The sequence below is a fragment of the Nostoc sp. CmiVER01 genome (assembly GCF_034531135.2).
Lineage (GTDB): Bacteria > Cyanobacteriota > Cyanobacteriia > Cyanobacteriales > Nostocaceae > Nostoc.
The window spans coordinates 1-57,671 of the sequence record NZ_JAVRBU020000003.1 but is presented as its reverse complement, the minus strand read 5'-3'; the positions used below and the strand labels follow the sequence as shown (position 1 = coordinate 57,671).

General features: G+C 41.4%; 49 protein-coding genes and 1 pseudogene (1 of these 50 running past the window's edge). 24 read left to right on the top strand and 26 right to left on the bottom strand.

Translation table 11 applies throughout. The features are described 5' to 3' along the window. Positions 1-329, bottom strand: the beginning of a protein-coding gene (locus RMZ43_RS05205) for a trifunctional serine/threonine-protein kinase/ATP-binding protein/sensor histidine kinase (RefSeq protein WP_322655053.1). Its footprint begins 5,095 nt before the window's first position; the window shows 329 of its 5,424 coding nt (coding positions 1-329); its start codon is at positions 327-329; its stop codon lies off the left edge, out of view. 134 nt (positions 330-463) lie between these two features. Between RMZ43_RS05205 and RMZ43_RS05200 the strand changes: the two genes are divergently transcribed. The 5 genes from RMZ43_RS05200 (at position 464) to RMZ43_RS05180 (ending at position 6,374) form a co-directional block, all read left to right on the top strand. Further along, entirely contained in the window at positions 464-1,102 is a 639-nt protein-coding gene (locus RMZ43_RS05200; RefSeq protein WP_322646369.1) for a lysophospholipid acyltransferase family protein, read from the top strand. A 419-nt stretch (positions 1,103-1,521) separates the two neighbouring features. Then, positions 1,522-2,559, top strand: coding sequence for an AI-2E family transporter (locus RMZ43_RS05195; protein ID WP_322646370.1), 1,038 nt, complete (start codon positions 1,522-1,524; stop codon positions 2,557-2,559). A gap of 93 nt (positions 2,560-2,652) precedes the next feature. Beyond that, positions 2,653-2,949, top strand: a complete 297-nt coding sequence (locus tag RMZ43_RS05190; RefSeq protein ID WP_322646421.1) for a DUF2288 domain-containing protein — start codon at positions 2,653-2,655, stop codon at positions 2,947-2,949. 192 nt (positions 2,950-3,141) lie between these two features. Then, the gene (locus RMZ43_RS05185) at positions 3,142-5,580 is read left to right on the top strand and encodes an endonuclease MutS2 (RefSeq protein ID WP_322655052.1); all 2,439 of its coding nucleotides are present in this window, start codon (positions 3,142-3,144) and stop codon (positions 5,578-5,580) included. A gap of 143 nt (positions 5,581-5,723) precedes the next feature. Then, positions 5,724-6,374, top strand: coding sequence for a Uma2 family endonuclease (locus RMZ43_RS05180; protein WP_322655051.1), 651 nt, complete (start codon positions 5,724-5,726; stop codon positions 6,372-6,374). 246 nt (positions 6,375-6,620) lie between these two features. Here RMZ43_RS05180 and RMZ43_RS05175 read toward each other — a convergent pair whose 3' ends face one another. Then, a complete protein-coding gene (locus tag RMZ43_RS05175) occupies positions 6,621-7,523 on the bottom strand; it encodes a molybdate ABC transporter substrate-binding protein (protein ID WP_322655050.1) in 903 nt (300 codons plus the stop codon). A gap of 878 nt (positions 7,524-8,401) precedes the next feature. Between RMZ43_RS05175 and RMZ43_RS05170 the strand changes: the two genes are divergently transcribed. The 3 genes from RMZ43_RS05170 to RMZ43_RS05160 all read left to right on the top strand — a co-directional run bounded on the left by RMZ43_RS05170 (position 8,402) and on the right by RMZ43_RS05160 (position 12,064). Beyond that, positions 8,402-9,007 carry a DUF3038 domain-containing protein gene (locus tag RMZ43_RS05170; RefSeq protein ID WP_322646374.1) on the top strand — a complete coding sequence of 202 codons (606 nt, stop codon included), beginning with the start codon at positions 8,402-8,404 and terminating at the stop codon, positions 9,005-9,007. A gap of 248 nt (positions 9,008-9,255) precedes the next feature. Further along, positions 9,256-10,890: a DUF4335 domain-containing protein gene (locus RMZ43_RS05165; protein ID WP_322655049.1), complete on the top strand. Its 1,635-nt coding sequence runs from the start codon at positions 9,256-9,258 to the stop codon at positions 10,888-10,890. 889 nt (positions 10,891-11,779) lie between these two features. Further along, positions 11,780-12,064 carry a YiaA/YiaB family inner membrane protein gene (locus RMZ43_RS05160; RefSeq protein ID WP_094328132.1) on the top strand — a complete coding sequence of 95 codons (285 nt, stop codon included), beginning with the start codon at positions 11,780-11,782 and terminating at the stop codon, positions 12,062-12,064. A 197-nt stretch (positions 12,065-12,261) separates the two neighbouring features. Here RMZ43_RS05160 and RMZ43_RS05155 read toward each other — a convergent pair whose 3' ends face one another. From RMZ43_RS05155 to RMZ43_RS05135, 5 genes are all read right to left on the bottom strand, one after another. Next, a complete protein-coding gene (locus RMZ43_RS05155; protein WP_322646377.1) occupies positions 12,262-12,723 on the bottom strand; it encodes a ferredoxin in 462 nt (153 codons plus the stop codon). After that, on the bottom strand, positions 12,723-13,109 hold the full coding sequence (locus RMZ43_RS05150; protein WP_229472741.1) for a DUF1257 domain-containing protein: 387 nt from the start codon (positions 13,107-13,109) through the stop codon (positions 12,723-12,725). The genes RMZ43_RS05155 and RMZ43_RS05150 overlap by 1 nt, the downstream gene beginning before the upstream one ends. Positions 13,110-13,148: 39 nt before the next feature. Beyond that, a complete protein-coding gene (locus tag RMZ43_RS05145; RefSeq protein ID WP_179067273.1) occupies positions 13,149-13,358 on the bottom strand; it encodes a DUF2997 domain-containing protein in 210 nt (69 codons plus the stop codon). 602 nt (positions 13,359-13,960) lie between these two features. Continuing rightward, entirely contained in the window at positions 13,961-14,287 is a 327-nt protein-coding gene (locus RMZ43_RS05140) for a DUF5615 family PIN-like protein (protein WP_322655048.1), read from the bottom strand. Further along, positions 14,271-14,495 carry a DUF433 domain-containing protein gene (locus RMZ43_RS05135; RefSeq protein WP_322646379.1) on the bottom strand — a complete coding sequence of 75 codons (225 nt, stop codon included), beginning with the start codon at positions 14,493-14,495 and terminating at the stop codon, positions 14,271-14,273. The genes RMZ43_RS05140 and RMZ43_RS05135 overlap by 17 nt, the downstream gene beginning before the upstream one ends. A gap of 102 nt (positions 14,496-14,597) precedes the next feature. Between RMZ43_RS05135 and RMZ43_RS05130 the strand changes: the two genes are divergently transcribed. Together RMZ43_RS05130 and bioU are read left to right on the top strand one after the other, a co-directional pair. Continuing rightward, positions 14,598-14,666: a hypothetical protein gene (locus RMZ43_RS05130; protein ID WP_416212459.1), complete on the top strand. Its 69-nt coding sequence runs from the start codon at positions 14,598-14,600 to the stop codon at positions 14,664-14,666. A gap of 241 nt (positions 14,667-14,907) precedes the next feature. Next, a complete protein-coding gene (bioU, locus tag RMZ43_RS05125; protein ID WP_322655047.1) occupies positions 14,908-15,930 on the top strand; it encodes a (S)-8-amino-7-oxononanoate synthase BioU in 1,023 nt (340 codons plus the stop codon). A gap of 121 nt (positions 15,931-16,051) precedes the next feature. Here bioU and RMZ43_RS05120 read toward each other — a convergent pair whose 3' ends face one another. The 4 genes from RMZ43_RS05120 to RMZ43_RS05105 all read right to left on the bottom strand — a co-directional run bounded on the left by RMZ43_RS05120 (position 16,052) and on the right by RMZ43_RS05105 (position 21,304). Continuing rightward, positions 16,052-16,612, bottom strand: a complete 561-nt coding sequence (locus tag RMZ43_RS05120) for a hypothetical protein (protein ID WP_322646381.1) — start codon at positions 16,610-16,612, stop codon at positions 16,052-16,054. A gap of 138 nt (positions 16,613-16,750) precedes the next feature. Further along, on the bottom strand, positions 16,751-17,974 hold the full coding sequence (locus RMZ43_RS05115; protein WP_322646382.1) for a type II secretion system F family protein: 1,224 nt from the start codon (positions 17,972-17,974) through the stop codon (positions 16,751-16,753). A gap of 104 nt (positions 17,975-18,078) precedes the next feature. Next, positions 18,079-19,206 (bottom strand): type IV pilus twitching motility protein PilT, encoded by a 1,128-nt coding sequence (locus tag RMZ43_RS05110; RefSeq protein WP_322646383.1) that lies wholly within the window; start codon positions 19,204-19,206, stop codon positions 18,079-18,081. A gap of 94 nt (positions 19,207-19,300) precedes the next feature. Then, on the bottom strand, positions 19,301-21,304 hold the full coding sequence (locus RMZ43_RS05105; RefSeq protein ID WP_322646384.1) for a GspE/PulE family protein: 2,004 nt from the start codon (positions 21,302-21,304) through the stop codon (positions 19,301-19,303). Between the two features lie 759 nt (positions 21,305-22,063). Here RMZ43_RS05105 and grpE point away from each other — a divergent pair. Next, a complete protein-coding gene (gene grpE / locus RMZ43_RS05100; protein WP_322646422.1) occupies positions 22,064-22,813 on the top strand; it encodes a nucleotide exchange factor GrpE in 750 nt (249 codons plus the stop codon). Positions 22,814-23,040: 227 nt separating this feature from the next. Beyond that, on the top strand, positions 23,041-24,999 hold the full coding sequence (gene dnaK / locus RMZ43_RS05095) for a molecular chaperone DnaK (RefSeq protein WP_322655046.1): 1,959 nt from the start codon (positions 23,041-23,043) through the stop codon (positions 24,997-24,999). Positions 25,000-25,251: 252 nt separating this feature from the next. Here the strand turns inward: dnaK and RMZ43_RS05090 are convergent, their stop codons facing one another. Further along, complete coding sequence (locus tag RMZ43_RS05090) at positions 25,252-25,530, bottom strand: hypothetical protein (RefSeq protein ID WP_322655045.1); 279 nt, start codon at positions 25,528-25,530, stop codon at positions 25,252-25,254. 157 nt (positions 25,531-25,687) lie between these two features. Here RMZ43_RS05090 and dnaJ point away from each other — a divergent pair, with 157 nt between their 5' ends. The 6 genes and pseudogenes from dnaJ (at position 25,688) to RMZ43_RS05060 (ending at position 30,721) form a co-directional block, all read left to right on the top strand. Continuing rightward, on the top strand, positions 25,688-26,815 hold the full coding sequence (dnaJ, locus tag RMZ43_RS05085) for a molecular chaperone DnaJ (RefSeq protein ID WP_100900137.1): 1,128 nt from the start codon (positions 25,688-25,690) through the stop codon (positions 26,813-26,815). Then, positions 26,815-27,072 carry a sulfurtransferase TusA family protein gene (locus tag RMZ43_RS05080; protein WP_322655044.1) on the top strand — a complete coding sequence of 86 codons (258 nt, stop codon included), beginning with the start codon at positions 26,815-26,817 and terminating at the stop codon, positions 27,070-27,072. Before dnaJ ends, RMZ43_RS05080 begins: the two co-directional genes overlap by 1 nt. Next, a complete protein-coding gene (rsgA, locus tag RMZ43_RS05075; protein ID WP_322655043.1) occupies positions 27,069-28,172 on the top strand; it encodes a small ribosomal subunit biogenesis GTPase RsgA in 1,104 nt (367 codons plus the stop codon). The genes RMZ43_RS05080 and rsgA overlap by 4 nt, the downstream gene beginning before the upstream one ends. A gap of 115 nt (positions 28,173-28,287) precedes the next feature. Further along, positions 28,288-28,449, top strand: coding sequence for a Uma2 family endonuclease (locus tag RMZ43_RS05070; protein ID WP_416212033.1), 162 nt, complete (start codon positions 28,288-28,290; stop codon positions 28,447-28,449). 281 nt (positions 28,450-28,730) lie between these two features. Next, positions 28,731-28,853: pseudogene (locus tag RMZ43_RS05065) on the top strand (hypothetical protein); the annotation flags it as partial. Between the two features lie 278 nt (positions 28,854-29,131). Continuing rightward, positions 29,132-30,721, top strand: coding sequence for a glycoside hydrolase family 57 protein (locus tag RMZ43_RS05060; protein WP_322655042.1), 1,590 nt, complete (start codon positions 29,132-29,134; stop codon positions 30,719-30,721). A gap of 238 nt (positions 30,722-30,959) precedes the next feature. Here RMZ43_RS05060 and RMZ43_RS05055 read toward each other — a convergent pair whose 3' ends face one another. Together RMZ43_RS05055 and RMZ43_RS05050 are read right to left on the bottom strand one after the other, a co-directional pair. Then, positions 30,960-31,544 (bottom strand): Uma2 family endonuclease, encoded by a 585-nt coding sequence (locus RMZ43_RS05055; RefSeq protein WP_322646389.1) that lies wholly within the window; start codon positions 31,542-31,544, stop codon positions 30,960-30,962. 116 nt (positions 31,545-31,660) lie between these two features. Beyond that, complete coding sequence (locus RMZ43_RS05050; RefSeq protein ID WP_174709474.1) at positions 31,661-32,299, bottom strand: peroxiredoxin; 639 nt, start codon at positions 32,297-32,299, stop codon at positions 31,661-31,663. 435 nt (positions 32,300-32,734) lie between these two features. On the opposite strand from RMZ43_RS05050, the gene RMZ43_RS05045 reads away from it, so the two are divergent. Further along, on the top strand, positions 32,735-33,448 hold the full coding sequence (locus RMZ43_RS05045; RefSeq protein WP_322655041.1) for a hypothetical protein: 714 nt from the start codon (positions 32,735-32,737) through the stop codon (positions 33,446-33,448). On the opposite strand, the gene hpsP is transcribed toward RMZ43_RS05045, so the two are convergent. From hpsP to RMZ43_RS05000, 9 genes are all read right to left on the bottom strand, one after another. After that, positions 33,445-34,623 carry a hormogonium polysaccharide biosynthesis glycosyltransferase HpsP gene (gene hpsP, locus RMZ43_RS05040; RefSeq protein ID WP_322655040.1) on the bottom strand — a complete coding sequence of 393 codons (1,179 nt, stop codon included), beginning with the start codon at positions 34,621-34,623 and terminating at the stop codon, positions 33,445-33,447. The two genes, RMZ43_RS05045 and hpsP, sit on opposite strands and share 4 nt — an antisense overlap. A gap of 45 nt (positions 34,624-34,668) precedes the next feature. Beyond that, positions 34,669-35,844: a hormogonium polysaccharide biosynthesis glycosyltransferase HpsO gene (hpsO, locus tag RMZ43_RS05035; RefSeq protein ID WP_322655039.1), complete on the bottom strand. Its 1,176-nt coding sequence runs from the start codon at positions 35,842-35,844 to the stop codon at positions 34,669-34,671. Positions 35,845-35,911: 67 nt separating this feature from the next. Continuing rightward, positions 35,912-36,892, bottom strand: a complete 981-nt coding sequence (hpsN, locus tag RMZ43_RS05030) for a hormogonium polysaccharide biosynthesis glycosyltransferase HpsN (protein WP_322655038.1) — start codon at positions 36,890-36,892, stop codon at positions 35,912-35,914. A 128-nt stretch (positions 36,893-37,020) separates the two neighbouring features. Then, positions 37,021-38,178: a glycosyltransferase family 4 protein gene (locus RMZ43_RS05025; protein WP_322655037.1), complete on the bottom strand. Its 1,158-nt coding sequence runs from the start codon at positions 38,176-38,178 to the stop codon at positions 37,021-37,023. Positions 38,179-38,189: 11 nt separating this feature from the next. Further along, positions 38,190-39,845, bottom strand: a complete 1,656-nt coding sequence (gene hpsL / locus RMZ43_RS05020; protein ID WP_322646395.1) for a hormogonium polysaccharide biosynthesis protein HpsL — start codon at positions 39,843-39,845, stop codon at positions 38,190-38,192. A gap of 36 nt (positions 39,846-39,881) precedes the next feature. Then, positions 39,882-40,649: a glycosyltransferase family 2 protein gene (locus tag RMZ43_RS05015; protein ID WP_322646396.1), complete on the bottom strand. Its 768-nt coding sequence runs from the start codon at positions 40,647-40,649 to the stop codon at positions 39,882-39,884. Positions 40,650-41,005: 356 nt separating this feature from the next. Next, positions 41,006-42,475: a phosphoglucosamine mutase gene (glmM, locus tag RMZ43_RS05010; RefSeq protein WP_322655036.1), complete on the bottom strand. Its 1,470-nt coding sequence runs from the start codon at positions 42,473-42,475 to the stop codon at positions 41,006-41,008. Between the two features lie 365 nt (positions 42,476-42,840). Further along, complete coding sequence (locus RMZ43_RS05005) at positions 42,841-43,710, bottom strand: hypothetical protein (protein WP_322655035.1); 870 nt, start codon at positions 43,708-43,710, stop codon at positions 42,841-42,843. A gap of 261 nt (positions 43,711-43,971) precedes the next feature. Beyond that, positions 43,972-44,796: a PIG-L deacetylase family protein gene (locus tag RMZ43_RS05000; protein WP_322646399.1), complete on the bottom strand. Its 825-nt coding sequence runs from the start codon at positions 44,794-44,796 to the stop codon at positions 43,972-43,974. Between the two features lie 774 nt (positions 44,797-45,570). Here RMZ43_RS05000 and RMZ43_RS04995 point away from each other — a divergent pair. After that, positions 45,571-46,287, top strand: coding sequence for a heme oxygenase (biliverdin-producing) (locus RMZ43_RS04995; protein ID WP_322655034.1), 717 nt, complete (start codon positions 45,571-45,573; stop codon positions 46,285-46,287). Between the two features lie 211 nt (positions 46,288-46,498). On the opposite strand, the gene RMZ43_RS04990 is transcribed toward RMZ43_RS04995, so the two are convergent. After that, complete coding sequence (locus RMZ43_RS04990) at positions 46,499-48,091, bottom strand: DUF1565 domain-containing protein (protein ID WP_322655033.1); 1,593 nt, start codon at positions 48,089-48,091, stop codon at positions 46,499-46,501. Between the two features lie 377 nt (positions 48,092-48,468). Here RMZ43_RS04990 and RMZ43_RS04985 point away from each other — a divergent pair, with 377 nt between their 5' ends. Next, positions 48,469-49,149: an SDR family oxidoreductase gene (locus tag RMZ43_RS04985; RefSeq protein ID WP_322655032.1), complete on the top strand. Its 681-nt coding sequence runs from the start codon at positions 48,469-48,471 to the stop codon at positions 49,147-49,149. 16 nt (positions 49,150-49,165) lie between these two features. Here the strand turns inward: RMZ43_RS04985 and RMZ43_RS04980 are convergent, their stop codons facing one another. Together RMZ43_RS04980 and RMZ43_RS04975 are read right to left on the bottom strand one after the other, a co-directional pair. Further along, complete coding sequence (locus RMZ43_RS04980; RefSeq protein WP_322655031.1) at positions 49,166-49,927, bottom strand: Crp/Fnr family transcriptional regulator; 762 nt, start codon at positions 49,925-49,927, stop codon at positions 49,166-49,168. A gap of 497 nt (positions 49,928-50,424) precedes the next feature. Further along, complete coding sequence (locus RMZ43_RS04975; protein ID WP_322655030.1) at positions 50,425-52,806, bottom strand: phosphoketolase family protein; 2,382 nt, start codon at positions 52,804-52,806, stop codon at positions 50,425-50,427. 478 nt (positions 52,807-53,284) lie between these two features. On the opposite strand from RMZ43_RS04975, the gene RMZ43_RS04970 reads away from it, so the two are divergent. The 3 genes from RMZ43_RS04970 to RMZ43_RS04960 form a co-directional block, all read left to right on the top strand. Further along, positions 53,285-54,925, top strand: coding sequence for an AAA-like domain-containing protein (locus RMZ43_RS04970; RefSeq protein WP_322655029.1), 1,641 nt, complete (start codon positions 53,285-53,287; stop codon positions 54,923-54,925). Between the two features lie 65 nt (positions 54,926-54,990). Continuing rightward, positions 54,991-55,176, top strand: coding sequence for a hypothetical protein (locus RMZ43_RS04965; protein WP_322646406.1), 186 nt, complete (start codon positions 54,991-54,993; stop codon positions 55,174-55,176). A 140-nt stretch (positions 55,177-55,316) separates the two neighbouring features. After that, the coding region (locus RMZ43_RS04960) for an AAA-like domain-containing protein (protein ID WP_428850698.1) at positions 55,317-57,671 on the top strand (2,355 nt) is incomplete at its 3' end.

Genomic DNA, 57,671 nt, shown 5'->3' with positions numbered 1-57,671 from the left:
CTCCCCCCCACTCCCCACTCCCTACTCCCTACTCCCCATTCTTTAAGAGAAATCCCTCCAAAATCTTCCATTACCAACACATAACCATTTTGGTATTGTTCCAGGCTATAAGTTTGGATGATTAAGGGTGAGTTAAGATTTTTAGCTATGGTGTACTGATTGCGAAACCATAAGAGTTCATTAAAACTCGGATAAGGATTTTTTAGGAGTTTAATCACTACTGGTAATGAGTCAATCTCTCGGTATCCCCGATATACCAACGTTCTGGAACCATTGTAAATTTCTTCACTGATGCAATATCCGGGAATACTGACTGTAGTGTTATTCATACTGCTAAATACTAATATTTTCTGGAGTTAGTATTCCCAGATGGATGAAGTAATTCATCTCCACAGCTCTTTGGCGTTTGCTCTGGGCCTTGCGATCGCGTATGCTAAATTCAGTCTGATTTGAATTATCTTCTGTGGACAGAAACCGCGAACCGTTTATCAGTCTGGCACTTTACCACGCCTTTAAATGGTCGGTCGTCAGCCCCATGCTTCACGCTTACTTTCGGGGCCAGATTTATGGTACGGAGAATGTCCCCCAATCAGGGCCGTTATTGATAGTGAGTAATCACGCTAGTTATTTTGACCCGCCAATTGTCTCTAACTGTGTACGTCGTCCAGTAGCGTACATGGCGAAAGAAGAGTTATTTAAGATCCCAGTTTTGGCGCAAGCGATTAAATTGTATGGTGCTTATCCGGTGAGTCGAGGAAGTGCCGATCGTAATGCCATCCGTTCCGCCCTAGAATATCTCAATAACGGTTGGGCTGTCGGTGTTTTCTTGCAAGGGACTCGCACCCCAGATGGTCGAATTACAGACCCCAAAAGAGGCGCACTGCTGCTAGCGGCGAAAGCAAAAGCCCCAATATTACCCGTGAGTGTCTGGGGTACTGAGGAGATTTTACAAAAAGGATCGTCCCTACCTCGCCCAGTTCCCATCACTGTAAGAATTGGTAACTTGATTGATGCTCCTAGTTCCAGTAATAAAGAAGAATTAGAAGCCCTAACACAAAAGTGTACCAAAGTAATAAATGAGATGCATGATTTAGGAAGATAAGTTAGACAAGCTTAGATGTATGCTTTAGGGAGGTAGCGATCGCTATTGAGTTTCTCTAATCTTAAAATCAATTCACTCTAGTAATCATCTAAAGAAGGCAGAGGGCAGAGGGCAGAAGGACTGCAATGCAGTGCAGGCTTCAGACCTACACTGATTGCAAGACACCAAATTGAAAATTTTGGTGTGGGGCTTAAACCCTTACTCCTTTCAGTCGTGAGCTTCTTGGCAGGAATCAAAATTCCCTTCTGCCTTCTGCCTCCTGCCCTCTGCCTTTCTTGCTAAAGAACTTCCAACAAATACATCATCCATCTCACAGAGTGGGCAAATTACCCATGCTACACAACTAGTTTTTTTCGTCTGAATTACGAATTACGTTAGCGCAGCGTTAGCGAGTCCTCAAGCGTCATTACAGAATTATTATGAGCGGCTTTGAAGCCAAAAATTTTTGGGATCGATTAAATAATCTGGCGTTAGTCCGCTTTTTACTTTTAGTTGCTTCTGGCTGGGCAATTGTACAACTTTTAGCTTATTTTGAAACAGTCATTGTTATTTTTACATTTGCTGCAATTTTGGCTTTTTTACTTAGTTATCCTGTACAATGGCTGCGACATTTTTTGCCCCACGGCGTAGCTGTTGGTGTCGTTTTCTTGTTTAGCATTGTGATTATTGGCAGTCTGATAATTACCGTCGGCTTAACGGTTTTATCTCAAGGACAACAATTAATTGACAGTATAACTGGCTTTGTAAATTCTTTAATACCTCTATTGGAGCAACTAGAAGGGCTTTTGCGAAGTCGGAATTTGCAGATAAATTTAAGTTTTATTCAAGAACAATTGCGAAACCAAGCCATATCTAGCCTTGTAACTAGCTTGGCTGTTTTACAAGGATTCATGACGAACTTCTTGACATTTATATTGATTGCAGTTGTAGCTTTCTTCATGTTACTGGATGGAGACAAGTTGTGGAACTTTACCATAAAAATAATCCCAAAACAGCGCCGCAATAGATTTACAATTATAATCAGACGCTCCTTTCTCGGATTTTTTAGAGGTCAGTTGTTATTAAGTGCGTTTCTCACAAGTACGACTTTTTTAGTTTTTTTAATATTAAAAGTACCTTTTGCTTTGATATTATCAGTAATAGTCGGAGTTCTTGATATAATTCCTGGTATAGGAGCGACATTAGGAGTAAGTGCAGTTACTTTAGTTGTGTTGTCTCAAGGTGTTTGGTTAGCAGTGAAAGTCTTAATAGCTTGTATTGTCCTCCAGCAGATACAAGACAACTTGATTGCACCTCGAATTATGCAAGATACGCTAAATCTTAATCCTGTAGTAGTATTCTTTGCTTTGCTAGTAGGCGCTAAAGTAGCAGGTTTACTAGGAGTTTTTATATCTATTCCCATCGCTGGAGTCATCGTATCTTTATTTGAAATTGATGAAATGAAATCAGAGGTTTAGAAGGGCGATGAATTGCGTACAAGAGAGACGCGATGAATCGCGTCTGTAGTAATTAATGTAAAATAGTTTATAAGCAATACAAATTAAGGAATGATGTCGGATTTAAGAGCAGAATTGACAGAAATTTTGGATGAGGCAGAGTGGGAGTGGCTAATTCCTCATGTGCAAAGAGATGCAGTAATTTTAGTGGCGCTTGAGTTAAACTTAGTGGATGTTGGAGTAGCGATCGCTAGTGATAATATCCCATCAGTGGAACAGTGGATTGATAAACAATTGATTGCCAAACCCACCGTAGTACAGGTGGGAGAATGGAATGGCGATCGCACTAAACGATTTAACACTCTCATCGTTCAGCCTTACGTTCTGGTGCAAGAAATAATTGCTGCTTAATTAGTTTTTGTGGCATTTTGTTCGGAGTTAGAGTAAATAAAATATTGATGTAGCATAAAATACATCAATGTATTAAGAAGTAGAGAGCGAATATACTTCTCGACTATTGACTAAAGCAAAATTTTCTTCTTTAAAGTTTAGCCATCTAGGGGCTAGAATTGTTACGATAATTTCAGATTAGATATTGAAACCTTGATCCAATCTGAAACCTTAGAACTATTAGAATGGCATCGCCTCTGCCAGCACCTTGCCACCTTTGCTGCAACTAAGCTGGGGGCGACAGCTGCGCGTCATCTGAAAATACCCGATTCTCAGATCCAAAGCGAAGAGTTATTAGAGCAAACCAAAGAAGTCTACCAGCTGGAAACTCGCCTGACCACGGGACTGTCATTTGAGGGAATTCAAGATATTGGCGATTCTCTAGAACGGGCAGAACGTAGTGGAGTTTTGGCAGGGGATGAACTGTTAGCGATCGCTACTACCCTCTCTGGTGCGAGAAATTTGCGCCGTGTCATTGACAATCAGGAAGATTTGCCCATACTGACTGATTTGGTTGCCGATTTACGGACTTATCCAGAATTAGAGCAAGAAATTCACCGATGTATTGATGAACGGGCCCAGGTAACTGACCGCGCGAGTCAAAAACTGGGAGAAATTCGCACAGATTTACGGCGAGTACGCAGCCAAATTACCCAAAAGCTGCAAAATATCTTACAAGCAAAATCTGGAGCAGTTCAAGAACAGCTAATTACGCAACGAGGCGATCGCTTTGTCATCCCTGTAAAAGCACCCCAAAAAGATGCCATCCCCGGTATTGTCCACGATACCTCTACTAGCGGTGCTACCTTATACGTGGAACCGAATTCAGTAGTGCCTTTGGGCAACCAACTGCGGCAGATAATTAGAAGAGAGCAAGCCGAAGAAGAAGCTATTCGCCGTGCTTTGACAGAACAAGTAGCCGCAGTCAAACCAGATTTAGAGAGATTATTAGCGATCGCCACCACTTTAGATTTGGCAACCGCTAGATCGCGGTATAGCTACTGGCTAGGAGCAAATCCCCCGCGATTTATCCAGCGTGAAGATAATGAAATCATTACCTTGCGGAATCTACGACATCCTCTGTTAGTGTGGCAACAACAGCACGAACAAGGGCAACCAGTAGTACCTGTAGATTTGTTGATAAACCCGCTAATTCGGGTAGTGACAATTACTGGGCCAAACACTGGCGGTAAAACTGTAACCTTAAAAACTTTGGGATTAGCCGCATTAATGGCCAAAGTGGGTTTATTTGTCCCCGCCCGCGAACCAGTAGAAATACCTTGGTTTGATAAAGTGCTGGCAGATATTGGCGATGAACAATCTTTACAGCAAAGTTTATCCACATTTTCAGGACACATCCGCCGAATTAGTCGGATTTTAGAAGCATTAGGTACTGGGGACTTGGGACTGGGGACTGGGGAAAAGGAAATTCCTAATCCCCAATCCCTAATCCCCAATCCCCAATCACTCGTTTTACTCGATGAAGTCGGTGCAGGAACCGATCCAGTTGAAGGTAGCGCCTTAGCGATCGCCTTGTTGCAATATTTAGCTAACCATGCCCAGCTAACGATCGCCACCACTCACTTCGGGGAATTAAAAGCCCTGAAATACGAAGATGAGCGCTTTGAAAATGCCTCTGTTGAATTTGACGAAAGTACTCTCTCGCCTACTTACCGTTTGTTGTGGGGCATACCTGGACGTTCTAACGCCTTAACTATTGCCCTCCGCTTGGGATTAAAACCAGAAGTGGTAGAACAGGCAAAAACTCAAGTTGGAGAAGCCACAGATGAAGTTAACCAGGTGATTGCTGGTTTAGAAGCACAACGCCGTCGCCAAGAAACCAAAGCAGCCGAAGCCCAAAGTTTGTTGCAGCAAGCGGAACGTTTATACAAAGAAGTATCCGCAAAAGCCGCAAGTTTGGAAGAAAGGGAAAGCAGTTTGCGGGCTTCACAGGAAATAGCAGTCCAACAAGCGATCGCTCAAGCAAAAGGTGAAATTGCCCAAGTGATTCGTCGTTTGCAGAAAGGTACGCCCACAGCCCAAGAGGCGCAGCAAGCAACCAATGCTTTGAATCAAATTAGCCAACAATATCAGCCAGCAACGCCAGTAAAACCAAAAGCTGGATTTATGCCCAAAGTAGGCGATCGCGTCCGCATTCCAAAACTGGGACAGATCGCGGATGTGATCACTGCCCCCGATGAAGATGGGGAGTTAAGCGTTCGGTTTGGGCTAATGAAGATGAATGTGAAGTTGCAAGACGTAGAATCTCTAGATGGTCAAAAACCCGAAGCGATCGTCAAACCCAAACCAGCCCCAGCAGCAGTAACCCCGCCACCGCAAAGTGTCCCAGAAATTCGGACTTCCCAAAATACCATCGATTTGCGTGGTAAACGGGTAGCTGATGCCGAATACATTTTAGATAAAGCCATCTCAGAAGCTACAGGCCCAGTCTGGATTATTCACGGGTACGGCACTGGAAAACTGCGACAAGGAGTTCACACCTTTTTGCAACAGCATCCCAGAGTTAACAACTACGAACCAGCAGAACAAGCAGATGGTGGCACTGGTGTTACCGTTGCTCACATAAAATAAAGGCAGGAAATTCGATATAGCAGTCCTAAATCATTCGTGAAAATTATATCTCTCTTTCTTCTTTCTTTGCTTTGCGTCCTTAGCGTCCTTGGCGGTTCGTTTCCTAATCTATATTTTTCACAACTCAAATAGGATTGCTATATATGTTACTTGAACTCAATCAACTAATTGTTAAAGCAGGTCATCAGTTATTAATTAAACATGTCTCCTGGCCGGCATACAAACGAATTTTAGCAGAATTAGGAGACAATCGCAGTTCGCGCATAGGTTACAGTCAAGGGATGCTGGAAATAATGGCTCCATTGCCAGAACATGAAGTAGCTAAAGTTATTATTGGGGACTTGGTAAAAGTTTTATTAGAAGAACTCGATTTAGAATTTTGGAGTTTAGGTTCTACAACTTTTGATAAGGAAAGTATGGATGCCGGGGTAGAACCAGATGATTGTTTCTATATCCAAAATGAAGCTAGAGTTAGGGGCAAAGATAGAATAAATTTAGAAATTGACCCGCCTCCAGATTTGGCTATTAAAATTGATATTACCTCCCGCACTCGTTTCAATAATTATCAAGATTTGAGAGTACCAGAATTGTGGCGATGGAATGGAAGAAAACTGGAAATCAACGTACTGTTCAATGGTAAATATTTAGAATCAAATACCAGTTCTATTTTCCCCAATTTACCAATTCAGCAAGTAATTCCCGAATATTTGATGCTGAGTAAAACCAATGGCAGAAATACAACAATGAAAGGATTTCGTGCGTGGATAAGGCAGAAAATTAGTAGTCCGATTTAGTTCAAATTGTTAGAATTAGCTACTCCAAAAGATTGTGGATAGTAGTATAAATGAAGATAATGTAAGACTCGATGAAATTCCTGCTATCAGACCTATACTCGCCTTGGTTATTTATTTTTCCAGAGAGACAACGCAAGATATAGAGCTTGTTCATATTTTGCTTATTGAATGTATTGTTGAATTGATTTGAATCAGAATAAGACAATATTAGTAACTTTTCTACTTATGGTAGTCTAATTTAATTAATTACTTTTTGTTCAAGATGAAAACTACACCTATAGCTAGTAAAATTCCACCCGCGCCCTGATGTTCGGGAACAGAAGTAGAGGGTGCGGTAAATCCATACTTGGCTAAAATTTCTTGACCTTCTGGTGACAGGATATATTCAGCTAATTTTTCACCATCAGGCTCGGCGTTCTTCAGTGTAGCCAATCCATAATTAGCTTTCGTTGCTAAATAGTCGGGTAATTCTACTATTTGCAGATTTTCACCACCTTCTATGGCTTGGGCAGTCTTCCCACTGGTGTAATAAGATAAAAAGATATCTGCCTGCTTTGTTTCTTCTAAAAAGTAGATTAAATTATTTTTGCCATTAGGAACTATAGGAGCATTAGGATTACCACCTACTAATTGCAAAGCTTTATTCTTTAGAATTTGAGAACTACCAGGTTTAACCTGATTAGTCTTATCAAATATCTGCCATGCATAGTCACCAGATGGATCTGCTATGGGGGTAGAGGTTCCCACCTTGATGTCGGGTTTTAGCAAAAAATCCAACAAATTATCTGATGTGATCCCAAGTTCTGATCTGACAACAGCAGTCATGCGATTGCTAGTGAAGTTCACTACAGGTTCACTTAAACCTTCTTCAAACAATTTCTGAGGATTCTCAATATCTGCACTAGCAAAAACATCTGCGGATTTTCCAGTTTCGGAGAATTCTTGTTCTATAAATTCTCGTGTTAACCCAGACGGGCCAAATCGCGTTTCTACTGGAATCCCATATTTATCGTTAAAAGATTCAGCTACTTCTGTGAGGCTATCGCGCAAACTACCAGCACCGTATAGCTTAACCGCCAATGCCTGAATTGGTATAATTACACCGACAGCACAAGCTATCAGTGAAAAGGCAAAAAAATGCTTTTTCATATTTGTTATATTGCGTTACTATTCTTACCAGTGAATTATCTGTAACCCATACTGAATAATGGGTTTTGGTAAATGTCTAAACTATTACCTCTGCCCATTAAGTTTACAAATGAGTTTTGATATGTGCGTGGTTCGCGGTTAGAGCTATAGTACCAACTAAGTTGGAATAAATCAATCGCCCAACATCTTCAAACGCTGACTTTATTAAATTTTTAAATTTGTCATCGGTTACATAGAGACATCAATCGTCCTGATGTTACTTAATCTGTCTTGAAATAACAGGCTACACCCAAGCGAAACTGGGGTAGAGTTCGGATAAGCTTTTAAGCCAGGGGAGGCACTTGAAGAAACAGGGTTATTATTCAGTAATTCTTTTCTCAAGAACAGCTTCTCTTCTCCCCCGCCCAAGAACAGCCTGCTTTAACCAAGAAATTGCTTAACCAAACCGTATTGAGATCGTGTTCAGCAGTAAGAAGCACCTTTAGCAAACAGACAAAAAATTTGTATAGTAATTATGTATACATGAAGACCAAATAATAAACATCAATAAATTTCAAAATTTACAGCCATAAAGAAATTAGGAGGTATTCTACACAATTACTTTGCGATAATTAGCGGTTAGCATTCAGAACAATAGTTTATTTATACTCTTGTACGGAACTTGCAGCGAAAGTCGGGTAAACCTTAACTAGAATTGATACTTTTCTACTTTGTCGAAAATAAATTTTCATCTAGAGTAGGACAAAGATACCTGCTGTTTACCACATAAAAAAGCTAGATTAAGCCTCTGGCTCATAGCTATGGGAAACCAAGCTTGATTCTTAATAGTCTGGTTTCAAAATGGGTAACAGCAACATCCTCTATCAGCTTGATCACCTATGCTAAAAGTTATGCACTCGGCCGCCAACTCAGCCACTCCGAATTCCCAGTGGGAGGATTTAATCAAGCTTCCAGCCCCAAATACAGTTCAATGGGACAATATCAAAACCCAATTAGACTTAGTGCTGTTGGCACTAGAAACCTTAACTGGGATTGGTTCAGAGGCTATGCTTTCGGCGGCAACTGATCTGAATTTAGAGTCAAGAGTGCCAGACCGCGTAGCTTTATGGCGACTGCGCCAATCAAATCCGCTACGCAAAGGTCAAGGAGGGCGAAAAAAGCTAGATGTGGAAGAAGCGCGATCGCTTGTTCTGATCATCTGCTACTTAGCCAAACAGCACCAGGAATTGATTCGCCGCGCTGTCGGACTGTTGGAACAAATGGCAGGAAATAACCGGGAACCTCACCAGGCTGCTTTACTTGGAGATTATATTGATGCTTTTTGCAATACCTACCAAGAGCGGATGGAAGAGGACGAGAAAATCTCAACGGATTTACTAACTAACCTGGCCCTAAAACTGCTTGTAGATTTACTTTTTTACAGTGCTCCTGGTGGGCATCGTCGTCTCTGGCTAGCACTTTTAGACCGTTCTACAAAATTTTAGATTTTAGATTTGAAATTCCTCAACCAAATTTGCTCATGAAAGTTTGCTAGATAAGGATTCCCTTTTAATGATTGTTAGTACTTGGGCAATGCATTATCAGCACTGCTTCTTCTTTGCACATCAGTTTGCATAACAAAAGAAACCTAACAAAATTCTGAGTGGAGGAATCCGCCTTTTCAACTTTTCTTTGCAAGCAACTGGCTCAACTTTTTGCAAAATCCCAAATAGTCTTCTTCGCAGTTCCTGCCATGCCTCTATCAAATTCTGTCATTCGTTGCTATACACCCCCTACTTGCACGCTAGAAGTATTCGCGCAAAGCTCACCTCTGTCGCGTTGGATGGGCAAAACTGTCCTCAAGCACCTGAGCTTTGAGCTTCGTTTTGATGATCCCAGACTACCAGAAGAACACAGAGTTCCAATTCGGGGCGATCGCGATCAACTTGAAGCTTTATGTGATGCAGTCACAAGCTACGTACAGCAATTCCTCCAACAGTCTCCAGAAAGCTTTTGCCTAAGTTTCTCCGACACCCAGGAGTCAAGCACAGCATTAGGCGAGCCGGAATCAAAGTCCTCTACAAAAACATTAAATTCCTTTAGTACCCAGATTCCTGGGGGAAATATCCGTTTAGAACCAAGCAGCCATCTAACTCACAACTTATTTCTCGGTTCTCTCGCCAACCAATCATCCGGCCCTGTAATTAAACTCAGTCTGCTACAACTATTTGATTTGGCCAGTGCTTTAGATGAGTACTCAACTGATGTCATGGCACTCCCAACTCTCAAAAGCACTACGACTTTGAGGTTCCCTACTTGGGCCCCTGTTGCCGCAGTATTAGTATTAGGTGTAGGTTTATTACCACTTACTTGGCAATATGCTAACAACCTTAGGGAAAAGCAACAGCAGACAGCTAAAACCTCAGATCCAGCAGCAGTAAAGGCTGCTTTAGAAACTTCACCCTCACTAAATTTTCCTACGCCTCAACCTGGACTCAGCAATCCATCAGATAATTTGCTCGGTTCCACCCCTCCACTTTCCACATCAACTTTACCCCAAGCACCTCTAACAGCCCCTAGTTCTAGCTTTTCTACAGCGCCACCTCTAAATGCACTGACAATACCTCAAGGGCAGACTTCGACCCTTTCCAATAATGGGGCGATGCCTCCAGCGAGCTTCTCTACGAAACGCTCCGCGAACGCTAATGCACCATCCAGCAAAATCCCAGGTCAGGAAATTGCTATATTACCAAATCTTGCACAAAACCCTACAGCGTCAACTACCCAACCTGGTACTCTGCCTAAGCTGAGGAATTTGCCACCCAGGTTATCTTCTAATACAAGCAGCCTACCAAGTAATATCTCACCAGTTGTCCCCCCATCTCTTGACACTATACCTAATAGTGGCAATACTCCTACCCAACCCTCCCCACTAACCTCACAACAGCTAGAGGAAAGAATTAATTCTCTACAGCAACCTTCTCCTGGAGAGAAACCTACTTCACAACTTTCCTCCTCTAGAACTGCGGATAATAATCCCTTTATCGATCAATTAGGGAACGAAGGCCAAAGCCCCAAATCTACACAAGTAGCTACTGGAACATTATTTGATACACCTCAAGTAGCAGAAGCTAGAGAATACTTAAAAAAACGTTGGCAACCACCCACAGGACTAGGACAAACATTAGAGTACAGTTTGATAGTCAGTGTTGACGGCACAATTGAACGAATTATTCCTCTCAATAAGTCAGCAAGAGACTTTGTTGATAGCGCTGGGATGCCTGAAGTTGGGAAACCTTTTGTTTCCGCCAACAAACGCGGACAAAATGTCAAAATTCGAGTTGTTCTCACTCCTGATGGCAAGGTAAAGACTTTTCCAGATGAATAAAAGTAAATTAATCAGTTTAACCTGAGATATTGCACTAGTCACAACAACCGTCTAATAATGAATTACTCTTGCTTATAGCTAAAGTTGTCTTTAGACGACTAGAAACGCTTTGAGTCCACTTGAGTGGACTTTGGTTATTAGCCTCAGACTAAAGTCTGAGGCGGGCTATTATTGCAAGCCGGAAGTTAATGGTCAAAAAAATTCTAAAGTTATACAGGATTAATTACACAACGTCATTGCGAATGTAGCGTTTGCGGTAGTGTCTCTAAGAGTTGCGTAATGAACTACGGACGCGATCGCTTTCTCTATGGATGGAAGAAACAAGTAAAACCCTCTTCTCTTCTGCCTTGTTTCTTGAAATATAGCAGTTCTCAATTGCATGGAATACAGACCTAACTCCCAGCCCCTTAAGAGCTAGCATTGGGAAGCAAAATTCAAAGCCTCTCTCCTAAAAGGAGAGAGATTTGGAGAGAGGTCAAAACTGTACTGCACCCAAGCGAGAACCGCTATAGGGTTAAATATTTTTGTCTAGCTACTTATTCCAAGCTCTTAGGCTATTTAAAATGGTCTGTTTATTTTCGCGCCCCTATACTACATGGTTTATCGAGAATGATGTAAAATTTCAATTTAATACCACTTATAAAAGTGGCACAAAGATTGTGCCATTTTTTACTTATTTTAGTTGCTCTTGAGCTTGTTTTTTGGAGTCCAGTTACTAAACTGGTCTTACTATTAATACTAGTAAACTTACTACTCAATAAAATTACTGTTAACACCAATTCTCCAAAATAAAATTATAGATACAAGTTTGAAAACCCAGATTAAATCTGACTTTTCTTAATTACGAATTACGAATTGGTATAAATCACTGATATCAAAAGTAGGAAATATGCAAACAATTGGTACTCAAAAAGACAGTCCAGCTTGGGTGATTCAAACTTGGGCAGCTTTTGTGATTTCTATTTCTATGACCACCTTTGGTATTGTAAACTTACCTGTAAATGGCTGGGTGAAAGGCTTTATGGGTATGGGTATGGCTTTCTCTGTTGGCTCAACTTTTACTTTGGCGAAAACTACTAGAGACTTGCATGAAAATAGAAGATTAACCGCTAGATTAGACGAGGCAAAAGTAGAAAAATTGCTTTCACAACATGATCCTCTAAATTTTAAATGAAGGCAACTATAACAATTTTGGATTTTGCATTACCAATTTTGAATTAATGGTATTTAAATAGAAATCCCTTTCAGCAATATCAAATAATACTAACTCTTACCATTTGATGTGATTTACACCTCAAAAATTAACTAGTATGAGTAAAAGCAAAAGGACTGGTATACAGTCCTTTATTATTTTGACTTAAGGTTTTTATGTTAATAACGGGATTTTTTAGTTTTTAACTTTTGCTTTTTACGCCGACGTTCGCTAGCAGCAACTGCTTGTTCTACCGGATAACCAACTACAGGAATTACCTGATATTTGCGTTCTTGTTCTAATTTTTTCAGTTCAGTGTAATCAACCCAATGAATGCAATCAACTGGACAAGTGTCAATTGCTTCTTGGATAATTTCTTCAGCGTCCCCATCTTGCCGAACTACGCGCGATCGCCCATAATCTGGTTCAATGTAAAAGGTGTTACGTGCAACATGAGCGCAATGCTTGCAACCAATACAGGTGATTTCATCAACATAAACACCATTTTGGCGCAGTAAACCGCCCAATTCCGGTTCTAAACCAGAACGTTCAGGGGCATCCCGTAAAAAACCCCCTAATTCTGGTTCCAAACCCGAACGATTTTCTTCTTGTTCTTCCGACGACGGCAGAAAATCAGCCATTACGCACTCCAGCGCTGTACTACCAGGCGAATTGAACCATCTTCATTTTTTTGTTGTTCAGAGACTTGAAAACCAACACGAGCGGTTTCTTTCACAACTGTTTGATAAGCATAACGCTGTGTTACCTGGCGTAAAAATCCGTCTACAGACAGGTTTTGCTGCCAATATTGCAAGTCAGCTACTAGTTCATATTCTTTGCCATTCCATTTAAAGCCGATGTCATAGCCATTTTCCTGCTCAATACTAACTTCCGCAGGATGGGTTTGACCGCGATAGCCACGAACTTCGCGTGGGCCGGGCTTCCAGTCTACGCCCAATTCAGTCAAAGCATCTTTCAAAGAATCAAGATTACGGATTTGAGTCTTAATTTGGCTAAAGTGTGACATGGTGGTTGTGAATTAATTACACTAAACTACTGTGAAAACTTACCAATCGCTGTAAGTGGTGTGTGTATTCGCCAGATTAGATTGCTGCACCTTCGCGGCGAAATATTCTGAGGTTGGCTCATGATTAAGTACTTGCCCCAGCTGTGCCTCTATTGCCGCTGTAACCTCAGCGCAAGAAGCACCCACAATGCCAGTGACTTTTTCTTGTACCCGACCGTCTGGATAGATTATGAACTCTAATGTCTCCATGCTCTTGGCCAACCACGATAAGTACGCTTAAATTCTACTGTCTTAGCAGAAGGCTACAAATATAGCCGTAGGAACATTTTTACTTAGATACAAACTTACCATTTGTTAAATAATGTTCCATCTCTCAACATATATATTTCAGAATCTTTACAAAAATTATTAATTTTGTAAGTAGTGACATCAGTATTTAGTTAGTCTCTCTTAACCTCATCGATTAGTCAAGGTAACAACTGAGTTTGGTAAGTAAGCTCCAAAAGTCCTAAATATAAGCATTAGAGGTAATATAGGCAGCAAGGTAATTTACAAAAATATAAATTTTATTGAAAAGCTTTATCATTACCAATAGATTTACCTTAATCTCTTAAGGTTTTCTAGGTAGATTGCATGTAGCGCGGTGTCATCCTACAGTAATATTGTGGGGAAGACCAAGAAGTAAATTGACCTGGGATAGGGTGTAAACGGATTTTTAGACTTGCGATCGCCAGAAGATAAAACCTTTAACCTTTAAATATCAGCAAATTTTGGGTTTTCTTGGCTCAAGGCAACATCAAAGCAGGCGATCGCTTGATAGTAGATGTGTAATATGCGTAGGCGTAGCCAATTTAGGAAAGTCCTATTTCTATTACCTCGCCCGGAACGATGGAATTTAGAACTTTTCGTGCTTCTGGTATAAGCGGCATTAAATCAGGAAGACGATTTTTGGATGCAATTAGCACAATAACCGCAACTCCTGCTTGTTCTAAGTTTTGCTGGTATCGCAAATTTTGATCTATAGTCAGTAGAATGGTGAAACTTTGTTGTTTCATGAGTTGCAAAAGTTCACCATTCTTTTTTCCTGACCATCCCATCTCCACAACTGTGCGTACTTCATAATCTTTGAGTTCACGTTTGAGAGGGCGTGGAACACATTCGTCAAGCAGGATTCGCATAAGCAGTCAGCATTTCTTTTGCTAATTCCAGTGCTGCGATCGCTTGCTCACGGCTAACACTGGGAAAATGATCTAAAAAATCATTTAGCGAATCACCTGCTTCTAGATAATCAAGCAAGGTCTTAATTGGTACGCGAGTTCCAACAAAGACAGTAGTTCCTCCTAATATATCGGGGTCACTGTGAACAATACGCGATGTTGGTACCATAACAACTCTAGACACTTATTTGTCAATATTTCACTATGATCCTAACTCGGAATTACTACTACTTTGAGGTAAATCTCAGTTACACAGGGATTTTAGGGCATCTTGATTGAAGGTAAAAATCAAAAGCTAATTTCTGCCGTGAAACCTCTGTTAGACGCTCTAATTAACTAAGTAGAATTTTGGGTAGCTGAACCTTGATACAAGAAGGTTTTCCAGATCGTTGATGAAAATTAATTTTTAATACTGTACAAGTACCTTACATAAAAAAAACATCAGTCAGCCAAAGAACCCAGGATAATGAATCATAATTAACCTCTATAGCTTTGAGCTATCAGCCATCAGCCGCCAGTTACAAGCCGGAAGCGCAGATGCTGAATGCTAAAGGCTTTTGATTCAACTTAACCAATTGACTATGAATTCCGAAAAAGTCAAAAATTCTCTAAATATTTCGCCAGCGATACGCATAGGAGTACTAGGTTTCGGCGGACTCGGACAAGCCGCCGCCAAGCTACTTGCTGCTAAACAGGAAATGATTTTAGTCGCCGCCGCAGATCAAAAAGGTTATGCTTACGCTGCTGAAGGTTTAAATACTCAACAATGCATTACAACCTACCAGTCCCAAGGTTCGGTAGGTCATTTAGAGCCAGTTGGTACGTTAACAAATCAAAGTATCCAGGATGTAATTGAAATAGCTCAACCTGTGGATGGGTATTTTCTGGCTTTACCCAACTTGCCAAATGATTTTATTCCCTCTGTTGCCAAAGAGTTTATTAAATCTGGTTGGCGTGGGGTGCTAGTGGATGCGATTAAGCGCACCACTGCTGTAGAACAACTACTAGCGATGAAAGAAGAACTGCAAGCAGCCGGGATTACCTACATGACAGGTTGTGGTGCTACACCTGGATTGTTAACCGCCGCCGCCGCATTAGCCGCCCAAAGCTACGCCGAAATTCATCAAGTCGAAATCACCTTCGGGGTGGGAATTGCCAACTGGGAAGCTTACCGTGCCACCGTGCGGGAAGATATTGGCCACATGCCTGGTTACACAGTGGAAACTGCCAGGGCAATGACTGACGCAGAAGTAGAAGCACTACTAGATAAAACTAATGGTGTGCTTACCTTGACGAATATGGAACACGCTGATGATGTGATGTTAGAAGTAGCGGGAATAGTGGGGCGCGATCGCGTTACTGTTGGTGGTGTAGTCGATACTCGCAATTCTAAAAAGCCTCTCAGCACCAACGTTAAGGTAACAGGACGCACCTTTGAAGGGAAAATTTCCACCCATACCTTTACTTTAGGAGATGAAACCAGCATGGCAGCCAATGTCTGCGGCCCTGCTTTTGGCTATCTCAAAGCTGGTAGACAATTGCACCAACGCGGCATTTATGGAATATTCACTGCTGCCGAAATTATGCCGCAGTTTGTTAGGTAATCATTAGGAGACGCGATTAATCGCATCTGTACATATAAAATCGCAAATTTGGAGCATATTTAGAGGCTCCGAATTTGCGATTTTAAACTCAAAACTCCTCACTATTAATTCCTAATTTTTTCTAAGCTGATGGAAGTTCTGGAAAGAAAATCTCTGTGGAATTCTCTTCAAGCAGCGAATCCGAAGCTTGTATAATAAATGGAAGTTCCGCTCCTATAAGTCCTCGTTGGATGCGTTCTAAAGTCTCACTAAAAATGACAAATAGAGGATATATAGTATTAGCTCCTTCACTCAAAATATGACTGTGACGGAGAGGCATCAACCACTCATAATCATTGTCTAGCCAAACTTGAGTTTGTCGCCAACGCCCTAACAAATCAGAAAAGTCTTCATCAGCACGATGAATAAAAATTAAAATTTCTGCTCCAGTTTTGATTTTCCACTCAGGATCGCACATCAAAATTGCCACATCACAAGGTAAGCAAATCGTTTGTGAGGCTGTTGTAGCAGTATTGCGAAGCCGGACAATTGGTAAGGGGATAGTAATGACACTTTCATCTGGACGGCGTAGACTGGGAATCATCTCCAAGTATGGCCGATATTGTTTTAGTAAGGCGATCGCAGCTAGATGATTGCTGTACTCTGCCAAACTCGCTTCATAGTGAGATTTTTGCACAGTCATAGTTTATTAAATAATCAGGAGTAGAGATACGATTAATCGCATCTGCACAGGAGTTAAGAATAAAAGTAATCAGTTAGTAGTTAAAAGTTAGAAATAAAAGTTTTAATTTCTAACTCCTAACTCTTAACTTTTAATCTTCTATCCCATCTTTTCAAATACCTTAAACATAGGTAAATACATTGCTAGCAAAATGGTTCCAACCATACCCCCTACAAATACAATCATAACTGGTTCCAAAATACTAGTCATTGCTTTTACTGCTTGCTCGACTTCATCTTCATAGAAATCGGCAACTTTCATCAACATTCCATCTAATTCTCCAGTTTCTTCTCCGATGCTAATCATCTGAATTGCCATAGCTGGAAAAACGCTATCTTTTTGTAAAGCAATACTAATCATACCTCCTTGTTGAATCTCTATACGGGCTGCGTCTATGGCATTAGCAATAACTACGTTTCCTGATGTATCTCGGACAATTTCCAAGCAAGTTAAAATTGGTACACCTGAACGAGTCAAAGAACCAAAAGTTCGGCTAAAACGGGCAACCGCAGATTTTTGAATTAAGTCACCAAACAATGGCATTTTGAGGGAAAAACGATCAATTGTTAAGCGACCGGCAGGGGTTTTACCATATTGTGTAAATCCTATTTTCGCTCCTATAAGAGCAGCTATAAGTACGAAAACCTTCGGACTTCTCAAAAATAGACTAGCATCCATTAAAAATTGCGTTAGAGGTGGTAATTCAGTTCCGATTTCTGTAAAAATCTTGGCAAAAACTGGAATTAGAAAAATGGTCATACCCAGAAAGATCGCAAGTGCAATAAAACCCACAACACTTGGATAAGACAATGCTGATTTAATTTGGTTTTGTAAGCGAGCAACATCTTCTAATAATTTGGCTAAACGATTTAATACTTCGTCTAAAACACCACCAATTTCACCAGCTTGAATCATACTTACATATAATCCATCAAAGCAATCAGGATGCTTCCGCATTGACTCTGAAAGATTCATTCCGCTTTGCACATCGTTGCTAATCTCAATTAGGGCTTGTTTGAGTTTAGTATTACTACACTGCTCGGAAAGTACCCCTAGACTTCTAACGATCGCAACTCCCGCATTCATCAAAACGGCAAATTGACGTGAAAAAACGGCTTTATCTTTCACAGAAACCTTAACAAAGGAATTCTGGATTTTTTTTAAATCAAAATTTGGCTGAAATCCTTGAAATTGTTTGAGTTCTTGGACTACAAAACCTTGATCTCTGAGATTAGTACGAGCTTGCACCAAGGATTCGGCAGTAATTTTTTCTGTTCGGGATTTTCCTTGAGAATCCCGAACACGGGCAACGTAGGTTGGCATAAATCAATTCAAAATAGTCGTTATTTATTGGGGATTGGGCATGGGATATAATGCAATGGGCACAAGGGAAAGACTTACTGCAACTCCTCATCTCCTGAGTTCCTTTAATGTGCTTTGGCAGCCACACCGGGTTTCCCACCTGCTGCCTGCGGTGGTACAGAAGTACCAATGAGACGTTGGATTTCATCTGGCTTAGAAGTTTTAGACATTGCCGCTTCAAAAGAAATCGTTCCGGCTTTGTAAAAATCGGCTAAAACCTTCTCCAGAGTTTGCATTCCCAATTTGCCGCCTGTTTGAATAGCTGAGTAAATTTGGGATGTTTTACCTTCTCGAATCAAGTTGGAAATAGCAGGAGTAACAATTAGAATTTCTTGAGCCATCACCCGACCATATTCACCAGGTTTAGGGTTTTTCTTGGATACCAAGGTTTGGCTAAATACCCCCACTAACGAGTTAGACAATTGCACCCGCACTTGGGTTTGTCTTTCATGGGGGAAAACGTCGATAATCCGGTCAACAGTTTGGGCGGCAGAACTGGTGTGTAGCGTACCAAATACTAAGTGTCCTGTTTCTGCTGCGGAAATCGCCAAAGAAATTGTTTCCAAATCCCGCATTTCCCCCACCAGAATAATATCTGGGTCTTCCCGCAGGGCTGCTTTCAAAGCATTAGCAAAGCTCTTAGTATCTTCTCCTAGTTGCCGTTGGTGAACCAAGCTTTTAATTGGTTCATAGACAAATTCAATTGGATCTTCCACCGTTAAAATATGCTCTGCCTTAGTGCGGTTGATCAAGTCAATCATTGCCGCTAGGGTAGTTGTCTTGCCGGAACCTGTAGGGCCTGTCACTAGAATAAGTCCTCTGGGCTTATCGCACATTTCCCGCACTATATCTGGCAGACCTAATTTTTCAAAGTTAGGAATCTTAGAACTTAATGCCCGTAAGCAAGCGGCATAAGCACCACGTTCTTTATAAACATTCACCCGAAACCGAGCCAAACCCTTAACACCATAAGAACAATCCAATTCCCAGGTTTGCTCTAAGGTTTTACGCTGGGTGTTGTTGAGCATACTAAAAATCAGCCTTTGACATTGATCGGCTGTCAATACATGCTCACCTATGGGGGTGAGTTTGCCACTGATACGAAAGTAAGGAGGCAAACCTGCGGATAAATGCATATCCGAGCCACCCATTTCAATCAACTGCTCCATCAGGTCTTCAATCATCATTTCCATAGTTTTGCTTCCTTTTAATGTTTTATTTGTCCTTTGTCAGTTGTCATTTGTTTAAAGTTACTAACCATCGACTAATGACCAATGACTATTAGCCTTAAAACCGAGATGTCATACAGTAGGGACAACTGAGCCATTCTGGTTTCAATGTGGCCTCGCAAGTCCGGCAGGTAAGACCAGTCTTGCGTTTGGCTTTTAACTCGGCTTCCAAACCAGTATCAGTAAACGTCACCCGTTCTACTTCTTCTAGAGTGGTGGAACCTTCGCGCACTAAGTCCAAACTGTAAGCCAGTAAGGTTTTCATGCCCTCTTCTATTGCCACTTCCTTGATGCGTTCGGTAGGTGCATCTTCGTTTATGAGAGTTTGCAGGTTTTCAGTGACTCGCATGACTTCATAAACACCACAACGCCCTTTGTAGCCGACCCCATTACATTTTGAGCAAAGCTGATTTTTGCCTTTAGCTTCTGCGATCGCATCTAATGTCAAGGTGTTAGCCTTATAGAAAGTAACTCCAACATCTGAGGAAGCTGATAGACCATAACGACCCAATTCTTCGGTTGTGGGAGTGTAGGCAATCCGACATTCAGAACATACACGCCGCACCAAACGTTGAGCTAAAACGCCAATTAGGGAACTAGAAACCATGAAAGGCTCAATCCCCATTTCTCCCAAACGAGCGATCGCACCTGGGGCATCATTGGTATGTAAGGTAGTTAATACCAAGTGACCGGTCAAGGCAGCTTCAATTGCTGTTTTTGCCGTTTCCTTATCCCGCGTTTCACCCACCAGCAGCACATCTGGATCTTGCCGCAAGAAAGCCCGTAGAGCGGTAGCAAAATCTAGCCCTTTTTCTCGAATTACCTGTACTTGAGTAATCCCTGGAAGACTGTATTCAATGGGGTCTTCTACAGTACTGATATTAATTCCGGGATCATTCTTTTCTGATAATGCAGAATACAGCGAAGTTGTTTTCCCAGAACCAGTTGGCCCAGTTACCAAAATTAGACCAAAGGGACGGCTGACCATATCCTTGACAATATTCAAAGTCTCTGGATCGGTAATTAACTTATCTAATCCCAATTGGGTAGAAGAGTTATCCAAAATCCGCAGCACCACCTTTTCCCCGTAGCGACTGGGCAAGGTATTCACACGGAAGTCCACCTTACGTCCCTCAAACAACCGCCGGATGCGTCCATCTTGGGGTAGACGGCGTTCAGCAATATCTAAATTGGAGATGATTTTAAATCGGGCTGTCACCGCCGGGATGATTTTTTTCGGCATTAGGGGGAAAGCTTCACGCAGTACGCCATCTTTGCGAAAGCGAATGCGTAAACTTTCTTCTTGCGGTTCGATATGAATGTCAGAAACGCCCTCATGCAAAGCTTTAGCCAGGATTCTGTTGACTAGGTTGATAACTGGGGCATCCTCTGCACCCTTCATCGCTGCTCCTAAATCAGCCTCCATTTCTTCAGGAGCATCCTCAATATCGAGATTTCCGAGATTTTCTAAATCCTGACTAATATCTGTAGCATTTTCTCGTTCTAGGTGCTTTTGCTTAACAGCCATTTCATCCAAATATTGGTTGATTAGCTGTTGGTAATCTTCTTGGGTAATCACCATGCGCTGCAACGCCAAGCCTTGGGGGCGCAAGATGCGATTTAGATCATCAGAAGCTTCTAGATTATCTGGAGCCACCATCGCCACTAAAACTGAGGGCGGGGTTTGGTCTTCGTGTTTCGATAGTGGTACTAAACGGTGGCGACGGCAAATATCTACTGGGATGAGGGTTTCGATCAGGTTCGCCATCTCCGTGTTGCCAAATGAATTGACTTCCGGATCGAGGAATTCAACACCGTATAATATTTTAAGTTCAAATAGCTGCTGTTTTTTGTATTGCCTGAGCAACTCAGGTGATAGTTGTTGCCCAGTGATTGACTCTAATACTTCCGTTAAGGGTCTGCCAGATTTGCGGCTTTCAATTAGTGCCTGCCTCATCTGTTCGGTATTGACATAGCCAGATTGCACTAGCTTGTTGCCAAAGGGCGAAAACTCTGTTCTGGTAGTTAGAGCGGTACTGCGCCGTTGTGGTGACGAGTTCATAAATGAGCAATTGATTTGGGGAAACCTCTGCTTAAAGTATTCCCAGGCTGGGAGACAGAATTCTCATTTCTAAAAAAAGTCCTGAGTCACCGAACTTCTAAGCAAGGAAGGCTGTCGCTCTTTCTCTGGCTCATGCCTCTGGATTTAGTAAAATTTTTCTACTTCCTGATTTGCCATTTCTGATACCTGGCACTCACAAGAAATTTGACCAGTCGCTAAATAAATTAGGACTAACGCAAAACTACACGCGGTAGGGACAATTCATGAATTGCCTCTACTAAAACATGAGGGTTTTGGTTATTGTTTACGTAAGTTCTGTAAATAACCTGAAACCCTTTTCGTAAGGATTATTCAGTATAGAAGAATTCCTTTCCAGTAGGTTTATTTAACCTGATAAAGTTCCAGAAATGAATCAAATTTCTGGGTGTCAAAACTTGCAATCGCTTACCCGCCTATCGTAAGCGATCGCATTCTTGGAATTTTTTTGCGTTCACTCAGTAGCTTGCTCAATTACAGGCTCGCTTAACAATTCTTTAAAACCTAGCCTCATTTGATTCTTAGAGGTACACTATTCGTTCGGGTTCCCGTCTTAGTGGGGTCTGGGCTAACGTGTTCACCATTTGTCACAATAAAAGGGCGGTTAGATCATTTTCAGAAACTTGTCGGCAAAAAAATCAGCCTCAGTAGCAAGTCGTGGATGACGACAGTTGCAAGCTGTGGAGATACACTGCCATCAACAGCATCTGGAATGAGTAGACAATAATGGATGAAAATAAACAGATAAACAATACAAGCCAGCAATTGGGTGAACCAACAGAGGTAAAGCAAGCAATGAAGAGTGACTCCCCAGCCCAAATTAATTTCAATGAATCTGGTAGCGAGGTGACAGAGCAAGTGACAGGCCAAACTAATGTATCTGGAGATACGGCTAATCTCAATCCAGAAAATAGCGTCGCTGCAAGTGAGAAAACTGGAGTGGAAACAGCAGCTTTGGCAGAACTGACAGGGCAAATCGACTCTCTCAAAACGCAGCTAGAAGAGCGTAGTACTCAATATATGCGGATTGCCGCCGATTTTGAGAATTACCGGAAACGTACCAGCAAAGAAAAAGAAGAGCTAGAGACACAGATCAAGCGGAACACCATTCTGGAATTGCTGCCAGTGGTTGATAACTTTGAGCGGGCCCGATCGCACCTCAAACCGCAATCTGAAGGCGAAATGACCATGCACAAAAGTTACCAAGGCGTTTACAAACAATTGGTAGATAGCCTGAAGCGCTTGGGTGTATCACCAATGCGTCCTGAAGGCCAAGAATTTGATCCGAACTTACACGAAGCAGTAATGCGCGAACCTACGGATGAACATCCTGAAGGAACAGTGTTAGAAGAGTTAGTGCGCGGATATTACTTGGGCGATCGCGTGCTACGCCATGCAATGGTCAAAGTAGCTGCTCCCAAAGAAGATACCCCTGCTGCACCAGAAGATCAGTCGAGTCAAGCCTTCAGTTAAGCTGTAATCGCTCGCCTCGCTGACCTAAAGTGCCTGGGTTCTAGCAAGGACGAGCATCGTGTACCTAAAACTTAGACAAGGCTTTGGATAACTCTCTGTGTTTCAATTTCTCTCTTGCGACCAGTAATAGAGATTCCACAGACGTTATCCGCTAGCCTTGATTCGGAGCAAAAAAGTTTAGTCCGCGATAAATTACAGCAGTAAACTCGGTAAAAATACTGATAATTATGGGAAAAGTTATTGGGATCGACTTAGGCACTACTAACAGTTGCGTCGCAGTTTTAGAAGGCGGTCAACCACTGGTGATCTCCAATTCTGAAGGTGGACGAACTACTCCAAGTATTGTGGGATTTGGGAAGAGTGGCGATCGCTTGGTTGGTCAATTGGCAAAGCGCCAAGCCGTAACCAATGCCGAAAACACAATTTACAGTATAAAACGATTTATCGGGCGGCGTTGGGACGACACTGAAACAGAACGCGATCGCGTCCCTTACAACTGTGTCAAAGGTCGAGACGATACCGTTGATGTCCATATTCGCTCAAAAAACTACACACCACAAGAATTGTCCGCCATGATCCTGCAAAAGCTTAAGCAGGATGCAGAAAGCTTCTTGGGTGAGGAAGTTACTCAGGCAGTGATTACCGTACCAGCATATTTTACAGATGCCCAAAGACAAGCAACTAAAGATGCTGGCACTATTGCAGGATTAGAAGTCCTGCGAATTATTAATGAACCAACAGCTGCGGCTTTAGCTTTCGGATTGGACAAGCAAGACCAAGAGCAGCTAATTTTAGTATTTGACTTAGGCGGCGGAACCTTCGACGTATCGATCCTGCAACTTGGGGATGGCGTTTTTGAAGTTAAGGCGACTAGCGGTAATAATCAACTGGGTGGAGACGACTTTGATAATGCGATCGTCCTTTGGATGATGGAACGCTTCCAGCAACAAGAGAAAATCGACCTTTCCCAAGATAAAATGGCACTGCAACGCCTGCGGGAAGCAGCAGAAAAGGCAAAAATTGAACTCTCTAGCATGGTGAATACTTCCATCAACTTGCCGTTTATCACAGCTGATGACACCGGGCCAAAGCATCTGGAGATGGAACTTAGCCGCTCTAAATTTGAAGAACTGGCACTTAATTTAATTGAAGCCACCATTGAACCAATGATCCAAGCGCTCAAAGATGCGGATCTCAAACCACAAAATATAGATCGGATTATTTTGGTAGGTGGTTCTACCCGTATTCCCGCAGTCCAAAACGCGCTAATTAAGTTTTTCAATGGCAAAGCTCCCGATCGCTCCATCAACCCTGACGAAGCTGTAGCATTGGGAGCAGCTATCCAAGCAGGGGTGTTGGGTGGCGAAGTCGATAATCTTTTACTATTGGATGTCACTCCTCTGTCCTTGGGAATTGAAACCTTGGGTGAAGTGTTTACCAAAATTATTGAACGCAATACCACAATTCCCACCAGTAAGTCACAAATTTTTTCCACAGCAGTTGATGGGCAAACCTCGGTAGAAATTCACATCCTCCAAGGTGAACGGGCAATGTCACGAGATAACAAGAGTCTCGGCAAGTTTCTCCTAGCAGGAATTCCCCCATCGCCCCGTGGTGTGCCGCAAATTGAAGTATCCTTTGAAATCGATGTCAACGGCATCTTGAAGGTTTCTGCTCAAGACAAAGGTACAGGTAGAGAACAAAGTATCAGGATTACCAATACAGGTGGTTTAAGTACCAACGAAGTCGAACGGATGCGCCAAGAGGCCGAACTGTTTTCCGACGAAGATAGAAGACGTAAAGAATTGGTTGAACTCAAAAACCAAGCAGATAATCTTTTGTTCAGTTACGAATCCACCATCAAGGATAATAGCAGCTTTATCGGTGAGCAAATGAAAACCTTGGCCAGTGAAAAAGTTGCACAACTCCAAGCTGCCATGATTGATTCCACCATCTCCACTGTGGAATTTAAGCAACGCTTAGACGAATTCCAACAAACTCTATTTGCAATTGGTGCTGATGTTTACAATCGAGCTAACAGCCAAAGTGATGAGATTGAAGAGGCTTCAGCTAATCTTTCTACCTCAGAAGTAGACTCACCAATGAATGGCACATTAATACCACAATTCAACTTTGATTTTGACGAAGAAAGTACTGCTCACGTTGATTATGAGGCGATAGATTAGGATTGGGGAATGGGGAATGGGGAATGGGGAAGAAGCAAGGGAGCAGGGGGAAATGAGGGAGATGAGGGAGCAGAAGACAAGTTACAGTAAGTCTTTTCCCAATTTCCAATGCCCAATGCCCAATCCCCAGTATCCTAAGTTGCAGATTTTTATTAAGGCACTTTAATATATCTATATATTTAGATTATAAATTTAGCGAAGTTTCACAAGACCCCAGCAGTTTGTTAGATTGTAGAAGCAAATTACTGTGGGCTAGGTAGTGTGCAAGTTCAGATGCACTTCCATTGCATCTGGGTGGTTTTCCACACCTAATGGTGCGGCTAGCCCCTCTGGTTGATGGGCGAGGTTTTCCTCTCCTACGTAGCACAATTGTAAAAGAGACAGCCGACTCGGCAGCGAGAAGTCTGAGCATAGGCTTCCCCTGCTGCTAACTTCTATCGCTTTTGTCGTCTCCCACGAGGAAAGCACCTGTTGCTCAAGATTTGTCGGTGATTTTTGTAAAAGGTAAAGGGTAAAATCAGTTATTAACAAAAATTAATTTTATCTTCTGCCTAACCTCCGGCAAGCCGCTTTCTTAAAGATACTGTGTTGCCTCATCTATAGGCAAAACACTTTTCGGTAGGGTAGCAAGTGACCGTGACGTTCTACTGCCTTCTGCTTTCTTCCTTCTAACTTTTACCTTTGCTATATGGCCCGCGACTATTATGAAATCCTGGGTGTCTCTCGTGACACCGACAAAGAAGAAATTAAACAAGCCTATCGCCGTTTAGCCCGGAAGTATCACCCAGATGTGAACAAAGAACCGGGGGCGGAGGATCGCTTTAAAGAAATTAACCGCGCTTATGAGGTACTCTCAGAGCCAGAAACTCGCGCTCGTTATGATCGCTTTGGCCCCGAGGGTGTATCAGGTGCTGGCTCAGGTTTCCAAGATGTCGGCGATATGGGTGGTTTTGCCGATATCTTTGAAAGCATTTTTAGTGGCTTTGCTGGCGGTATGGGTAATCCCACGCAACAAAGACGGCGCAGTGGGCCTGCTAGGGGTGATGACCTGCGGCTAGACCTGAAGTTAGACTTTCGGGAAGCGGTATTTGGCGGGGAAAAAGAAATTCGCATTTCCCATTTAGAAAATTGTGAAGTTTGTAGCGGTTCTGGTGCTAAACCTGGAACCCGCCCCCGGACTTGTTCTACTTGTACCGGATCGGGTCAAGTCCGCCGTGTCACTAGAACACCTTTTGGCAGTTTTACCCAAGTTTCGACTTGTCCCACCTGTAATGGGACAGGGATGGTAATTGAAGATAAATGTGATGCCTGTGATGGTAAGGGCGCAAATCAAGTCACAAAGAAACTCAAAATTACCATTCCGGCTGGTGTGGATAATGGCACACGCTTGCGAATCTCTAGTGAAGGAGATGCCGGCCAACGCAGTGGCCCTCCTGGAGACTTGTACGTTTACTTGTTCGTAAATGAGGACGAGGAATTCCAACGGGATGGCATTAATATTCTCTCGGAAATCAAACTTAGCTACCTGCAAGCGATTTTAGGTTGTCGGTTAGAGGTAGATACGGTAGATGGGCCTGTGGAACTGATCATTCCGGCTGGAACGCAGCCCAATACAGTGATGAAGTTGGAAAATCGCGGCGTACCCCGTTTGGGTAATCCCGTTAGTCGAGGGGATCACATGCTGACAGTATTAATTGATATTCCCACCAAGGTTACTCCTGAGGAGAGGGAATTATTGGAGAAGCTGGCTAAAATTAAGGGAGATCGCACTGGTAAAGGCGGTCTAGAAGGATTCTTGGGAAATTTATTTAAGTAATGAAGCCCTCTTCTCTTTTAACTCCTGATGCTCAACTTGATTTACGCGGCACTCCTTGCCCAATTAATTTTGTGCGGACAAAACTACGTCTAGAGAAAATGCCATTGGGAGGTTTACTAGAAGTCTGGCTAGACCCTGGTGAGCCGATTGAGCAGGTTCCCGATAGTCTGACAATGGCAGGTTATCAGGTGGAACAAATTACAAACTGCACTAGTTATTTTTCTCTGTTAGTACGCCGTCCAGTTACTAGCCAATGACAGGGGAAAATTTTTCTGCAACTGGACAGTTATTGGGTACGGTGGTGGCTGTACAGGCTAATTTTTACCGAGTACAGCTGGATCAAGAGAATGGGGAGATCAGGGAGATGAGGGAGCAAGATCCTCCTCTTCCCAATCCCCCTCATTTTCTCCTCCTCTGTACTCGCCGAACACGACTGAAAAAAATCGGTCAACAGGTGATGGTAGGCGATCGCGTGGTGGTAGAAGAGCCAGATTGGGCTGGAGAGCGGGGTGCGATCGCTGATGTTTTACCCCGCCAAAGTGAATTGGATCGTCCAGCGATCGCTAATGTCAATCAAATCCTATTGGTATTTGCTGTTGCTGATCCACCTTTGGAACCTTATCAACTGAGTCGGTTTCTGATTAAGGCTGAGTCTACTGGTTTGGATGTACTTTTATGTTTGAATAAAAGTGATTTAATTTCACCACAAGAACAGCAGCAAGTTAGCGATCGCTTCCTTGGTTGGGGCTATGAACCAATATTTATCAGCGTCAAAGATGGTATAAATACTGACCAAGCAGCTAAATATTTGAGTAATAAAATTACTGTAATTGCTGGGCCTTCCGGTGTTGGCAAATCCAGCCTGATTAATACGCTGATTGATGCCAAGTTGCGAGTAGGGGAAGTTTCTGGCAAACTAGCTCGTGGTCGTCATACGACTCGCCATATAGAGTTATTTGAGTTGCCTAGCGGTGGAATGCTTGCAGACACTCCTGGTTTTAATCAGCCGGACATGGATTGTATCCCAGAAGAATTAATTCATTATTTTCCAGAAGCAAGAAAGCGGTTAGCAGTTGCTAGCTGTCGGTTTAGCGATTGTCTGCATCGAGACGAGCCTGAGTGTGCGGTGCGGGGAGACTGGGAGCGATATGAACATTATTTAGAATTTTTGGATGATGCGATCGCTCGTCAAACTCAGCTGCACCAACAAGCTGATCCTGAATCTACGATGAAGTTAAAAAGCAAAGGCAAAGGGCAGAGTCAATACGAACCCAAGCTAGAAAGTAAAAAATATCGCCGAATTTCCCGCAAGACTCAGTTACAGGACTTGCAGCAGTTATACCGGGATGAAGAATAAGGAATGCGATGTCTACGACGGGCTATGACGCTCGATAGCACAGCCTAAAGCTTCTCTTCAAGAGGCTTGTCTGCGACATGCTGCGCGAACGCCAACGGCATAGCTTCGCTTAGAGGTGCAAGAATATTGGATTGCAAATTGGCAATTACAGCAGTTAGAAGTTTATCGCCGAGAAGCAGCCCAATTAAAACTGATTGCAACCTTGCTGGCTAATGACGAAATTAGATCGCCTCTGTTACCAAGTTTCGGCGTTCGAGTTGAGCGTTTTTTTGGATAATTCTGCCGATCGCCAATCAAAAAATAGTAGGGGTAATCATACACATCACGAAATAAACTTGATCAACATAGAGATAAAAGGGCCAAATCTACAAGTTGAAAAATTTATTTAGGAAACTGACACAAAAGAGTTCGGGTGCATTAGTTTTTAAAGTGAGTAGAATTCCTTGTACTGGAGAAATAATTCAACTCAGTACTCCAGATTGGGGAACAGATTATCTAGAGCATAAGTATAAAAATATAGCAGGTATTTATACTGTTGTATAACCTCGTTGGCAAAAAAGAACAAAATGGATTCGTTACAAATTGATGAAAGAAGGACTTGTAAAAAGTGATTCCCGACGCGGATGGGAAATTAGTGAAGCTGGATACCAATATATTGCTGAACATGAAAATAGTAATTAGCAGATATATTCCAATTTCGCTACTTTTACACCATGCACCTAAAAAGTTGGAAAATATACTTGTCACCACTTTAGGTCATGTACATCTAGTAGGTACTAGAGATTAGGATTAATAATTTGGTTACAGATGAATAGTTAACACGAAGCAGCAGCCTAAGCGTTCCTTTTATGTGAAAAGTTGATACTCGTATCTTCACTATCCCCATAAAGTCTTAAAATATTGTTAATTTCAGCCAAACCTCTCGACCTTCAACTTACAAGTATCACCCCAAAATCACTATGGCTATCGGCTACGTCGCGCTTGTACTTCACGCACATCTGCCCTTCGTTCGTCACCCTGAAAGTGACTACGTGCTGGAGGAAGAATGGCTCTATGAAGCCATCACAGAAACCTACATTCCATTATTGAAAGTATTTGAAGGCTTAAAGCGAGACGGTATCGACTTTAAAATCACGATGAGTATGACACCACCTCTAGTGTCGATGCTTCGTGACCCTCTGCTGCAAGAACGCTATGACGCACACTTGACCCAACTAGAAGAACTTATAGAACTAGAAGCAGAACATAATGTCAATAACGGACATCTTCGTTATTTAGCTGAACATTACATTACAGAGTTTAAAGAAGCGCGTCAGCTATGGGAACGCAATCAAGGTGACTTGGTGACAGCTTTTAAGCAGTTCCAAGATAGTAACAACCTAGAAATCATCACTTGCGGCGCTACTCACGGCTATTTGCCGTTGATGAAAATGTATCCAGAAGCGGTGTGGGCGCAAATTCAGGTAGCTTGCGAACATTACGAGCAAACTTTTGGACAACCACCCAGAGGCATTTGGTTGCCGGAATGCGCCTACTATGAGGGTTTAGAGCGAATGCTAGCCGATGCTGGGTTACGCTACTTCCTCACTGATGGGCATGGCATCCTTTACGCCCGTCCGCGTCCGCGCTTTGGCACTTATGCTCCAATTTATACAGAAACTGGTGTTGCTGTCTTTGGTCGAGATCATGAATCTTCCCAACAGGTATGGTCTTCTGAAGTGGGCTATCCTGGGGCGGCGGAATATCGAGAATTTTACAAAGATTTGGGCTGGGAAGCAGAATATGAGTATATCAAGCCCTATATCATGCCCAATGGCCAGAGAAAAAATACGGGTATTAAGTATCACAAAATTACTGGGCGTGGTTTAGGGCTTTCAGATAAAGCGCTTTATGATCCTTATTGGGCTAGAGAAAAGGCCGCAGAACACGCTGCTAACTTTATGTATAACCGAGAGCAGCAATCTGAGCATCTCTATGGTATGATGCAGCGCCCGCCAATTATCGTTTCGCCTTATGACGCAGAGTTATTTGGACATTGGTGGTATGAAGGCCCCTGGTTCATCGATTATCTATTCCGTAAGTCGTGGTATGACCAAAAGACATATCAAATGACCCATTTAGCAGACTATTTGCGAGATCAGCCAACTCAGCAAGTTTGTCGTCCTTCGCAGTCGAGTTGGGGTTTCAAGGGTTTCCACGAATATTGGTTGAATGAAACGAACGCGTGGGTTTATCCGCATTTGCACAAAGCTGCTGAACGGATGATTGAAATATCGCATTTGGAACCAGAAGATGAATTGCAGTGGAGAGCGCTCAACCAAGCAGCGAGAGAATTGTTATTAGCACAATCTTCCGACTGGGCATTTATTATGCGGACGGGAACAATGGTACCCTATGCAGTTAGACGGACGCGATCGCACTTAATGCGGTTTAATAAGCTTTACGAAGATGTTAAAGTCGGCAAAGTTGACAGTGGTTGGCTAGAAAAAGTCGAGTTAATGGATAATATCTTCCCTGAAATCAACTATCGCGTCTATCGTCCGCTATAGTCTCACAAAAAATAAATAGGGTGGGCATTGCCCATCCTAATTATTAGTTAAAAAAAGATAAGCTATCTAGGCAAATATTTCATGATGAGTTAGACCTTGCCTATGTCCTCATGGATGGAGTTAAAGTTAGGGGAGATAAAAGAAATTACATGAATCGATATGTAAAGTTTCACACCAATTTCCCAATTTAAATTGCTGTATCGTCGCTAGCCTAAATCTAAATTTAAATAAAATTTTCTTACCAAACTTTACTCATATTCAAAATAAACCCAGGCAATACCGACTCGCCGCTTACACTAGCAGGATTATCTAAACATTCCTCTGGCAATCCAGGACGATAAATATAAACTTTATGCTGCTTACGGTCAATCAACCAGCCTAACTGTATTCCTGGCTCGTTCATATATTCTTCCATTTTTTCCTTCAAAGTCTGAAGGTTGTCGCTGGGAGATTTGAGTTCGACTACAAAATCTGGACAAATAGGAGCAAACTTTCGCTGTTGTTCTGAAGATAAAGAATTCCACCGTTCTAGTTTAATCCAGGAAGCATCTGGAGAGCGTTCTGCACCTGTTGATAACTTAAATCCGGTACTAGAGCTAAAAGTTATACCTGTACCATCTTGTTCCGACCAAACCCATAGCTGTCCTGAGATATTAACTTCTCGGTTTCCTGTCTCTGAACCAGTAGGAGGCATAATTACCAATTCTCCGAATTTATTTCGCTCAATGCGTAAGTCACGATTCACCTGACAGAACTCAAAAAATTGTTCGTCTGTCATTTGCATTGATGATGGAATTTGTAAAACCAAAGGGGATGAGAACATAGGGATTTCCTCCAGGTTCGGATACCTAGCCGACTAACTATATTCTCACGCAAAGAAACAAAGACGCAAAGTTATATCTTTGCGCCTTTGCTTTTTATCAGAAATCATTCTCAGATTTACTTGTTAGGCTGAGGAGTCATCCGCAGATAGGGTTTGATTTCCTCGTAACCTTTGGGGAATTTTTCTTTGAGTACTTCTGGATCTTTGAGTGAGGGGACAATTACAACATCCTCTCCATCTTTCCAGTCAGCTGGTGTCGCCACGCTGTAATTATCAGTCAATTGCAGAGAATCAATCACCCGCAAAAGTTCATCAAAGTTACGTCCCGTGCTGGGAGGATAGGTGAAACTCAGGCGGAGTTTTTTATTGGGGTCAATCACGAAAACCGATCGCACGGTCACAGCCGCATTAGCATTGGGGTGGATCATGTCGTACAGATCGGAAACCTTGCGATCCGCATCTGCCAAAATTGGGTAGTTAAGAGTGGTGCTTTGAGTTTCTTCAATGTCTCCCACCCAGCCTTTGTGAGATTCTACGTCATCAACGCTGAGTGCGATCGCTTTGACATTGCGCTTGTCAAATTCTGGTTTTAGCTTGGCAACTGTGCCGAGTTCTGTTGTACAAACAGGTGTAAAATCAGCAGGGTGAGAGAACAGCACAACCCAGCTGTCACCTGCCCATTGGTAAAAATCGATGTCGCCGTGTGTTGAGGCTTGCGTAAAGTTGGGTACTGTGTCACCTAGACGGAGAGCCATGTGAGATTCCCTGTAGTTGAAAGGCATATATATTCTAGTATGCCATCATGACATAAAACCCCTATTTCCCAATCGGACTTTAGCAGTTTGAAACAAAATTTTAAGTTTTCAACACTCTCAGATCATGGACAAGAGGGAGATACAAACTATTGACTAAGGTACATATATATGCTTTTAATTAATATGTTTTTCCTACAGGTTTTTCTTTACGTAGAGGATTGCAAATATCAGGGTGATAGCCAACTACAAACCATTGCATATTTAATGTTATTGAGTTGCAACATTTCCACATTATTGCAGAATTACGAGAAAATTTCTTAGCATAGATGCAATATTATAAGAAGTTTCTCAGTTGTTGCGAATTGAATTGTCATAAGCAATTAATGAAAAGAAAGACTACAAATATGTTTATTATTTTTGAATTTTAAATTACTTATGATGATAGTAATCTTTTTGGTTATTGGTGTTATCCTTAGCACAACTGCAAGTTTTGCTTTTGGAGTTCCCTGGTTGATGCCAATTTTAGGGGCTGCTGTCCCCTATCCCATTTTATTTTTACAAGTACGTCGTCAACAATATAAAAGTGCTTTTTGGTGGATGTTATTGTGGGGAGTTTTGCAGAGTATTGCTGTAATTGTAGCAACAGCCCTCGCGCCAGAAACAGCAGCAAAAGTTATCCACCGTGGACAGTCATATACTACAGAGATGTTGCACTGGATTCGCACGGGAGAAGGCATGGAAGGTTCACTGCGTTTATTTTTACCAAACCATTTATTGCACTACGGAATTTTTTGTATTCTCTGCGTTGTCACCTTAAGTAGCATGGCATTAATATTTGGCACTTGGATGCTGAACTACATGAATTTTTATGTTGCAGAATTGGTAAAAATTAGTGCTAAACCTTGGCTAGCAGCTATTTTAGGGTGGTATCCGTGGTCAATTTTGCGGATAATCGGGTTTATTGCCACTGGGGTGGCTTTAGCTGCATTAGGATTAAATCTAATAACTCGTATCAGAGGCGAAGTTCCAAAGTCTCCCTTTCCGAAAACTTATATGTTGATTGGGATTGGTTTTGTGATTGCGGATATCGTTGTGAAAGCGGTTCTAGCACCTATTTGGCAAAAACTGCTTTTATCTGCGTTGGGTTAAATTAGTTTATTGTCCAGAATTTTTTGGTAGGCTTGGATTGTTTGCTTTGCGATCGCATCCCAGCTAAAATTTTCTAATGCATATTTTTGGGCGTTTAATCCGCGTCGTTGGCGTTCTGCGGGATTTTGCAAAGCTTCTTGCAGTAACTCTAATAGTGCTTGCACATCTGTTGCACCTACCCAACCCGACTCACTATCATGTATCTGCTGACAAATATGTACTTGGTCAGAAATGACTACGGGTACACCTGCAACCATCGCTTCAGCTACAGCAATTCCAAAATTCTCGTAGTAGGAAGGTAAGACAAATAAATCAGCAGCTTGTAGTAAACTAACTTTAAGTTCACCAGTGACAAAGCCAGTAATTGTAGTGTGCGATCGTAGTGGTGAATTTTGAATTTGAGATATTATCTTTTTTTCATAATCTGGATCTTGAGGATTTGTCCCAGCTAAGACAAAATGAAACTTATAACCAACCGCTAACAGCTTCTCTAGCGCCGGAATCAACAAATTTAACCCTTTTTTCGGATCAATTCGTGACATAAACAATACTAAAGGCACATCCTCTGATATTTCTAACTGACTATATACATTTTTAACGGGTGATTGAGGCGGAATCACACCCAACGGAATCACCAAATCTGGCGTAGATACTCCAAATCTTTCTGATATTTTAGCTTCTTGTTCGCTAGTAAAATGAATTGCTGCGGCACTAGCTAAATTTTGACGTTCTATAATTGCGACATAAAGCTGTTTTAATTGTTTTTTCTTCTGTAAATCAGCTGGGTCGAGAGTACCTAAAGGACGGAAAATATAAGGTAGCTTTTGCTGACGACACACAATAGCAGCAGCACTACTTATAGGAGAAAATAGAGCATGAATATGTGCTATATCAAACTCGTGAGCATAACGTTTTAGCCAGTTTAATAAATCTAGAGAAAATTTGTAACGACGAAATGGGGCGCAACGAAAGTAAATTATTTCATAACCATCTTGTTTAATTGGGCGATTTAAAGGAACATCCAGAGGTATTTGACCATTATCACCATTACTATTAGTTGTGACAATTGTAACTTCCACTCCCTCTTTTACTAAAGCTGGAGCTAATCCTAGTACCATTTGACTAGGCCCACCGTAAATCAAAGAAATTGAGGGAACAATTTGTAATATTTTCATTTTTTGTCATTTTTTTGTTACTCACTAATGACCAATGACTAATGACTAATGACTCTTAAGCAATTCTTGATAAAACTCTAATTGCTGTTTAGCCAAAGCTTTGTTTGTATATTTAATCATTGCTTTTTGATAACCCATTTCACCGAGAGTGTGAGCAAAACCCGGTTTATCCATTAATTGAACTAAGCAATTTGCAAGGACTTGAACATCACCTTCAGGAAATACTAAACCAGCATCGCCAATTACATAGGGAATTTCACCAGAATCAGAACCAATTACAGGTACTTTGCAAGCCATCGCCTCAATTAGTACATGACCAAATTGTTCTTTCCAGCCAACAGAAGTTAAAGTTTTAAACTTGTAAGTTGTTTCTGAAGGCAATATTAAAGTACTCATTAAATTAATATAGTTTGCAACTTCGTCATGGGGAACACTTTCTACCAAAATTAATCGTTCTGCAATATTATTTTCTGCCGCAATTTTCATTAATTCACTTTGCAACTCTCCTCGTCCCAGTAGAAGTAATTTCCAAGGTTTATTTTTCAAAGCGATTAAAGCTTGCAAAAGCGTTAACAAACCTTTTTCTTGCACAAATCGCCCAACAAAACCTACAATAAAATCTTCTTTTTTGATATCCAACTTAGTTGCTAACTCTGGTTGAGCTTTGGGAGTAAATAAACTTTCATCTACACCCAGTTGCGGCATGACTTTAATTGCCCCTTTATATCCCCGTTGCTGCAAAACTTCTGCTCCATCCTGATTCCCAGAAATAATGCCGTGGCTGTGATTAAGGTTATATTTTTCTAATAAAGCAACTGGTAATTTCAAATTATATGGTAAATTCCACCAGGTAAAAAATACATTTTTTGCCTTGAGTCCTAATAGTTGATTTAAGGCAATCATTTGAGTATAAGCCAAGGCTCTAGAACCTTGTTCAACTTGGATGATTTGCGGCCGAAATTCTTTTAACAAAGGTATTAAATCAGCACCAAAGGTAAGGAGTCCCTGATGATTTTGACTAAAATTAGAAACTGGAACTATTCTAAATTTGCCTTCATCACGATATTCAGTTTCAATAATTCTGTTTTGTACACCACCTGGTTTCCAACGCTTTGGGACTACAACTATTACTTCAATTCCCGGTTTTAGTTGAGATAAAGCACGTAGTTTTTCACAGTTGAGGTCTACAATATAAGTGTGACTAGCAACTAAGATTTTCATTGATATTTATTAATTGTCATTTGTCATTTTTTTTAATAACTAATACCCAATGCTCCATGCCCAACAACTAAACTTGTTCATCCAATCGGCTGTAAATTTGACCATCGTTCCATAGTGATGCAATGACAGTACCCAAGGCTTTGAAAAAACCTAAAGTGTAAAAAATAGCGCGAGTGGCAATTTTTATGGGCGAACCGCTTTTGTGACAAGGTGGGCGTCCCAGAACGTGACAGTCAAATAAACGGGCGTATAAGCGTAAAGCTTGAGTAGCAGTGAGGTTTTTCAGCCCAAGTAGGAAATGGTTGTGATAAAAGGTGAGTTGATATTTGAGCGATCGCATACTAATATCATGACAACCCCCTGTTTCTTCGCCTAAATGCACCAAATGGGCCTCTGGGTCGTACCAAATTTTATACCCCGTCTGTCGCACCCGTAAACAAAAATCTGACTCTTCACGCACAGCACTACCGCGAAACCTCTCATCAAACCTCAGTCCGTACTTAGTAAAAATTTCGCGGCGAAATGACATATTACAACCCCTAGCTGTCAGTACTTGCTGGGGTTTGATGGTATGTACCAAATCAATATGATACCAAGCAATTCCTGGGTCCATAGCTTGGGGAGGCAGATATTCAATCTCTAAATCTCCTCCAGAATCACCCAATTTCATTCTGTCAAATACCCGTCCGGCTACAGCCCCCACTTCTGGATTTTGTAAATAATTTTTCGCATGGGCTGTTAACAATTTTGGGGTTAGCTGAACATCATCATCAATAAATAATATTATTTCACCAGATGACCGCCGCACAGCATAATTTCGCGCTCCTGGCAAACTTGCCCAATCTAAGCGCAACCACTTAATTTTACCTGCCCCCGCCATCTCTTCTAGATAGGCTTGAATTTCTGGCTGGTGTTTTGCGGTTTGGTCTACCACTAAAACTTCAAAATTTGGATAGTCTTGTTTCAAAACATCTACAATGCTATCCCGTAGGGCTTCCTCTCTACCATAGGTAGGGATAACCACAGTAATTAATGGCCAATTATCCATAATTTTTATTAAGTGATTTTTCTACTTTGATAATAACCTTATAAAATTTAGCTTTCATTAAGCTATTATTGCCTTAATTTCAAGTCAGTCAATAGCCGAAGTACTGCTTAAAAGTTAGCTTTAACTCTTTATCCTCTTGCTGCTGCTGTATAAAGCTCATCAAATAACTCATTTTGCTTTTCAGAGTTATGTACAATTTGCGCTTGAGCTAACGCTCCGGCACTTAAAAATTCGTAATGTTCTCGTTTATCACTTCTATCAAGAAATTGGGTAATTTGTTGCAATGCTTGTTCTGCCAAATAATCATAAGTGCTGTTTAAAATTTCCCAATATTCATTAGTTTTAGTTTTTTCTTCATACAGCCAATTACTCCAGTGCCTATTTTCATTAATTGGTAAATTTAAAACATAGCCATTTTCGCCATGACGAATAAATTCTGGTAAAGCACATACATTTGTTGTAATTGCAGGAGTTGCAACCGAAAAACCTTCGATGATACTATAGCCGTAAGTATCATGTAATGTCGCCATTAATTGAAAATGACTTTGTGATAATAACTCAAGAACTTTGTCATTAGGGAGATTTTTATGAAAGACAACATTCTTTAAATCCAATAACTTTAAATCCTCTACATATTTGGTTTCATCGGGAAAATCTGTTGGGACTCCTGAACCACGCCCCAGATCGGAAATTATATGTATAGTAATAGGTAAACCTAACTTTTCAGCTTTTTTAGCAAGTCTTAAAGCAACAATCCCACCTTTGCGGGCAATGTGATTTCCTATAAATATAAGCTGGAGATTTTGCTGTTGTTGATAAAGTTTTGATTCGTTAACCCTTACTGGAAAGCTTGGATGGATTACCTCCAACTTCTTACTTATTGTTTCTTTTATTTTCCAACATTCCATCCGCTTAATTAATCTCAATTTGGCATAATCTGAGATAGCTATAAGTTTTTGGCAATTTTCTAATGCTAATCGATTATTTAACAATTCATAAATTGCAGCTTCACCTTGGTTTTGAGGATTTCTATATAAAAAACGATGATCCTCAAAGGTAACAAACCAAGGTTTATTTGTATATAAAATTTTGTTGAAACAATGAATAGCTTGGTATCTTCCCCATATAGGTTGCCAGGGAAAAAAGCTGCTTAAAGGATACCAAATTTTTTCTATAGGATATCTGCCTGTGGGGAAAGGCTTAGGACGAATGAGTATATGCCGAGAATTTCGAGGTGAGTTTGGAATGCTGAGGTGTTTTTGACCTACTATGATAACTTTTGCCATTTTTCTTTAATTTAAATTGTTTTTAGACGTTTTTTCTTATTCTTTTGCTCAGGATTAGCATCTTCTATATCTTGTTTCTCTAGTTCTGGTAATTTAAAAAGAACTCCCGCAAAAAACCAATAATAGACAGCAACCGGGTCAACATCCAGAGGATAGTAGTAGGTGTTGTAGCTAATAAACAATATAAACACCCACAAAGCTGCTCCGTAACTGCGGAAATTACGGTTCTTTATGGAGCGATAGGTTTTAAAGCCAATAATTGTTAAACTTGTTACCAAACCTAAAAAAGCTAGCACTCCAATAATTCCCACTTCAAAAAGTACTTTGGGATAGTAGGTTTCCACTAGCTTAGTTTCACCCATTACGCGGGCAGAGTTAGTTGCTCGACCTAAACCACTTCCTAATGGCCCGTCTACGTTTTTCCAATTTTCTTGAAACTGTTGAACGATAAAATCTTGAGGTGGTGAAGCCTCCCATCGACCTGTAAAACTCTCGGTTCTCTCTTGGACGACAGCAGGGTTAGTCACCATTGCTATTCCCAGAACTAGAGCAAGTCCTATCCCTATGGGGATAAATCGTTTCAGGTTGCCAATTTGACCAGTGAGCAATAGCAAAATTCCGAAGCAGATTGGTACTAAAGCTAAGGCGATTCTCTGTCCAGAAATTACAGCATTGATAAAGACTGTCACTAAAGAACCCAAACCGACCAGCCGCCATATTGGGGAGGGATCGGTGAAACCGGTAGCAAAGGTAAAAAAGGTGCTAGAAATTAAGAACCATGCCCACTGCCAAGGAGCTACAAATGTCCCCGGTAGGCGAATGACTCCTTCTTCAGGACTATATAAGAGCGCTCCACCAAAATAACATCGGGCTTCTAGTGATGTGACAAATAAGGCATTTCCTTCAAGACCTCTAGTGCCTTGACATACACCAGTTAGTAGTAATAGGTATTGAATAAATCCCAGCACGCAGCATATTAGTATGAGGGCAATCTGGAGGCGTGATAAAAATAGAAAATCTCGTTTATCACGAATTAGATAATAAGCACAACCAATCAAGGGGACATAGCCTAAAAATACTTTCAGTCCCAGAATGCCCATACCTAATGGTATTTCTTGGGGTGCTTTTTCCAATAATCCGACACTAGGCGGGTTAAACTGCTGTCCACCATTAATAAATAATAGTGTTAGCAGACTACAACCTAAAACAATATAAAGTGGAATTTTAATGCCTTGGGGAATAATTAGGGGTAGCCCCTGTTTACGGCAAGTCTGCCAAAGTCCAATTAGGGCTGGAATATAAAAGGCATCTTTAGCTAATTGGAGTATGGGACTATTGCCCAAGTAATAGGTGATAGTACCCCCAATAGGTACGTAAATAATGAAGGTATATAACGCTTGACGCGGGTATTTGTAAGAAAGGGATATGATGATTATCCCTAAAACACCAGGGATTGCTGCCTTAATTCCACCTACGAAAAAAAGCACAATGCCAATGAAGACACCGCCAAAGGTGGCGGTGGTGAGTAAGCTAGTGAGTTCTTTACGTGCTTGGGCTGCTTTGCGTTTTTGAGCTAACTGTTCTTTGAGGTTAAGGGTAGAAGTTTCCTTTTTAGCCTGCTTTTTCGAGTTTTTAGATGGTCGGGATTTTGATTTTATTTTCGGCATAATGGTGCTTTAGCCTATCAGCCTCAGGGAAATATATTATAGTTGACAAACTTCTCTGGATTGCTGTAATTCATACAATCCGAATTCATCTATAACTGATTGATTTAATAATTTGCGATTAAAAATGCTAAATTTTAATCTTTTTGAATTATCAAAAAGATTTTCTCCTGTATCCAATATATAAACTGCACCTGGGAATGGCAATGATTTAATAGGTTTTGCTCTATTATTTAAAATATCTCTGACTTTAGCGTGGTCGATATAATATCTGTAGTATCCATAGCCACGATTATATTCTGCGGTTTCAGGCAAATCATTCAAATCATATCGGATAATATTACAACTACCGCACATTTTATAAAAATTGTTTCTTTTAATATATATGTAATTACTGCCTTCTTGATATTTATAACCTTTATTTATAAACCATCCATTAGAATCTGGATATTGTTGAATAAATTTTGCTAAATTTTTACTAACACAATCATCAGCATCAACTGTCATAGTGTGAGTAGGGGAAAATTGACGAGCATAAACTAATCCTTTTAATATTTTACGCCCTTTATCTGTATCTCCTTTAGCTACAGGGTTAGTTTCGTTAGGAGGAGGAAAATCAACTGTAATATATGTGATGTGAGAATGAGTGAATTCTATTTTTGGTTTTTCGTGACAAACAACAATAACGTGAAAATTTGGTGAAGTTTGACTGCAAATTGATTTAATGCATCTTTCAAATAATTGTGTAACACGTTCCCAGGAATTGGAAACTTTTGCACTTTTGAGTGGGATAACAAAAATAAGCATAATATTATCTTAGAACATATAGCTAAGAATCTCGAAATAAATAATAACACGTTCAGAGTGACGCCAGAACTGATTATCTTGACGCGATAAGTTTTGTTGACAAGTAATAAGTCGGTCACGAGCTAACAATACAGATACAAATGTCAATACGGTTCAGTTAACGCTAAAACTCTTTGTCAAACTCAATTTTTTTAACGAACCGCCAAGGACGCCAAGGACGCAGAGAGAAGAAAGAAATGCTTAACTGAACTGTATTGATACAAATGTCACAGCTTCTACAAATTAACCAGCCTTGGTCATTAGTAGAAGCTGTGACGTAAAATTGGCGCTTGTTAAAAGCTGAGATAATAGCTAATTTAGTCCATCAAATGTTGTTCAACTTTTGAAACTAATTCATTTGTCCAGTAGTTGGTAAGTTCAGCATTGGCAGCTTCTACCATAACCCTGATTACTGGTTCTGTACCAGAGGCGCGAACCAGAATTCTGCCAGAATCACCCATTGCAGCTTCAGCAAGAGCGATCGCTTCTTGCACAGGTTGACAATCTTGCCATCCTAAACGGCGATCGCGATCGACAACTCGCACGTTTCGCAACAATTGCGGATAGGTTTGGAAGCTTTGATCTACTAATTCGCTAAAGGGAACACCCGCCTCTTTCACCAAAGCTGCTATATGTAATGCTGTTAACAAGCCATCCCCAGTTACGGCATAATGACGGCAAAGAATATGACCTGATTGTTCGCCGCCCAGCATTCCCCCAGTCCGCAACATTTCGGCTTGTACATATTGGTCGCCGACTGCGGTACGAATTAAGTTACCACCAATTTTTTGCCAAGCTTTCTCAAAGCCTAAGTTGGCCATGACTGTAGATACAATCAGGTTGTCTGGCAGTTGTTGGTTTTGTTCTAAGTGGCGTCCCCATAGGTAGAGAATGTAATCGCCGTTAACTTGCCTGCCAGTATTGTCTACTGCTAAGACGCGATCAGCATCACCATCAAAGGCAAAGCCGATGTCGGCGTTGTGTTCTTTTACTGTGGCTGCAAGAATATCCAGATGCGTAGAACCGCAGTTAACATTAATGCGATCGCCATCTGCTTCGTTATGCAAGCAGATTATCTCTGCTCCCATTTCTGTAAATACTGCTGGTGCTAACCCGACTGCTGCTCCCCACGCCAAGTCTAAAACAATCTTCATCCCCTGAAGCTTTGTGGCATGATTCAAGGGTTTTTTCAACGCCTCGCTATAATGCCCCACTAACTCGAAACGGGAGTAATGCCGTCCGCAATTACTGATAGCAATAGGTGATATTTTGCCACGCAGTCCGGCTTCAATTTCTGCCTGCAATATTTGGGGTAACTTCCCACCATCGGCACTAAAAATTTTAATACCATTGTCTTCTGGCGGATTGTGGCTCGCAGAAATCATCACCCCGCCAATGGCATCACTGATGCTGGTGAGATAAGCAATGCAAGGAGTGGGGCATAATCCCAAATACCAAACCTCTAGCCCTGCTGCTGTTAACCCTGCACTCAAAGCCATTGCCAGCATATCGCTGGAATTTCTAGAATCTTGTCCGAGAATGACTGGCCCTACTTGAGTAGCATAGTTACGTAAAACAATCCCTGTCCAAAAACCAACTTGCAATGCTAGAGGCGCACTCAGTAATTCTCCTACTCGTCCCCGAATCCCATCTGTGCCAAATAAGGGATTTGCTGGTAATGAGATTAAATTTAGTTCAAAACTGCTCTCAATCCCTTTCCCCAATCCGTCAATTTCAGAAGCAGAATCCCCCGGAATGCCCGGTGTCCGAGTTATAAATGAAACCATCTGTTTCAATACTCCACACAATCACACTAGAAAATAGCATTTAACACTTGATTTAACAATTTTGACAGAAAACTTTTTCTCAAATCTTGTACCACAAACCCAATGACTGGAATTAGTGGCTAAAACCTTCGCGTAGCGTTCCGTAGGGTAAGTTCCCTTTGAAGTTCTGATCTAAATCTATAAGAAACTGTTATTTTACGGAACTCGCATTTTTCATGCTAGGCGATATGATAGCGATCGCGTTAATGGGATGCTCTCAAAGGTAGTTTTAAAAGAAAATTGAGTTTCTTGCAATTGCGAAGCCAAGAACCTAGATTTTTTGCCTAAAAACCTGATTTTTAAACTTGGATAACAGTGTTCAAATATCAGTTTAACAAAGAAGAGCGAACAATTTTGAACCGCATTTTTCTGTAAAAATGCATAAATGCGTTTCCAAGTTTATCTATAGCTTTGCTCATGAAAGAGCGTTTAGGGTATAAAATATTTTTGTGAGCTTCAAAATACTGAGAAATTTCTTCCCTATTTGATTGACCCTTGCTAATTTTTACTAACTCAATTTTATTATTGAAAAATGATATGCCTTCCATCTCACTCCATCTAACTGCCAGTCCAGCTTTATAAGCAGCTAAACCTATTGCACTCCCTTCACCTTCATAAATTCCATTTAGTTCAAAGTAATTAGCAAGCATATCCCATTGTTGCAAAAATTCAATTTCTTTACCTGCATCTTTAGTGACTGAGAATAAGTACTCGTGAACAAAACTAATATCTTTCCAATTTGTTTCTACATTAAGAACTTTTGTTGCATTTTTAACAACTGTAAATTCTTTCACAAATTTACTACTAGCAGTTCCTGCAAGAACTTTAGTAAATTTTTTTGGCATATCCATACAAGCTCTAGCGCTAATTCCTGGTGTTAGTAGCCATTCCATATCTTCTGGCACTGGTGCTAAGATTCGCATATCTGAGTCAATGAATATACACGAATTAAAAAGTGACAGAGCTTTTGCGATCGCAAATCTTTTATCGTGGTAACACTTAACACCCTGTTGTTCATGCTTAAAGACTAAAACTTGAGAATGGTTACTAAATTCTTCAGGATGATCGGTTAAAATAATAAAGGAAGTGTTAGGGGAATATATTTCTATATCTTTTGCTAGCAAGGAAGCAAGAGCGCTATATTTTTTGCCTAGAGCTAAAGTACAAAAGCAAAAGTTTTTTTCTGATTTAATCATTGGTTTCCTGTTAATTTTAAATAAAGAGATTAGGGACTTTGAAAGTAGGCTTTTTGGACGCAAGCTATTTATTGATGTATTTATTACATCAATAATTTAGCTATGCAGCAATGAATAATTGGCTAAAAACCACACTAAATCTAAGATCTAGTGATTAACAAGAAAGTAGTTGTTCTGAATTTTTCACTAATTTCTCTTTTGCCTTATTCATTCAAACAATGTTAAAAACAATTTCGTTTTCTCCAGTTACAAAGGAGAAAGTTATAGCTTTGGCAATTCTGATTTGAAAAAAACCTCATGAGGTAAAAAGAAGCGCCAGAGAAAACCAGGAGGTAGTACCGCGCTAGATTCAGCATCTATAGGTAAATATTGAGAACGATAGGTTTTGATCGCTTCATTTTTTTTGGATTGCACTGTGTGAATTGATAATCGATAAGCACTTGCCAATTCATCAAACTTGAGATCCCGAAATAATAAAGATTTCCAAAGTAACCAGATGGCATACTCCCACAAATCCACCTTAACTCCAGCTTTAACAATCGCAGTCTTAACAAGTTGATAAGTAATCTCATGATCTCGACTCCGATCTTTTTTGTGAGTTACGTAAACTTCCTGAGGCTGAAATGTATGCAACAATTGCGCCATTTCTTCAATGGTTTGCTGTTGTTCGGCTTCTGTCATCTTGTGTAGTGAGCCATCAGATTTATTAAGAAAGTGAATATCTTTTGAATCAACACCTAGAATGTTTAAAGCTGTCAGTGCTTCTTGTCTACGAATTTGAATAATTTCAGAGCGGCTAATCTTGGAATTACCTTGATGAGAACCCCCTCCATCTGTGACAAAAACAACCTTAATAGGTACACCTTGTTCTCGCTTGAGTGCAATAATTCCACCACAGCCGAGTGCTTCATCATCTTGATGAGGAGCAAACACAACTAGCGATTTATCGCTAACATTTAGTGGTTGACTACCTCGATACAAAAGCCAGTAAAACTGTAGCCGAATCTGAAGTTCTCGCAATCGATAGTTAAACAGCCATAGCTTATTGTGCAAACTAACCTTTAAACGATTTAAAATATTTCTCATATAGGAATCGTATTTGATTTTTGAAATTATTTATGTGGGTGGGGAGTGGGGAGTAGGGAATAAGGAATTAGGTTTTTCGATCTGTACCGAGCTTTTTCATCAATCAAATATTAGTGCTATATTGTTTATGTAATATTTATTGAAATTAACTAGCTCAAAGGTTGAAATTTAGTTTATTGGGTACTTATAGCATAATTAAAACAGGTTATATGTCTGGCATTGAGACTTAATTTTTGCCAATTATTGAGTTAAAAAATGCTCTACAATCCATTATGAATAATGAAAATATAAGCTTTTACCTCAGTTAAGATATTTGTAATATATCACTTGCATATTGTATGCTCCTCAGTATCTCTACTTAAATTGGTATTAAGTTTTAGATGTTTTGTGAAGAACTACTGAAATAATAAAAGTTCGCTAATTTATTATTTAGGCATTCATCTAATTAGAATTAATACGAGGATTAAGAGATGTTTGATTTGGGCATGAAGTTGACTTAATTTAAAAATTAGTGTCTTGTGTTGTTGCTTTCGGAATTTTGGAAACACAAAAGCTGATTTTCTGATTGGGAAATGGTAAAGAAGTAATTTTCATGCGTTCAAAGCAACTATTTGTTGGATCTGTATTGTATAAAAAGATACATTGGCTTTGAAGCTTAAAAAATTTTAATATAAATTCTCATCAAATAGTTTTAAGGTAACGTTTTAATGGCTTTTTTAGCCGTTAGTGAATTAAGACTTCGGTAGTTAACTTTTTAAAGTTGAGAAATTTAGCATGAGCAGCAATTTAGCAACCAAATTACGTGTAGGCACTAAGAAAGCCCACACAATGGCGGAAAATGTAGGTTTTGTCAAGTGCTTTTTAAGAGGAGTAGTCGAGAAAAACTCTTACCGAAAACTTGTTGCTAATTTCTACTTCGTTTACTCAGCGATGGAAGAGGAAATGGAAAAGCATCGCCAGCACCCAATTGTTTCCAAAATTAACTTTTCCCAGCTGAACCGCAAGTATACCTTAGAGCAAGACCTAAGTTATTACTTTGGTGCTAACTGGAGAGAGCAAATCAAGCTATCTCCGGCAGGTGAAGCTTATGTAAAGCGCATCCGGGAAATATCTGCCGCAGAACCAGAACTGTTAATCGCTCATTCATATACTCGTTACTTGGGTGACTTATCCGGGGGACAAATTCTCAAAAATATTGCTGTAACGGCGATGAATTTGTCTGACGGCCAAGGAACAGCCTTTTATGAGTTTCCAGAGATTCCTGATGAGAAGGCATTTAAAGCCAAATATCGTCAAACTTTGGATGAATTACCCCTTGACGATGCTACAACCGATCGCATCGTTGATGAAGCTAACGCCGCCTTTGGCATGAACATGACGATGTTCCAAGAATTGGAAGGCAATTTGATTAAAGCGATTGGAGTAATGCTTTACAACAGCCTCACACGGCGTCGTACACGTGGCAGTACTGAACTCGTCACAGCTGAGTAACTGTGTTGAGATTGCGGAGTATGGTGTGTCGAGTCATATAGATAAGATAACCTGATGAAGAATAATTCATAGGTGTTTTTGGTAAAAGAGCGATTGATGCTCAAATATTTAGGGGCAATAGCCCTATGACTGCTTTTGATTAGTAAAAGCAAGCATGGGGAAATTGCCCCTAAAAAATCATGCAATTTTGCAAAACAAATTATTGTAGCAATTAAGCAACAATATAAGGCGAGTCAATCGCAGCTACACGACCAGCGTCTACCAAGGCTTGGTATACCATCACCGTTACCTCAGCGCGTGTAGCATCGCGGGTAGGATTGAGTTGTTTAAGGTTCGGGTGATTGACGATAATCCCCTTGTTTATAGCTTTTACTACCTCATCCTTGGCATATTCAGGAATCTTTGCTTGATCATCAAAAGTTTTGGTAACGGTTGTACTATCAGCAGATAACCCCAATCCATTCACCAAGGAAACAATTACTTGTACACGCTGGATATTTTTGTTGGGGGCGAAGGTATTGTCAGGAAAACCAGAGAGGAATGAACCTTGATATGCCTGCTGAATTACCTTGGATGCCCAGAAGTCTGCTGGTACGTCTTTGAATTTGATCGCGGTGCGGTTTGGCGGTGGATTGAAAGCTTTTACCAGTAATGCGGCGTATTGCGCCCGTGTCATCGTAGCATCCGGTTTAAATGTGCGATCGGGAAAACCATTAACTATGCCCAATTTGACTAATTCCCGAATAAAGCCACCTGCCCAATGATTTTTAATATCGGTTAATTCTATAGTGGGCGTGGGAGTTGGTGTCGGAGTGGGAGTAGGTGTTGGAATGGGAATGGGAGTAGGTGTTGGCGTTGGAGTGGGTGTCGGTGTTGGAGTGGGAATGGGGGTGGGAGTGGGAATGAGAGTAGGTGTTGGTGTGGATGTCGCAACCGAACTATCTGCAAACTCTACGTTTCCTGTGACTTTAGACGCATCTATTTTATTTCCCACAGAAACCAGCTTGTTAGAACTGGCATTTTGCAAATTAAATTTACCGTTATTGCGTAGAGTATTGCCTCCTAAGTTATTGGTACTACCGATATCCGGTAGGGCAGTTCCGATTACTGTGATACCATCGTCAGTGTTATTTTCGCAGACATTGTTACGCAATATAGGACGAGCGCTGCCAGAGATGACAATTCCAGAACGGTTTTCGTAAACTTTGTTATCTCGAAGGGTGGGTGATGCAGTATCGCTAATGGCAATGCCAAAACCTGTTTTTAAGCAGGTATTATCTTGAATTTGACCTTTGGAATTTTTAGCGATCGCAATTCCATTAGCTGCATTCTCACTGAACACATTACCTAGAATAACTGGATTAGCCTCACCTGTAGTAAATACTCCCTCCCGCTTACAGTTAGTAAAGGTGCTATTAGCAACAATAGGGGCAGTTGATTCAATCCAGACACCAGTACCACGACTTGCTAAATTTGTTACAGTTACTCCCCGCACTTCAGCTTTATCCAGTAGCACAAATGTGACATTCTGAGCAGCAAAAGTACGGCTCAAATAGCTACCACTCCCTTCAATCAAAATACCATTGCCTTTATTGGTTTCATTACCCACCACAGTCACCCCAGATGAAACCGTTAGCGGAAAGACTTCACCGCTAGCAGCATTGTAATTACCATTTGCTAGTTGAATTTTGGTGTTATCTGTAGATACCTTAAGAGCTTGCGTAATAGTTTTGAATGGGGCTTGTTGGCTACCAACGTTGGTGTCGCTACCTGATACTGGATTTACATAAAAAGCCTGAGCCATATTTATACTTCCAAAAAATACATAGCTATCTTAGCGCTAACCATGAAAGTGGATAGCGTTTGATGCATTAAGTAACTTTAAGTACTTCTCTGTGCAAAGTTAAATAATTATACAAATGCTTTTAGGTTTCACTAGTACTCGACTAGCCCAAAATTGCTAATTTCAACAAGTTGTCTTAGCAAAGTGTTAGAAGCAGCGATCGCACTTTCTTCTTGTTGACGTGTGGCTGCAATTTGCATAATGATACTGGCAGTAGGGTTAAGAGAAGACGCAAAGCCGGGTTGTGCATTTGTTATCGATTTACAATATGCAGGGCATTCGATAAAAATAGCTACCCACGAAAAGTTTGCTAATGATATGTTTAATAGCAGAAAAATATGACTAAACTCATCTTAATTACAGGCATAAGCAAAGGTCTAGGTTATGCGATGACCGAGCGTTTTATTCAAGAGGGACATACCGTTATTGGTTGCGCTCGTTCATCAGATGCTATCGATAAAATACATCAGAAGTTTAGTGCGCCCAACTATTTCACATCTGTAGACGTGGCAAATGAACAGCTTGTAAAAAAATGGGCACTAGATGTATTGAACAAATATGAACCGCCAGATATAGTGATTAATAATGCGGCAATTACTAATTACCCAGCACCTTTGTGGGAAATACCATCCGAAGAATTTTCTGATCTAATAGATATCAATATCAAAGGAGTAGTGAATATAATTCGCCATTTTGTACCAGCAATGGTGAAAAATAAACGGGGTATTATTGTTAACTTTAGTTCTGGCTGGGGACGTTCTACTTCAGCCCAAGTTGCACCATACTGTGCTTCCAAGTGGGCAATAGAAGGATTAACTCGTTCTTTGGCACAAGAATTGCCGACTGGTATGGCAGCTATACCCCTCAATCCAGGGATTATTCATACAGATATGCTCTCTATTAGTTTTGGAGAAGAAGCTGCTAATTATACACCCGTGTCTGATTGGGTATTGAAAGCTGTGCCATTTATTCTCAAGTTGAAACCCAAAGATAACGGGATTCCGTTGACTATACATTAACGTGAGTTCGACAAGTCTATTGACCTCTCTCCCAGCCTCCATTTTCGAGAGCAGACTGGCTCGGTAAACCAAGCAATCGAGCGTATTCCTCTTTAATCATCAAATAACATTCGCAAGATGTATCTTCCAACCCCGATCGATTCAGGATGGCGATCGCTCCTCGCTTGTAGCTAATCATTCCGGCTCGGCTGAGTCTACCTGCTACCTCTGTAACACTAGTACGACGACAGCCCAGCATTTTAGCAATATATTCCTGAGTTAGCACGAATGTATCTGATTGTACACGGTCAGCGATGAAGAGCAAACAACGAGCCAGGCGTCGTTCTATAGTGTGGAGGCTGTTGCAGGCGAGTGTTTGTGTAACTTGAGTGAACAGCCCATGAGTATAACGCAACAGCAAACTTTGAAGCTCTCCACCTCGGTTAAACTCGGCTTGGAGGAACTCTGTCTTCATCATCATAGAACTGCCTGTAATCTGCACAAACGCAGTTGTATTTGTAATGTTACTGCCCCAAATTACAGGAACACCTACCATGCCATCATTGCTCACCATGCCAGCTTCGACAGTCGAGCCATTTTTCTGGATACAAATCAAAGAAACCATTGACTGATAGGGAAAATAGACGTGTGTTATTGGTTCATTGGCTTTGTAGAGGACTTGCTTAACTGAAAGCTCGACTCGCTCTAGAAAGGGAACTAGGTGTTGATACTCAGCTTCTGAAAGAGCAGCAAGAATCTGATTTTCTATTGGTAGATGAGGTTGGTTAGATACTGACATGGAGAACCTACAAGTGCAATTGTTCTTTTAAAAGCAACTAATGGCAGCTTGAGATAAGCCAGTAACTAGTCCCAGTATGTCAAAAGATGGTTTTATATCCAGAAGTTGTAAACTTCACAATTTAGAACGCTAGATTAAATCGTACTTTTAAGAAAATTGTAATTTAATACCAATTTCTTACAGTAATTCCTAAAAAAGGGAGAAGCAGGGAGAAAAGTTTCCCCTTTGCCTCTATATCCTCATTCCCTTTTAACAAGTGGTGGGGGTTTAAGTCCCCTGTCTCTACAGACAGGAGGTTTTGTATCGGGGTCTAAATTCCCGTCACAAACCCGTCACAAAATGTAATTGCGTTAGCGTAGCGGGGCGAAACCCATTGCGTTAGCGCAGCGTTAGCGAGTCTTGCCTACGGCACGCCAAGGGCGAACGAGCGTCATTGCTCTCTTCGTAGCGGGGCGTTCGCTTTTAGCGTCTCGCAGAGAAGCCCATTGCGAATTGTTTTAATAGGGCCACTTCCAATCACGAATTTCAGGCATATCGTCGCCGTACTTCTCAATGTAATGTTTGTGTTCGATCAGCTTATCTTGCAACTGCTGTTTAACATAAGCTGCTCTATATCCTAGTTTTGGTACGCGATCGATTACATCCATCACTAGATGGAAGCGATCTAGCTCGTTAAGCACAACCATATCAAAGGGAGTAGTGGTGGTTCCTTCTTCTTTGTAGCCACGCACATGTAACTGATCGTGATTGGTGTGGCGATAGGTTAAGCGATGAATCAGCCAGGGATAGCCATGAAAGGCAAAGATAATGTGTTTATCGGTGGTGAAAATCGTGTCAAAGTCTTTTTCGCTCAAACCGTGGGGATGTTCGCTTTTTGGCTGTAGTGTCATTAAATCGACTACGTTTACCACCCGCACCTTTAACTCAGGGAAGTGCTGGCGCAGAATGTCCACAGCCGCTAAAGTTTCTAAGGTGGGAATATCCCCAGCACAAGCCATTACTACATCTGGTTCACCGTCTTGGTCGTTACTTGCCCATTCCCAAATGCCGATGCCTTTGGTGCAGTGCTTGATAGCAGCATCCATATTTAGGTATTGCAATGCTGGTTGCTTTCCGGCAACGATAACGTTGATATAGTTACGGCTTCTGAGACAGTGATCGGTTACTGATAGCAAAGTGTTGGCATCGGGTGGCAAATACACGCGAACGATTTCTGCTTTTTTATTAACTACATGGTCAATAAAACCGGGGTCTTGGTGCGAGAAACCGTTATGGTCTTGCCGCCAAACGTGGGAGGTGAGGAGGTAATTGAGGGAAGCAATCGGTTTACGCCAAGGAATATGTCTGGTAGTTTTCAGCCATTTGGCGTGCTGATTGAACATCGAGTCAATGATGTGGATAAATGCCTCGTAGCAAGAGAAAAACCCGTGGCGTCCTGTGAGGAGGTAGCCTTCTAACCATCCTTGACAATTAGTTTCGCTGAGAATTTCCATTACCCGACCATCGGGGGAAAGGTGGTCATCTTCTGGGAGAATCTGGGCTGCCCAATCCCGGTCTGTGACTTCTAGCACAGCGCCTAAGCGATTTGATACCGTTTCATCGGGCCCAACGATGCGGAAATTGCGGCTTTCTTGGTTAAGTTGCATGATATCCCGCAGGAATTTTCCGGCAACTTGGGTAGCTTCAGCGATCGCTTGCCCTGGTTTGAGAACATCTACAGCATACTTTTGAAAGTCGGGCATCTTCAGGTCGCATAGCAAAAGACCGCCGTTAGCGTGGGGATTGTCACCCATGCGTCGATGACCTTTGGGAGCCAATTCTGCTAGTTCGGGAATCAGTGTGCCGTTAGCGTCAAAGAGTTCTTCTGGTTTGTAACTCTTCATCCAATCTTCTAGGAGTTTCAGATGTTCTGGCTGTTTGGCTATGTTCCCAAAGGGAACTTGGTGCGATCGCCAAAAACCTTCTGTCTTTTTGCCATCAACTTCCTTTGGCCCTGTCCAACCTTTGGGGGTTTTTAAGACAATCATTGGCCATTGGGGGCGTTTGGTGAAACCGTGTACGCGGGCTTCTCTTTGGATACTTTGAATTTCAGCGATCGTTATATCTAGAGTCGCCGCCATCTGCTGGTGGACATCTGCGGGATCGTCACCTTCGACAAAGTAGGGCTTGTAGCCGTAGCCTACAAATAAGCTTTCTAATTCCTCATGGGTGATGCGTGCCAGTACTGTTGGGTTAGCAATTTTATACCCATTCAAGTGGAGGATTGGCAATACAGCCCCATCATGCACGGGGTTTAGAAACTTATTGGAATGCCAGCTAGTTGCTAAAGCACCTGTTTCAGCTTCACCGTCACCCACAACAGCAGCAACAATTAAATCAGGGTTATCAAAGGCAGCGCCGAAAGCGTGGACGAGGGCATAACCTAGTTCTCCCCCTTCATGGATGGAACCAGGGGTTTCCGGTGCAACGTGGCTAGGAATCCCACCAGGGAAAGAGAACTGTTTGAAGAGTTTCTGGATTCCTTCAGCATCCTGGGAGATGTTGTGATAATACTTAGTGTAAGTGCCTTCTAGGTAGGTGTTGGCTACCAGTCCAGGGCCTCCATGACCAGGGCCAGCAATATAGATCGTGTTTAGGTCATATTTTTTAATGACCCGATTTAGGTGAGCATAGATCAGGTTCAGCCCTGGTGTTGTTCCCCAGTGACCCAAGAGCCTGGGTTTGACGTGTTCCAGTTTTAGTGGTTCTCTCAGTAGCGGATTGTCGAGTAGATATATCTGCCCAACCGAAAGATAGTTTGCTGCACGCCAGTAGGCGTTTATCTTACGTAATTCTTCTTCTGTTAAAGGCTTTGTTTGTGGAGTTGTTGCTAATGTCATTATCGACACTCCATTAAAGAAGGTTTTTGGCGTATCATCCAGTCAGCAATTATACTTTTTTTCAAAATAATTACCATCTCTCTATGATGAGTTCTTCCAGCCTTTGTGATTAAATTCCTTGCTTATGGGCAACAATGGAGAGCAATGTCTAGAACGGGCAAAGCTTACCTACTAATTGATACTATTACTTAAGAATTTTTTCATTATAATTGCTTAGTTATGAAGTATACTAAAATGTTATTTTTAGCATTAATAAATAATTAGGATAAAGGGTTACTAATTTTCGGATTAATCGCTGCATATCAATCACAAATACTTTATAAGAAAGTGCCACTGACTCTTGCGTTAAACCGCCTTCACCGGAAGGTATAAATATCAAAGGCTCATTTACGGTAATGCGCTATCAGTAATTGTCTAGTTATCTGCTGTAGTAAACTACATCTAAGCCAGAAGCCTGCATTCAATAGTTGATAGCGCTGTGAAAAAAATCCTGATTGTGTCAGCTAATCCCGCAACGACAGACAAACTCCGCTTGGACGAAGAAGTAAGGGAAATTCAGGAAGGGTTGCAACGCTCTCGCAGCCGAGATAAGTTTGAACTGATTACTAAATGGGCAGTGCGGCCTGACGATTTGCGGCGTGCGCTTTTAGATCACGATCCTCATATTATCCATTTTTCTGGACATGGTAGAGGAAATCAAGGTTTAGCCTTAGAAAATAATACAGGGCAAATGCAGCTGGTGAGTACGGAGTCACTGGCAAGGCTATTTAAGTTATTTAAGGACAAAGTTGAGTGTGTATTATTAAATGCCTGTTATAGCGAGGTGCAGGCTGAAGCAATTTATCAACACATTAATTACGTGGTTGGGATGAATCGGGCAGTTGGGGACAGGGCGGCAATTAAATTTGCGGTAGGCTTTTATGATGCACTAGGCGCTGATAGGTCTTATGAGGATGCTTATGAGTTTGGCTGTAGCGCTATTGATTTAGAAAGTATTCCAGAGTCTTCTACCCCAGTGCTGAAAAGTCGGAATAATTCTAAAGGTGCTATCTCTGCTAACGGAGCTATTCCAGATACCGAGATAAAACCAACAGTCACCTTAGAAAATCCGGAAGGGCAGGTAGCTCTAAACTCTGCTTTTTATGTGGAGCGATCGCCTATTGAGGTAGACTGTTATGAAGCAATTCTTCAACCAGGGGCCTTAGTTCGCATCAAAGCTCCCCGGCAGATGGGCAAAACTTCGCTCATGTCGCGGGTTCTTCATCATGCTAATCAACATGGCTATCAGACTGCACCTGTAAATTTCCAGTCAGCCGATGCAGAATTTCTCGCTAATTTAGATCAGTTTTTGCAGTGGTTTTGTGCCAGCATTACCTACGAACTGAATCTACCCGATAAATTAGATGAGTATTGGAAGGGTGTTTTAGGTAGCAAGAATAAATGTACAAATTATTTTCAACGGTATTTATTACCTGCCATTAATAGCCCCGTAGCTTTGGGTTTGGATGAAGTCGATGAAGTCTTCAAGCATCCTATAATTGCGGCTGATTTTTTTGGATTGCTACGAGCTTGGCATGAACGGTCAAAGAATGAGACAGTTTGGAAAAATCTCCGATTGGTAATTGTGCATTCTAAGGAAGTTTATATTCCACTCAATATAAATCAGTCGCCTTTTAATGTCGGCTTACCCATTGAGTTGCCAGACTTAAATCAAATACAAGTACAAGACTTGGTACAGCGTCACGGACTCAATTGGACTGAATCACAAACTGAAGAATTAATGACACTGGTGGGTGGTCATCCTTATTTAGTGCGGGTGGCACTTTATGAAATTGCCCGTGGTAGGATGACGCTGGAAAATCTACAAAAAGTCGCGGCAACCGAGGAAGGGCCTTACAGTGACCATCTGCGCCGCCATTGGCTGAATTTGCAAGAGGATGCAGAATTGCTAGCTGCGGTCAAACAAGTGATGATAGCAAATCACCCCGTGGATGTAGGCACAACTGAAGCGTTTAAACTCCGCAGTATGGGGTTAGTTAAATTTCAAGGCAATGAAGTGGTGCCACTGTGTAAATTGTATCGTCAATATTTTGGGCATCGCTTAGGGTTGAAAAATTAAGAAAGTACATTAGGAGTGCAATAAGACTTTTATCTGCAATTACCATTTAACAAAAAGGTTTAACAATGGTTCAAGTTATTCAAGGAAAAGATATCACCCTAGCCCAACTCATAGATCAATTTGGGCTACAACGTGCAGACAACGAACAGTTTTTTTCAGAGTGGCAACAAGATTTACCTGATCGTGGGGATGACCTAGATACTGTGGTAAAAGTGTTAAAGCGTCTAGCTGATTTAATTCGTAATTCGTAATTCGTAATTCGTAATTTTGTAGGGTATGTTAGCTAAGGACATAACTTACCATCTCAATACTATCTGTGCTAATGCACCCTACCAAACTAGCTGTATTTCATAATTTTGAATTTTGAATTTTGAATTCGGAGCGAAGCGACGTGACCCAGTACCAGTATCAAGTCGGTGGTAGTCTGCCTCAAAATGCACCAACTTATGTTAGACGGCAAGCTGACCATGACCTCTATGAAAGCTTGAAGGCTGGGGATTTTTGTTATGTACTCAATTCCCGGCAAATGGGGAAATCTAGCTTGCGGGTGCAGGTAATGCACCAGTTGCAAACAGAGGGATTTGCTTGTGCTGTTGTTGATATTACAGCTATTGGGACGGCAGATATTACCCCAGAAGAGTGGTATGCCGGGGTGATTGATACTCTCGTGGGAAGTTTTAATATTTATACAACTTTTGATTTAGATACTTGGTGGGCTGATAACGCTTTGCTTTCACCAGTACAGCATTTGAGCAAGTTTATTGAAACAATATTACTAAAAACAATTACTGAAAAGATTGTTATTTTTATTGATGAAATTGACAGCATTCTAAGTCTTTCATTCAACTTAGATGACTTTTTTGCAGTTATCCGCGATTGCTACAACCGACGAGCAGACCATCCTGAATATAATCGCATCACTTTTGCTTTGATTGGCGTGTCTACACCTTCAGATTTGATTCAAGATAAACGCCGGACACCTTTTAATATTGGACAGGCAATAGATTTAACTGGCTTTCAACTCCAAGAGGCGCAACCCTTGGCGCGGGGTTTGGCAGCAACGGGAAATCCTCAAGAGGCAATGGCGGCGGTGCTGGCTTGGACGGGGGGACAGCCATTTTTGACGCAGAAAGTTTGTAAGTTGTTAATTGAGGAATCCCCCGTAGAGACGCGATTTATCGCGTCTTCTAGAGACGAGGAGAAATCCCAAATTGAGGGGTTAGTAGCAGGGATCGTAAGAAGGCGGATTATTGAGAATTGGGAAGGACAAGATGAGCCGGAGCATTTAAAGACGATTCGAGACAGAATCATGCGGAGTGGAGAACAGAGGACTGGGCGATTGTTGGGGTTGTATCAGCAGATTTTGCAGCAGGGAGAGATAACAACCGATGATAGTCCTGAACAAACGGAACTGCGGCTGACGGGTTTGGTGGTGAAGCGGGAGGGGAAGCTGCGAATTTATAACCGGATTTATGCAGAGGTGTTTAAAGAGGAATGGTGCGACAAGATTTTAGCAAACTTGCGCCCTTACTCCGATACATTTAATGCCTGGGTTGAGTCGCAACGTCAAGATGAGTCGCGTTTGTTGCGGGGACAGACTTTGCAAGATGCCCAAGAATGGGCAGTAGGTAAAAGTTTAAGTGACTTGGATTATCAGTTTTTAGCTGCTAGCCAAGAGTTGGAAAAGCGTGATGTGCAGAAAAGGCTGGAAGCAGAGGAACAGGCAAAGCAAGTTTTAGCAGAAGCGAACCACAAAGCTAATCAACGTATTCGTATTGGTTCTTTAGTGTTAGGGCTGACTGTGTTGGGGGCAGTTGCATCATTAATATTTGCTGAATATCAATTGGGACAAGCACGAACAGCAAAGGCACAAACAGATAATGCCCAAACGGAACTAGAAAAAGCAAAAACAGAAACCGCAGCAACTAGGCAAGATAATCAGCGAATATCGGCAGACAATAAAAAAATATCACGCGACAATCAAAGGATATCAGAACAGGCAACACAGGTAAAACGGAATCTTAGTAATGCCACCTCAAAACTGAATGCTGCAAATGTCGAAGTGAATCAGGCACAGCAAAACCTGAAACTAGCTCAAAACAAAATGGCAGCAGCTAGCGCAAAGGCTAGTCAAGCTGAAGTACAGGCAAACCAAGCAAGTCAACAACGACAAGAGGCACAACAGCAGCGTCAAAAAGCTGTTGCACATTTAAATCGAGCAAGGCAAGAACAAAAGCAGGCACAAATTGCTCTGAATGCGGCAGTCGATGCCAGAAAAGTTGCTTTAACGGCTACGCAATTGGAACAAGGCGTAACAAATACGTTGCAACTGTTCGAGGCTTCCAGGGAATTTGATGCTCTGCTATTAGCAATGAAGACGGCAGTAACATTAAAAAGTCTGGTCAAGGATAAACAATCTTTAGCAGACTATCCAGCATACAGCCCTTTGTTTAGTTTACAGAGAATTCTATCTAGTACTAATATTCGTGAACAAAATCGCCTCGAAGGGCATAGCGAAGAGGTCTACAGCGTCGTCTTCAGCCCGGATGGCAAAACTTTAGCTTCCGCCAGCCGTGACAACACGATCAAATTGTGGAATCTCGATACGGGCAAAGAAATTTCCACTCTCACAGGGCATAGCGATTATGTCAACAGCGTCGTCTTCAGCCCGGATGGCAAAACTTTAGCTTCCGCCAGTGATGACAACACGATCAAATTGTGGAATCTCGACACGGGCAAAGAAATT

Coding starts and splice junctions, on each gene's coding strand:
- RMZ43_RS05015 (WP_322646396.1), bottom strand. CDS start 40,649: ATGCTTATTTTTGTTATCCCACTCAAAAGTGCAAAAGTTTCCAATTCC.
- bioU (WP_322655047.1), top strand. CDS start 14,908: ATGAATTCCGAAAAAGTCAAAAATTCTCTAAATATTTCGCCAGCGATA.
- dnaK (WP_322655046.1), top strand. CDS start 23,041: ATGGGAAAAGTTATTGGGATCGACTTAGGCACTACTAACAGTTGCGTC.
- rsgA (WP_322655043.1), top strand. CDS start 27,069: ATGACAGGGGAAAATTTTTCTGCAACTGGACAGTTATTGGGTACGGTG.
- RMZ43_RS05105 (WP_322646384.1), bottom strand. CDS start 21,304: ATGAACTCGTCACCACAACGGCGCAGTACCGCTCTAACTACCAGAACA.
- glmM (WP_322655036.1), bottom strand. CDS start 42,475: ATGGTTTCATTTATAACTCGGACACCGGGCATTCCGGGGGATTCTGCT.
- RMZ43_RS05190 (WP_322646421.1), top strand. CDS start 2,653: ATGTCGGATTTAAGAGCAGAATTGACAGAAATTTTGGATGAGGCAGAG.
- RMZ43_RS05055 (WP_322646389.1), bottom strand. CDS start 31,544: ATGTTCTCATCCCCTTTGGTTTTACAAATTCCATCATCAATGCAAATG.
- hpsL (WP_322646395.1), bottom strand. CDS start 39,845: ATGCCGAAAATAAAATCAAAATCCCGACCATCTAAAAACTCGAAAAAG.
- RMZ43_RS05145 (WP_179067273.1), bottom strand. CDS start 13,358: ATGGAGACATTAGAGTTCATAATCTATCCAGACGGTCGGGTACAAGAA.
- RMZ43_RS05175 (WP_322655050.1), bottom strand. CDS start 7,523: ATGAAAAAGCATTTTTTTGCCTTTTCACTGATAGCTTGTGCTGTCGGT.
- RMZ43_RS05045 (WP_322655041.1), top strand. CDS start 32,735: ATGATGATAGTAATCTTTTTGGTTATTGGTGTTATCCTTAGCACAACT.
- RMZ43_RS04965 (WP_322646406.1), top strand. CDS start 54,991: ATGGTTCAAGTTATTCAAGGAAAAGATATCACCCTAGCCCAACTCATA.
- RMZ43_RS05140 (WP_322655048.1), bottom strand. CDS start 14,287: ATGCGAATCCTGCTTGACGAATGTGTTCCACGCCCTCTCAAACGTGAA.
- RMZ43_RS05110 (WP_322646383.1), bottom strand. CDS start 19,206: ATGGAAATGATGATTGAAGACCTGATGGAGCAGTTGATTGAAATGGGT.
- RMZ43_RS04995 (WP_322655034.1), top strand. CDS start 45,571: ATGAGCAGCAATTTAGCAACCAAATTACGTGTAGGCACTAAGAAAGCC.
- RMZ43_RS05115 (WP_322646382.1), bottom strand. CDS start 17,974: ATGCCAACCTACGTTGCCCGTGTTCGGGATTCTCAAGGAAAATCCCGA.
- hpsP (WP_322655040.1), bottom strand. CDS start 34,623: ATGAAAATATTACAAATTGTTCCCTCAATTTCTTTGATTTACGGTGGG.
- RMZ43_RS05150 (WP_229472741.1), bottom strand. CDS start 13,109: ATGTCACACTTTAGCCAAATTAAGACTCAAATCCGTAATCTTGATTCT.
- hpsN (WP_322655038.1), bottom strand. CDS start 36,892: ATGGATAATTGGCCATTAATTACTGTGGTTATCCCTACCTATGGTAGA.
- dnaJ (WP_100900137.1), top strand. CDS start 25,688: ATGGCCCGCGACTATTATGAAATCCTGGGTGTCTCTCGTGACACCGAC.
- RMZ43_RS04985 (WP_322655032.1), top strand. CDS start 48,469: ATGACTAAACTCATCTTAATTACAGGCATAAGCAAAGGTCTAGGTTAT.
- RMZ43_RS05120 (WP_322646381.1), bottom strand. CDS start 16,612: ATGACTGTGCAAAAATCTCACTATGAAGCGAGTTTGGCAGAGTACAGC.
- RMZ43_RS05165 (WP_322655049.1), top strand. CDS start 9,256: ATGCCTCTATCAAATTCTGTCATTCGTTGCTATACACCCCCTACTTGC.
- RMZ43_RS04980 (WP_322655031.1), bottom strand. CDS start 49,927: ATGTCAGTATCTAACCAACCTCATCTACCAATAGAAAATCAGATTCTT.
- hpsO (WP_322655039.1), bottom strand. CDS start 35,844: ATGAAAATCTTAGTTGCTAGTCACACTTATATTGTAGACCTCAACTGT.
- RMZ43_RS05080 (WP_322655044.1), top strand. CDS start 26,815: ATGAAGCCCTCTTCTCTTTTAACTCCTGATGCTCAACTTGATTTACGC.
- RMZ43_RS04990 (WP_322655033.1), bottom strand. CDS start 48,091: ATGGCTCAGGCTTTTTATGTAAATCCAGTATCAGGTAGCGACACCAAC.
- RMZ43_RS05060 (WP_322655042.1), top strand. CDS start 29,132: ATGGCTATCGGCTACGTCGCGCTTGTACTTCACGCACATCTGCCCTTC.
- RMZ43_RS04975 (WP_322655030.1), bottom strand. CDS start 52,806: ATGACATTAGCAACAACTCCACAAACAAAGCCTTTAACAGAAGAAGAA.
- RMZ43_RS05170 (WP_322646374.1), top strand. CDS start 8,402: ATGCTAAAAGTTATGCACTCGGCCGCCAACTCAGCCACTCCGAATTCC.
- RMZ43_RS05160 (WP_094328132.1), top strand. CDS start 11,780: ATGCAAACAATTGGTACTCAAAAAGACAGTCCAGCTTGGGTGATTCAA.
- RMZ43_RS05050 (WP_174709474.1), bottom strand. CDS start 32,299: ATGGCTCTCCGTCTAGGTGACACAGTACCCAACTTTACGCAAGCCTCA.
- RMZ43_RS05025 (WP_322655037.1), bottom strand. CDS start 38,178: ATGGCAAAAGTTATCATAGTAGGTCAAAAACACCTCAGCATTCCAAAC.
- RMZ43_RS05195 (WP_322646370.1), top strand. CDS start 1,522: ATGAGCGGCTTTGAAGCCAAAAATTTTTGGGATCGATTAAATAATCTG.
- RMZ43_RS05005 (WP_322655035.1), bottom strand. CDS start 43,710: ATGATTAAATCAGAAAAAAACTTTTGCTTTTGTACTTTAGCTCTAGGC.
- RMZ43_RS05000 (WP_322646399.1), bottom strand. CDS start 44,796: ATGAGAAATATTTTAAATCGTTTAAAGGTTAGTTTGCACAATAAGCTA.
- RMZ43_RS05135 (WP_322646379.1), bottom strand. CDS start 14,495: ATGGTACCAACATCGCGTATTGTTCACAGTGACCCCGATATATTAGGA.
- RMZ43_RS05180 (WP_322655051.1), top strand. CDS start 5,724: ATGTTACTTGAACTCAATCAACTAATTGTTAAAGCAGGTCATCAGTTA.
- RMZ43_RS05155 (WP_322646377.1), bottom strand. CDS start 12,723: ATGGCTGATTTTCTGCCGTCGTCGGAAGAACAAGAAGAAAATCGTTCG.